The 53,673-nt window shown below is 64.7% G+C and carries 62 protein-coding genes (1 of these 62 cut by a window edge); 38 read left to right on the top strand and 24 right to left on the bottom strand.

The window, feature by feature from the left end:
- Positions 1-681 (bottom strand): flagellin (locus tag ACN0X7_RS15195; RefSeq protein ID WP_417518752.1); only part of this gene is annotated, 681 nt, incomplete at its 3' end.
- A gap of 314 nt (positions 682-995) precedes the next feature.
- Here ACN0X7_RS15195 and ACN0X7_RS15190 point away from each other — a divergent pair.
- The 9 genes from ACN0X7_RS15190 (at position 996) to ACN0X7_RS15150 (ending at position 8,671) form a co-directional block, all read left to right on the top strand.
- Positions 996-2,225 (top strand): hypothetical protein, encoded by a 1,230-nt coding sequence (locus tag ACN0X7_RS15190; protein ID WP_417518750.1) that lies wholly within the window; start codon positions 996-998, stop codon positions 2,223-2,225.
- A gap of 74 nt (positions 2,226-2,299) precedes the next feature.
- Entirely contained in the window at positions 2,300-3,151 is an 852-nt protein-coding gene (locus tag ACN0X7_RS15185; protein ID WP_417518748.1) for an MBL fold metallo-hydrolase, read from the top strand.
- A gap of 78 nt (positions 3,152-3,229) precedes the next feature.
- On the top strand, positions 3,230-4,033 hold the full coding sequence (locus ACN0X7_RS15180; protein ID WP_417518746.1) for an N-acyl homoserine lactonase family protein: 804 nt from the start codon (positions 3,230-3,232) through the stop codon (positions 4,031-4,033).
- Positions 4,033-4,743 carry a DUF1194 domain-containing protein gene (locus ACN0X7_RS15175; RefSeq protein WP_417518744.1) on the top strand — a complete coding sequence of 237 codons (711 nt, stop codon included), beginning with the start codon at positions 4,033-4,035 and terminating at the stop codon, positions 4,741-4,743. Before ACN0X7_RS15180 ends, ACN0X7_RS15175 begins: the two co-directional genes overlap by 1 nt.
- Positions 4,740-5,132, top strand: a complete 393-nt coding sequence (locus ACN0X7_RS15170) for a VOC family protein (RefSeq protein WP_417518742.1) — start codon at positions 4,740-4,742, stop codon at positions 5,130-5,132. Before ACN0X7_RS15175 ends, ACN0X7_RS15170 begins: the two co-directional genes overlap by 4 nt.
- A gap of 81 nt (positions 5,133-5,213) precedes the next feature.
- Complete coding sequence (locus ACN0X7_RS15165) at positions 5,214-6,347, top strand: acyl-CoA dehydrogenase family protein (RefSeq protein WP_417518740.1); 1,134 nt, start codon at positions 5,214-5,216, stop codon at positions 6,345-6,347.
- An 81-nt stretch (positions 6,348-6,428) separates the two neighbouring features.
- Entirely contained in the window at positions 6,429-6,809 is a 381-nt protein-coding gene (locus ACN0X7_RS15160) for a GIY-YIG nuclease family protein (protein WP_417518738.1), read from the top strand.
- A 145-nt stretch (positions 6,810-6,954) separates the two neighbouring features.
- Positions 6,955-8,013 (top strand): enoyl-CoA hydratase/isomerase family protein, encoded by a 1,059-nt coding sequence (locus ACN0X7_RS15155; protein ID WP_417518736.1) that lies wholly within the window; start codon positions 6,955-6,957, stop codon positions 8,011-8,013.
- Between the two features lie 49 nt (positions 8,014-8,062).
- Positions 8,063-8,671 (top strand): pyridoxamine 5'-phosphate oxidase family protein, encoded by a 609-nt coding sequence (locus tag ACN0X7_RS15150; protein WP_417518734.1) that lies wholly within the window; start codon positions 8,063-8,065, stop codon positions 8,669-8,671.
- Positions 8,672-8,688: 17 nt separating this feature from the next.
- On the opposite strand, the gene ACN0X7_RS15145 is transcribed toward ACN0X7_RS15150, so the two are convergent.
- Positions 8,689-9,834, bottom strand: coding sequence for a HupE/UreJ family protein (locus ACN0X7_RS15145; RefSeq protein ID WP_417518732.1), 1,146 nt, complete (start codon positions 9,832-9,834; stop codon positions 8,689-8,691).
- Here ACN0X7_RS15145 and ACN0X7_RS15140 point away from each other — a divergent pair.
- The gene (locus ACN0X7_RS15140; protein ID WP_417518730.1) at positions 9,833-10,660 is read left to right on the top strand and encodes a DUF4198 domain-containing protein; all 828 of its coding nucleotides are present in this window, start codon (positions 9,833-9,835) and stop codon (positions 10,658-10,660) included. The two genes, ACN0X7_RS15145 and ACN0X7_RS15140, sit on opposite strands and share 2 nt — an antisense overlap.
- A 143-nt stretch (positions 10,661-10,803) precedes the next feature.
- Here the strand turns inward: ACN0X7_RS15140 and gatB are convergent, their stop codons facing one another.
- The 3 genes from gatB to gatC are packed head-to-tail and all read right to left on the bottom strand — an operon-like array spanning position 10,804 to position 14,017.
- Positions 10,804-12,252, bottom strand: coding sequence for an Asp-tRNA(Asn)/Glu-tRNA(Gln) amidotransferase subunit GatB (gatB, locus tag ACN0X7_RS15135; RefSeq protein ID WP_417518728.1), 1,449 nt, complete (start codon positions 12,250-12,252; stop codon positions 10,804-10,806).
- On the bottom strand, positions 12,249-13,730 hold the full coding sequence (gene gatA, locus ACN0X7_RS15130; RefSeq protein WP_417518726.1) for an Asp-tRNA(Asn)/Glu-tRNA(Gln) amidotransferase subunit GatA: 1,482 nt from the start codon (positions 13,728-13,730) through the stop codon (positions 12,249-12,251). The genes gatB and gatA overlap by 4 nt, the downstream gene beginning before the upstream one ends.
- Entirely contained in the window at positions 13,730-14,017 is a 288-nt protein-coding gene (gene gatC, locus ACN0X7_RS15125; RefSeq protein WP_417518724.1) for an Asp-tRNA(Asn)/Glu-tRNA(Gln) amidotransferase subunit GatC, read from the bottom strand. Before gatC ends, gatA begins: the two co-directional genes overlap by 1 nt.
- 182 nt (positions 14,018-14,199) lie before the next feature.
- Between gatC and ACN0X7_RS15120 the strand changes: the two genes are divergently transcribed.
- Positions 14,200-14,889: a hypothetical protein gene (locus tag ACN0X7_RS15120; RefSeq protein WP_417518722.1), complete on the top strand. Its 690-nt coding sequence runs from the start codon at positions 14,200-14,202 to the stop codon at positions 14,887-14,889.
- Entirely contained in the window at positions 14,886-15,305 is a 420-nt protein-coding gene (locus tag ACN0X7_RS15115) for a hypothetical protein (protein ID WP_417518720.1), read from the top strand. Before ACN0X7_RS15120 ends, ACN0X7_RS15115 begins: the two co-directional genes overlap by 4 nt.
- A gap of 7 nt (positions 15,306-15,312) precedes the next feature.
- On the opposite strand, the gene ACN0X7_RS15110 is transcribed toward ACN0X7_RS15115, so the two are convergent.
- From ACN0X7_RS15110 to ACN0X7_RS15095, 4 genes are read right to left on the bottom strand one after another with little or no spacing between them, the layout of a single operon-like run.
- The gene (locus tag ACN0X7_RS15110; RefSeq protein ID WP_417518718.1) at positions 15,313-16,005 is read right to left on the bottom strand and encodes a VWA domain-containing protein; all 693 of its coding nucleotides are present in this window, start codon (positions 16,003-16,005) and stop codon (positions 15,313-15,315) included.
- Between the two features lie 3 nt (positions 16,006-16,008).
- Entirely contained in the window at positions 16,009-16,686 is a 678-nt protein-coding gene (locus ACN0X7_RS15105; protein ID WP_417518716.1) for a DNA-3-methyladenine glycosylase I, read from the bottom strand.
- A gap of 26 nt (positions 16,687-16,712) precedes the next feature.
- Positions 16,713-17,153 (bottom strand): ArsI/CadI family heavy metal resistance metalloenzyme, encoded by a 441-nt coding sequence (locus ACN0X7_RS15100; protein WP_417518714.1) that lies wholly within the window; start codon positions 17,151-17,153, stop codon positions 16,713-16,715.
- A complete protein-coding gene (locus ACN0X7_RS15095) occupies positions 17,150-17,476 on the bottom strand; it encodes an ArsR/SmtB family transcription factor (RefSeq protein WP_417518712.1) in 327 nt (108 codons plus the stop codon). Before ACN0X7_RS15095 ends, ACN0X7_RS15100 begins: the two co-directional genes overlap by 4 nt.
- A gap of 157 nt (positions 17,477-17,633) precedes the next feature.
- Between ACN0X7_RS15095 and ACN0X7_RS15090 the strand changes: the two genes are divergently transcribed.
- Entirely contained in the window at positions 17,634-18,140 is a 507-nt protein-coding gene (locus tag ACN0X7_RS15090; RefSeq protein ID WP_417518710.1) for a globin domain-containing protein, read from the top strand.
- A 55-nt stretch (positions 18,141-18,195) separates the two neighbouring features.
- On the opposite strand, the gene ACN0X7_RS15085 is transcribed toward ACN0X7_RS15090, so the two are convergent.
- The 3 genes from ACN0X7_RS15085 to ACN0X7_RS15075 form a co-directional block, all read right to left on the bottom strand.
- Positions 18,196-18,600, bottom strand: a complete 405-nt coding sequence (locus tag ACN0X7_RS15085) for a PaaI family thioesterase (RefSeq protein ID WP_417518708.1) — start codon at positions 18,598-18,600, stop codon at positions 18,196-18,198.
- An 85-nt stretch (positions 18,601-18,685) separates the two neighbouring features.
- Positions 18,686-19,909 (bottom strand): ABC transporter substrate-binding protein, encoded by a 1,224-nt coding sequence (locus ACN0X7_RS15080; RefSeq protein WP_417518706.1) that lies wholly within the window; start codon positions 19,907-19,909, stop codon positions 18,686-18,688.
- A gap of 122 nt (positions 19,910-20,031) precedes the next feature.
- Positions 20,032-20,715, bottom strand: coding sequence for a YggS family pyridoxal phosphate-dependent enzyme (locus ACN0X7_RS15075; protein WP_417518704.1), 684 nt, complete (start codon positions 20,713-20,715; stop codon positions 20,032-20,034).
- Between the two features lie 20 nt (positions 20,716-20,735).
- Here ACN0X7_RS15075 and ACN0X7_RS15070 point away from each other — a divergent pair, with 20 nt between their 5' ends.
- Positions 20,736-21,281 carry a thiamine phosphate synthase gene (locus ACN0X7_RS15070; protein WP_417518702.1) on the top strand — a complete coding sequence of 182 codons (546 nt, stop codon included), beginning with the start codon at positions 20,736-20,738 and terminating at the stop codon, positions 21,279-21,281.
- Here the strand turns inward: ACN0X7_RS15070 and ACN0X7_RS15065 are convergent.
- Genes ACN0X7_RS15065 through ACN0X7_RS15055 form a run of 3 tightly spaced genes read right to left on the bottom strand, consistent with a single transcriptional unit; the run spans position 21,240 to position 22,947 of the window.
- The gene (locus tag ACN0X7_RS15065) at positions 21,240-21,626 is read right to left on the bottom strand and encodes a helix-turn-helix domain-containing protein (RefSeq protein ID WP_417518700.1); all 387 of its coding nucleotides are present in this window, start codon (positions 21,624-21,626) and stop codon (positions 21,240-21,242) included. The genes ACN0X7_RS15070 and ACN0X7_RS15065 overlap by 42 nt on opposite strands.
- Positions 21,623-22,261: a Smr/MutS family protein gene (locus ACN0X7_RS15060; protein ID WP_417518698.1), complete on the bottom strand. Its 639-nt coding sequence runs from the start codon at positions 22,259-22,261 to the stop codon at positions 21,623-21,625. Before ACN0X7_RS15060 ends, ACN0X7_RS15065 begins: the two co-directional genes overlap by 4 nt.
- Positions 22,262-22,269: 8 nt before the next feature.
- Complete coding sequence (locus ACN0X7_RS15055) at positions 22,270-22,947, bottom strand: LutC/YkgG family protein (RefSeq protein WP_417518696.1); 678 nt, start codon at positions 22,945-22,947, stop codon at positions 22,270-22,272.
- Positions 22,948-23,050: 103 nt separating this feature from the next.
- On the opposite strand from ACN0X7_RS15055, the gene ACN0X7_RS15050 reads away from it, so the two are divergent.
- Together ACN0X7_RS15050 and ACN0X7_RS15045 are read left to right on the top strand one after the other, a co-directional pair.
- Positions 23,051-23,968 (top strand): TIGR03619 family F420-dependent LLM class oxidoreductase, encoded by a 918-nt coding sequence (locus ACN0X7_RS15050; protein WP_417518694.1) that lies wholly within the window; start codon positions 23,051-23,053, stop codon positions 23,966-23,968.
- Between the two features lie 227 nt (positions 23,969-24,195).
- Positions 24,196-26,340 carry a calcium-binding protein gene (locus tag ACN0X7_RS15045; protein WP_417518692.1) on the top strand — a complete coding sequence of 715 codons (2,145 nt, stop codon included), beginning with the start codon at positions 24,196-24,198 and terminating at the stop codon, positions 26,338-26,340.
- Between the two features lie 33 nt (positions 26,341-26,373).
- On the opposite strand, the gene ACN0X7_RS15040 is transcribed toward ACN0X7_RS15045, so the two are convergent.
- From ACN0X7_RS15040 to ACN0X7_RS15025, 4 genes are read right to left on the bottom strand one after another with little or no spacing between them, the layout of a single operon-like run.
- Positions 26,374-26,997, bottom strand: a complete 624-nt coding sequence (locus tag ACN0X7_RS15040; RefSeq protein WP_417518690.1) for an ABC-type transport auxiliary lipoprotein family protein — start codon at positions 26,995-26,997, stop codon at positions 26,374-26,376.
- Entirely contained in the window at positions 26,994-28,070 is a 1,077-nt protein-coding gene (locus tag ACN0X7_RS15035) for an MlaD family protein (RefSeq protein ID WP_417518688.1), read from the bottom strand. Before ACN0X7_RS15035 ends, ACN0X7_RS15040 begins: the two co-directional genes overlap by 4 nt.
- Positions 28,007-28,783 (bottom strand): ABC transporter ATP-binding protein, encoded by a 777-nt coding sequence (locus ACN0X7_RS15030; RefSeq protein ID WP_417518686.1) that lies wholly within the window; start codon positions 28,781-28,783, stop codon positions 28,007-28,009. The genes ACN0X7_RS15035 and ACN0X7_RS15030 overlap by 64 nt, the downstream gene beginning before the upstream one ends.
- The gene (locus ACN0X7_RS15025; protein ID WP_417518684.1) at positions 28,783-29,931 is read right to left on the bottom strand and encodes an MlaE family ABC transporter permease; all 1,149 of its coding nucleotides are present in this window, start codon (positions 29,929-29,931) and stop codon (positions 28,783-28,785) included. Before ACN0X7_RS15025 ends, ACN0X7_RS15030 begins: the two co-directional genes overlap by 1 nt.
- Positions 29,932-29,975: 44 nt before the next feature.
- On the opposite strand from ACN0X7_RS15025, the gene ACN0X7_RS15020 reads away from it, so the two are divergent.
- The 5 genes from ACN0X7_RS15020 (at position 29,976) to ACN0X7_RS15000 (ending at position 33,453) form a co-directional block, all read left to right on the top strand.
- Entirely contained in the window at positions 29,976-30,758 is a 783-nt protein-coding gene (locus ACN0X7_RS15020) for a hydroxypyruvate isomerase family protein (RefSeq protein ID WP_417518682.1), read from the top strand.
- Positions 30,759-30,818: 60 nt separating this feature from the next.
- Complete coding sequence (locus tag ACN0X7_RS15015) at positions 30,819-31,229, top strand: rhodanese-like domain-containing protein (RefSeq protein WP_417518680.1); 411 nt, start codon at positions 30,819-30,821, stop codon at positions 31,227-31,229.
- Positions 31,230-31,321: 92 nt separating this feature from the next.
- The gene (locus ACN0X7_RS15010) at positions 31,322-31,708 is read left to right on the top strand and encodes a c-type cytochrome (RefSeq protein WP_417518678.1); all 387 of its coding nucleotides are present in this window, start codon (positions 31,322-31,324) and stop codon (positions 31,706-31,708) included.
- 41 nt (positions 31,709-31,749) lie between these two features.
- Positions 31,750-32,160 (top strand): c-type cytochrome, encoded by a 411-nt coding sequence (locus ACN0X7_RS15005; protein ID WP_417518676.1) that lies wholly within the window; start codon positions 31,750-31,752, stop codon positions 32,158-32,160.
- A gap of 45 nt (positions 32,161-32,205) precedes the next feature.
- Positions 32,206-33,453 carry a pyridoxal phosphate-dependent decarboxylase family protein gene (locus ACN0X7_RS15000; RefSeq protein WP_417518674.1) on the top strand — a complete coding sequence of 416 codons (1,248 nt, stop codon included), beginning with the start codon at positions 32,206-32,208 and terminating at the stop codon, positions 33,451-33,453.
- Between the two features lie 132 nt (positions 33,454-33,585).
- Here ACN0X7_RS15000 and ACN0X7_RS14995 read toward each other — a convergent pair whose 3' ends face one another.
- On the bottom strand, positions 33,586-34,572 hold the full coding sequence (locus ACN0X7_RS14995) for a quinone-dependent dihydroorotate dehydrogenase (RefSeq protein ID WP_417518672.1): 987 nt from the start codon (positions 34,570-34,572) through the stop codon (positions 33,586-33,588).
- Between the two features lie 114 nt (positions 34,573-34,686).
- On the opposite strand from ACN0X7_RS14995, the gene ACN0X7_RS14990 reads away from it, so the two are divergent.
- Both ACN0X7_RS14990 and ACN0X7_RS14985 read left to right on the top strand, forming a co-directional pair.
- The gene (locus ACN0X7_RS14990; protein ID WP_417518670.1) at positions 34,687-35,310 is read left to right on the top strand and encodes a helix-turn-helix transcriptional regulator; all 624 of its coding nucleotides are present in this window, start codon (positions 34,687-34,689) and stop codon (positions 35,308-35,310) included.
- Positions 35,311-35,338: 28 nt separating this feature from the next.
- Entirely contained in the window at positions 35,339-36,187 is an 849-nt protein-coding gene (locus ACN0X7_RS14985) for a branched-chain amino acid aminotransferase (RefSeq protein WP_417518668.1), read from the top strand.
- Here ACN0X7_RS14985 and ACN0X7_RS14980 read toward each other — a convergent pair.
- The 3 genes from ACN0X7_RS14980 to ACN0X7_RS14970 form a co-directional block, all read right to left on the bottom strand.
- Positions 36,151-37,647, bottom strand: a complete 1,497-nt coding sequence (locus ACN0X7_RS14980; protein WP_417518666.1) for a sensor histidine kinase — start codon at positions 37,645-37,647, stop codon at positions 36,151-36,153. The two genes, ACN0X7_RS14985 and ACN0X7_RS14980, sit on opposite strands and share 37 nt — an antisense overlap.
- Entirely contained in the window at positions 37,644-38,537 is an 894-nt protein-coding gene (locus ACN0X7_RS14975) for a phytanoyl-CoA dioxygenase family protein (RefSeq protein WP_417518664.1), read from the bottom strand. Before ACN0X7_RS14975 ends, ACN0X7_RS14980 begins: the two co-directional genes overlap by 4 nt.
- A gap of 171 nt (positions 38,538-38,708) precedes the next feature.
- Positions 38,709-39,560 (bottom strand): LLM class F420-dependent oxidoreductase, encoded by an 852-nt coding sequence (locus ACN0X7_RS14970; protein ID WP_417518662.1) that lies wholly within the window; start codon positions 39,558-39,560, stop codon positions 38,709-38,711.
- A 173-nt stretch (positions 39,561-39,733) separates the two neighbouring features.
- On the opposite strand from ACN0X7_RS14970, the gene ACN0X7_RS14965 reads away from it, so the two are divergent.
- Positions 39,734-40,897: a phytanoyl-CoA dioxygenase family protein gene (locus ACN0X7_RS14965; protein WP_417518660.1), complete on the top strand. Its 1,164-nt coding sequence runs from the start codon at positions 39,734-39,736 to the stop codon at positions 40,895-40,897.
- A 24-nt stretch (positions 40,898-40,921) separates the two neighbouring features.
- On the opposite strand, the gene ACN0X7_RS14960 is transcribed toward ACN0X7_RS14965, so the two are convergent.
- The gene (locus ACN0X7_RS14960; RefSeq protein ID WP_417518658.1) at positions 40,922-42,907 is read right to left on the bottom strand and encodes an acetyl-CoA carboxylase biotin carboxylase subunit; all 1,986 of its coding nucleotides are present in this window, start codon (positions 42,905-42,907) and stop codon (positions 40,922-40,924) included.
- A 151-nt stretch (positions 42,908-43,058) separates the two neighbouring features.
- Between ACN0X7_RS14960 and ACN0X7_RS14955 the strand changes: the two genes are divergently transcribed.
- From ACN0X7_RS14955 to ACN0X7_RS14890, 14 genes are all read left to right on the top strand, one after another.
- A complete protein-coding gene (locus ACN0X7_RS14955; RefSeq protein ID WP_417518656.1) occupies positions 43,059-43,418 on the top strand; it encodes a dihydroneopterin aldolase in 360 nt (119 codons plus the stop codon).
- Entirely contained in the window at positions 43,408-44,070 is a 663-nt protein-coding gene (gene ccmA / locus ACN0X7_RS14950) for a cytochrome c biogenesis heme-transporting ATPase CcmA (protein ID WP_417518654.1), read from the top strand. Before ACN0X7_RS14955 ends, ccmA begins: the two co-directional genes overlap by 11 nt.
- A 4-nt stretch (positions 44,071-44,074) precedes the next feature.
- Positions 44,075-44,743, top strand: a complete 669-nt coding sequence (gene ccmB, locus ACN0X7_RS14945; protein WP_417518652.1) for a heme exporter protein CcmB — start codon at positions 44,075-44,077, stop codon at positions 44,741-44,743.
- 70 nt (positions 44,744-44,813) lie between these two features.
- The gene (locus tag ACN0X7_RS14940; RefSeq protein ID WP_417518650.1) at positions 44,814-45,557 is read left to right on the top strand and encodes a heme ABC transporter permease; all 744 of its coding nucleotides are present in this window, start codon (positions 44,814-44,816) and stop codon (positions 45,555-45,557) included.
- A gap of 31 nt (positions 45,558-45,588) precedes the next feature.
- Positions 45,589-45,771: a heme exporter protein CcmD gene (ccmD, locus tag ACN0X7_RS14935; protein WP_417518648.1), complete on the top strand. Its 183-nt coding sequence runs from the start codon at positions 45,589-45,591 to the stop codon at positions 45,769-45,771.
- A gap of 20 nt (positions 45,772-45,791) precedes the next feature.
- The gene (ccmE, locus tag ACN0X7_RS14930) at positions 45,792-46,244 is read left to right on the top strand and encodes a cytochrome c maturation protein CcmE (protein ID WP_417518758.1); all 453 of its coding nucleotides are present in this window, start codon (positions 45,792-45,794) and stop codon (positions 46,242-46,244) included.
- On the top strand, positions 46,244-48,238 hold the full coding sequence (locus tag ACN0X7_RS14925) for a heme lyase CcmF/NrfE family subunit (protein ID WP_417518646.1): 1,995 nt from the start codon (positions 46,244-46,246) through the stop codon (positions 48,236-48,238). The genes ccmE and ACN0X7_RS14925 overlap by 1 nt, the downstream gene beginning before the upstream one ends.
- A 2-nt stretch (positions 48,239-48,240) precedes the next feature.
- Entirely contained in the window at positions 48,241-48,813 is a 573-nt protein-coding gene (locus ACN0X7_RS14920) for a DsbE family thiol:disulfide interchange protein (RefSeq protein WP_417518644.1), read from the top strand.
- The gene (locus ACN0X7_RS14915; RefSeq protein WP_417518642.1) at positions 48,813-49,301 is read left to right on the top strand and encodes a cytochrome c-type biogenesis protein CcmH; all 489 of its coding nucleotides are present in this window, start codon (positions 48,813-48,815) and stop codon (positions 49,299-49,301) included. The genes ACN0X7_RS14920 and ACN0X7_RS14915 overlap by 1 nt, the downstream gene beginning before the upstream one ends.
- A 6-nt stretch (positions 49,302-49,307) precedes the next feature.
- A complete protein-coding gene (gene ccmI / locus ACN0X7_RS14910) occupies positions 49,308-50,816 on the top strand; it encodes a c-type cytochrome biogenesis protein CcmI (protein WP_417518640.1) in 1,509 nt (502 codons plus the stop codon).
- Between the two features lie 400 nt (positions 50,817-51,216).
- Positions 51,217-51,768, top strand: coding sequence for an NUDIX domain-containing protein (locus ACN0X7_RS14905; protein ID WP_417518638.1), 552 nt, complete (start codon positions 51,217-51,219; stop codon positions 51,766-51,768).
- Positions 51,769-51,798: 30 nt separating this feature from the next.
- The gene (locus ACN0X7_RS14900) at positions 51,799-52,689 is read left to right on the top strand and encodes a LysR family transcriptional regulator (RefSeq protein ID WP_417518636.1); all 891 of its coding nucleotides are present in this window, start codon (positions 51,799-51,801) and stop codon (positions 52,687-52,689) included.
- Between the two features lie 79 nt (positions 52,690-52,768).
- Positions 52,769-53,578, top strand: coding sequence for a putative hydro-lyase (locus ACN0X7_RS14895; RefSeq protein WP_417518634.1), 810 nt, complete (start codon positions 52,769-52,771; stop codon positions 53,576-53,578).
- Between the two features lie 70 nt (positions 53,579-53,648).
- On the top strand, positions 53,649-53,673 hold the 5' portion of the coding sequence (locus ACN0X7_RS14890; protein ID WP_417518632.1) for a TRAP transporter substrate-binding protein. 1,013 nt of this gene lie beyond the right edge of the window; only the first 25 of its 1,038 coding nucleotides appear in the window; the start codon lies at positions 53,649-53,651; its stop codon lies off the right edge, out of view.

Here is a 53,673-nt window from a genome sequence, read left to right as displayed (position 1 = left end):
GACCCCCGTGGTCAGGGTATCCTGCAACTGCCCCACGAAATCCTTGTGGATTTCGAGGCTCTTCGCGTCCGTGCCCAGAGAGGCCAGACGCGAGTTGGCGGTCGCGATCGCGGCATCGACAGCCGAACGCGCGGCGGTGGAGTTCGTCGCGGTGGTGAGATCCACCGACGCGACACCCAGACCGGTGTTGGCTGACAGCTGCTGCGCCGACACGGTGATCGTCGATCCCGAATCGTTGGCCAGCACCGAGATGCTGGATGCCGAACCGTCAATCAGGTTCACGCCGTCAAACTCGGCATTGTTCACGATGGTGCTGATCTGGTCACGCAGCGCCGCAAAGTCCGCATTCAGGGCATTGCGGCTCGCAGTAGCCAGACTGGCATCGGTCGCGGCAACCGCCTTCTCCTTCATTTCGACGAGAAGATCGGAAATCGACTGGCCGGCCGCGATTGCGGTATCGGCTGCCGAAACGCCACGGTCGATGCTGTCCTTCACCGCATCCAGACCGGCAATGTTCGCACGGATGTTCTGGGCAATGGCGAACGTGGAGCCATCGTCCTTCGGTCCGGCGACCTTCAGGCCGGTATTGATGCGTGACTGAACCTCTTCCATCTGCTTGTTGGTGGAATTCAGGTTCTGCAGGGCAACCATCGCGCCCGAGTTGGTATTGACTGACAACATGAGGTTTCTCCGTTCTGAGTTTTTCAGATGATGTAACAGGGCGTTTTGCCCGTGCCCCGAAGATGGCAAGTGCTGCGCCAGAACCGCAGATTCATTAATTCATTGAAAAATATAGATAAATTATACGTCGCCTTGGCGACGGTGCGAAAGTTGCCGGGTCAAGCATGCCGGGTCAGGCATAAACTGCCGGTCTGTGACGCCGATTGCGGTGCGCACACGGCGGAGCGGCTATAGCGGTCTGCGAGATGATCGCATGAGCCCGCCCGTCCGGGTTCGCCGCCCGGCCCGTGGCTCGACTGACTTGAGGTTTCCCGATGCGTCTGCTGATTTCCGCCCTGCTGCTGGTTCTGTCGGGTCTGCCCGCGCTGGCGTTCTCTCCGGAGCCGCTGCATGGCGATGCCAACGGGATCGCCGCCCGCCTGGCGAAAATGCCGGGGTTCGACGGCGGCATCGTGGAAGACGCGGCCAGCGGGCTGGAGGGCTATCGCACCATCACCCTGGGCGGCCGGTCCGATGGCGCGATGTCCGCAAGACTGCTGGCGCGCGGGAACGACCTGATCGGGATTCGCTTCGACATCCCGCTGCTGCCGAAAGCCGATCCCGGCCTGTATGCCTTCACGGAAATCGCCACCTTGCTGGAACCGGAAATGGCGGACCTGAAGCTGAACGACACGCTGTCGCGTCGTGACGCCCTGAAAGGCTGGGCCAGCGAGATCGGAATCGAAAGCTGGATGCGGCCGCGCTACGGGGCCTATCGCGTCGAGCGCCGGGTCGGCGACAGCCTGTTCGTCTTCGAGGGTCAGCCGCTGCAGTCCTTCTGGATCGCGATCAGTCATGCCGGCAACCGGCATCCCGTGCTGGACCGGCTGAACCCCTTTCTGGATGCACAGGAACGCAAGGCCGCGACACCCGTGCTGACCGCCGTCGAGCGGGGCGAATACGCCCGCGCCCGCACACTGGTTCGCCCGCACGTCGAACGCGGCGCCCCCTGGGCCATGCTGGTGATCGCGGACTATGGCGAACCGGTCGGCGAGGGCCGGGAGATGTCGCTGGAAATCAACCGGATGCTGGAAGGCGCGGCGGATGCCGGCTACGCCCCGGCGCAGCATGTCCTGGGTCAACCTGATTCCAATTTCGCCGAGGCACGGCTGAAGAAGGCCGCGGCGGCAGGCTATGCGCCCGCGCTGGCGTTGAAGGCACGGCGTCTCTATGCCTCCGGTCGCGCCGACGATCCGGGCGCGCGCTGCGAGGAACTGGTCGCACTGCAGGGCGACGCGATGGCCCAGTTGCGCACCGTCTACCGCTATGCCGAGGGGGGCGGACGCCCGGACACCGCCTATTTCTGGGGACGGGTCACGCTGGAGACGTTCGGCGAAGCATCCAGCATCACCATCGACCGCTACATCCTGCACACGCTGGGCGTTCTGGAAGAGCGGTTGTCGCCGGAGGCACGGGCCGAACTGGAAGCCGACGCCGCCGACTGGAAGCCCAAGAGCTTCGCCGAGCTGAAGCCGCGCTACGAGAAGCTTGGCTGCCTCGACTGACCGGCAATTCCCTTCCGGGACGGAGATGCTCTAGGATCGTGCCACACGGTCATCCAATCTCCGGGGAGGGAACAATGCAAAGCTGGCAGATCGGCAAGGTCAAGGTCACCAAGATCGTCGAGATGGAGGTGCCCGGCGGCACCAAGTTCATCCTGCCGGATGCGACGAAGGAAGCCTGCCTGCCGTTCGAATGGATGCAGCCGCACTTCATGACGCCTGACGGGCGGCTGATCATGTCGATCCATGCGCTGGTCATCGACACCGGCGACCGGCGCATCGTGGTCGACACCTGCATCGGCAATGACAAGAAGCGCCGGATCCCCGCCTGGACCGATCTGGCCCTGCCCTTCATCGAGGACATGGCCGCCGCCGGCTATCCGGTCGACAGCATCGATACGGTGATGTGCACCCATCTGCACGTCGATCACGTCGGCTGGAACACGCGGCTGGTGGACGGCAAGTGGATCCCGACCTTCGCCGAGGCCCGCTATCTGATGGCCACGCCGGAATTCAACTACTGGCGCGATCAGGACACCGACGAGGAATCGCAGCAGATCTTCGCCGATTCGGTGCAGCCGGTGTTCGACGCCGGGCTGGTGGATTTCGTGGATACAACACATCAGATCTGCCCCGAAGTCCGCCTGCTGCCGACCCACGGCCACACGCCCGGCCATTGCAGCGTGCTGATCGAATCGGAAGGCGAACGCGCCATGATCACCGGCGATTTCGTCCACCACCCCTGCCAGATGGCCCGCGTCGACTGGTGCAGTACCGCCGACTACGACCGCGAGGCGGCACAGAAGACGCGCGAGGTCGTGTTCGACGCATACGCCGACACGCCGGTGCTGATCATCGGCACGCATTTCGCGGGCGCGACGGCAGGCCACCTGAAACGGGACGGCGACGCCTACCGGCTGGAGGTCTGACCGGTCCGCCCGGGCGCTTGCACGGATCGCCCTATTCAGCGCACATTTCCCCCGGATGTTTCTGCGGGGAGAAGATGAATGACCGACGCCAAGCCTTTCGAGGTCTATGCCATCAAGTACGCCGAGCGCGAGGCCCGGCGCGGCGATCACTTCATCGGCGGCGATCCGCACGACGCGCCCATGGACATGGACTATTTCATCTGGGCGCTGGTGCGCGAGGACAAGGTCTGGATCGTCGATACGGGATTCGATGTGCTGGACGCCGAACGGCGCAACCGGAAGCTTGTCCGTACCGTGCGCGACGGTCTGGGCCTGATCGGCATCGACAGCCACGCCATCGACGATGTGATCATCACCCACCTGCATTACGATCACATCGGCGGCTACGAACATTTCCCGAAGGCCCGGTTCCACCTGCAGGATGACGAGATGGCCTACGCCACGGGACGCCACATGACCCGTCCGGCGATCAATCACGCCTATACGGCCGACCATATCGCCGATCTGGTCTATCGCGTGTTCGAAGGCCGCGTCACCTTCCATGACGGTGAGGCCGAACTGGACGAGGGCCTGTCGGTGCACTGGGTCGGCGGCCACACGGCGGGGCTTCAGATCGTGCGGGTGTGGACGCGGCTCGGCTGGATCGTACTCGCTTCGGACGCCAGCCACTACTACGAGAACATGGAGGCCGACCGCCCCTTCGTGATCGTCTGGAACCAGGGCGAGATGCTGGACGCGTTCGACACCATGAAGCGGCTGTCGGACAACCCCGCATGGATTGTCCCCGGCCACGACCCGAAGGTCTTCGACCGTTACGACCCGCCGTCCGACGATCTGAAGGGCAAGGTGGTGCGGCTGGATGCGGAACCGAAAGCCGGGTGATGCGGCATCTGGCGGTTGTCACGGGTCTGCTGATCGCGCTGGCGTCGCCTCTGCGTGCCGAGACGGCAGCCGACGTCGCCATCGTGCTGGCGGTCGATGCCTCGTCTTCCGTGAACTACACCGAGTTCGGGCTGCAGATGACCGGCATCGCGAGGGCGCTGCGCAGCGCCGAGGTCCTGCGCACCGTCCGGAGCGGGCCGTCCGGGGCCGTCGCGATCACCATGGTCCAGTGGTCGGGACCGGAACAGGCACGGCAGGCCTTCCCGTGGCGGCTGGTGACCGATGTCGCGAGCGCCGAGGCACTGGCCGACGAGATCGAGAACACGCCGCGGTTCTTCCACGCCGGATCGACGGCGGTTGGCCGGGCCCTGATGGTGTCGGCCAGCATGTTCGCGAAACTGCCGTGGCCCGCCGGACGCCGTGTCATCGATGTCTCGGGCGATGGACAGAATACCGACAATCCGCCCGTCGCGCCCGTGCGCGCCGCGGTCCTGGGCCAGGGCATCACCATCAACGGCCTGCCGATCCTGGCGCAGGAGAAGGACATCGACCGCTACTACCGGGAGCGCGTGATCGGCGGCGAGAACGCCTTCGTGGAGGTGGCCGATGATTACGAGGCGTTCGAGGCGGCCATGACCCGGAAGCTGATCCGCGAGATACGAAGCGATCCGCTGCTGTCGGCGCTGGAGCCGTCGAAGGTGCGGCAATGATCTCCGCATCGACACCGCTGCGCGTCGTCCGTCCGACCCGGGACATCGATGCCGTGCATCGCTTCTATGTCGGCCTTCTGGGCCTGACCGAAGTCTACCGGTTCGAGGACAAGGACGGTTTCGACGGCCTGATCGTCAGCATTCCCGGTGCGGACTACCAGCTTGCCTTCACCCGCCAGCACACCGATCCCGAACCGCCCCGGCCCGGTCCGGAGAACCAGATCGTGTTCTATATGCCGGATCGGAGCCAGTGGCAGCGAATGGTGAACCGCCTCGCGGAATCCGGGGTGGCGCAGGTCCGGCCCGGCAATCCCTACTGGCTGGAGAACGGCGCAACGTTCGAGGACCCGGACGGTTATCGTATCGTCCTGCAGAACGCGATGCCATGAGACGCCCTCGGGCCGCGACGTTGACCGCCGATCCGGGTTCTTCTATCTCCTGAAGGGTCAGACTGGCCTGGGGAGGATCACATGGCATTGACGGAAGACCAGATTGCCTTTCAGGACGCCGCGCGCAGCTTTGCCGAGGCCGAGATGGTGCCCCACGCCGCGCAGTGGGACGCCGAGAAGATCTTTCCCGTCGATACCCTGCGGCAGGCAGCGGAACTCGGCTTCGCCGGCATCTATGTGGCCGAGGCGCACGGCGGTTCGGCGCTTTCGCGTCTGGACGCCGCGATCATCTTCGAGGAACTGGCGGCGGGCTGCACCTCGACGGCGGCCTATATCTCGATCCACAACATGGCGACCTGGATGATCGACCGCTTCGGCGATGACGAGGTCCGCGCGCGCTTCGTGCCGGACCTGTGCACGATGAACCATTTCGCCAGCTACTGCCTGACCGAGCCGGGCTCGGGGTCGGATGCCGCGAGCCTGAAGACGAAGGCTGTGCGCGACGGCGACCACTATGTGATCAACGGATCGAAGGCCTTCATCTCGGGCGGCGGGCGGGCCGATGTCTATGTTTGCATGGTCCGCACCGGCGACGAGGGTCCGGGCGGCGTCACCTGCATCGCCGTCGAGAAGGATACGCCGGGGCTGAGCTTCGGCGCGCAGGAACGGAAGATGGGCTGGAACAGTCAGCCCACGGCGATGGTGCTGTTCGATGACTGCCGCGTGCCCGTGGCCAACCGCATCGGCGCTGAGGGCGAAGGCTTCAGGATCGCCATGGCCGGACTGGACGGCGGGCGGATCAACATCGGGGCCTGTTCCATCGGCGCCGCACGCGCCTGCCTGGAACGCACCATCGATTACGTGAAGGACCGCAAGCAGTTCGGCCAGCGCATCGCCGATTTCCAGAACACGCAGTTCAAGCTGGCCGACATGGCGACCGAGCTGGAAGCCGCCCGGATGATGATCCGGGGCGCGGCCGCGAAGCTGGACGACGGCGCACCGGACCGCACGCAGGCCTGCGCCATGGCCAAGCGCTTTGCGACCGATGTCGGGTTCGAGGTCTGCAACGATGCACTGCAACTGCACGGCGGCTACGGCTATCTGATGGATCACCCGATCGAACGCTACCTGCGCGACTGCCGGGTGCATCAGATCCTGGAAGGCACCAACGAGATCATGCGCGTCGTGATCAGCCGCAAACTGCTGGCCGATTGAAGCTTTTTTGGTCATGCCCGCCTTGAGCGGGCATCCAGCGGTCACAACTCAGACCACCTCCCTCTTGGAAAAAACACATCGATGCGGCACAGCCATTTCATCTACATCCTGACCAATCAGAGAAACGGAACACTGTACACCGGGATGACCAACGACCTCGTGAAGAGGTGCGCCCAGCACCGGTCGGGCAAAGGCAGCGCCTTCACTGAAAAGCATCACATCAAGTATCTGGTTTGGTACGAAGGTCACGCTGGCGCAGCGAGTGCCATCGCCCGGGAAAAAAGCGTCAAGAGATGGGAGAGAACATGGAAACTGGAAGCCATAGAAAAGGTGAATCCCGATTGGCATGATTTGAGTTTCTCATTAGGAGGGGCCGCGATAGAGGCTTGCCCGATGATCCCCGATCCATACGGTTCTGCTGATCGTTTCCCGCCACGATCGAATGCGGGAATTGAGAGATGAACAAGCGGTCGACGTTCGTATCCGGTCAGGAAAGCTGGTCCCCCGGTCAAGCCGGGGGTGACTTTTATCGGGATTTCGACTTTGAGTCGGACAAGGGCAGAACGCCGCGATGCACAGACAACAATGCGGAGCATTAGGAGCCAAGATGACCGACACATCCGACGAGATCGTCTTCGGACGCGAGGGCGGGCTGGCAACGGTGCTGCTGAACCGCCCGAAGGCGCTGAACGCGCTGACCCATGAGATGTGCGTGGCGCTGGACGGCGAACTGCACGGCTGGGCGGACGACGACAGCGTGAAGGCCGTGCTGGTGCGCGGCGCGGGCGAGAAGGCCTTCTGCGCCGGTGGCGATATCGTGAAGCTGTACGAGGAAGGCCGCGCGGGCGGACAGTATCCGTATGACTTCTATCATGACGAATACCGCACCAACGCGCTGATCCACTACTATCCCAAGCCCTACATCAGCCTGCTGGACGGCATCGTCATGGGCGGCGGCTGTGGCGTGTCGATTCCCGGCAGCCACCGGATCGCCACCGAGAAGGTGATGTTCGCCATGCCCGAGACCGGCATCGGCCTGTTCCCGGATGTCGGCGGCTCGTTCTTCCTGTCGCGCTGTCCGTGCCATGTCGGCGAGTATCTCGCGCTGACCGGCGCGCGCCTGAAGGCCGCCGACTGCGTCTATGCGGGCGTCGCGGACGTGCATGTGCCCTCCGGCAAGCTGGACGCGCTGTCGGCGAAGCTGGCCGAAACCGATGTGCGCGATTTCGACCATGCGACAGCCGTGATCGGTGCGTTTTCAGAAGATCCCGGCGCATCAGCCCTGGCTGAATCGCGCGACGAGATCGACCGGTTCTTCAGTCTCGGCAGCGTCGAGGAGATCGTCTCGGCCCTGCAGGCGGACGGCGGCGAATGGGCAGCGAAACAGGCGAAGACCATCCTTTCCAAATCGCCCACGTCGTCGAAGATCGCCCTGCGGCAGGTACGCGAGGGGGCGTCGCGCGACTTCTACCACTGCATGCAGATGGAATGGCGCATGGTGAACCGGATCATCGCCGGGCACGACTTCTACGAAGGCACCCGGGCGACGGTGATCGACAAGGACCAGACGCCGAAATGGCAGCCCGGCACGCTGGAAGAGGTCGATCAGGCAGCCGTCGATGCCTACTTCGCGCCGCTGGACAAGGGCGACCTCTCGTTCGACTGACGGGTTTGCCGCACTATCTGGTGGAGATCACCCCTGTTGGAGCGCGCCCATGCTGAAAGTTCAGGAAAACCCGTCCTTCTCGCCCACGGTGAAACAGGCGCAGGCGCAGCGCGGTTCCCGCCGCCAGTATGCCCGCGTGGAGGACAATCAGGGCTGGCGCGCAGAGGTGGACGAAGAACTGGCCAGCTTCATCGCCGCGCGTGACTCGTTCTACATCTCGACGGTCAGCAGCGACGGCCAGCCCTATATCCAGCATCGCGGCGGCCCGCGCGGGTTTCTGAAGGTGCTGGATCCGACCACGCTGGCCATCGCCGACTTCGCCGGTAACCGGCAATATGTCAGCCTGGGCAATCTGGCCGACAATCCGAAGGCGATGATCTTCCTGATGGACTACGCCAACCGCCGGCGGGTCAAGCTGTGGGTCGAGGCGGAAGTCATCGAAGGCGACAAAGCCCTGATGCGACACCTCTCCGACCCGGACTACAGGGCCCAGGTCGAGCGCGTCATCCGCTTCGACCTGAAGGCCTGGGAGATCAACTGCCACCAGCACATTACCCCGCGCCATGACGAGGAGATGCTGCAGATGGTCAATCAGAAGCTGCTGCAGCGCGTCGCCGATCTGGAACGGGAAATCGAGGCGCTGAAGACGAACAGCTGAGCTCTGCGGCGAGTTGCCTAGATGACGCCCACGCGCTCGAACGTCCAGTACAGTCCGATCAGCGCGATCACCAGCGAGATCGGGATGACAACCACCCGCCGGTAGGTCTTTTCCGGAATGCCCCAGATTCCGACGGCGAGGAACGCGGCTAGAATGACCGCGAGCTGCCCGGCCTCGACGCCGATGTTGAACCCGATCAGCGCCTCGACGAACTCGCCGCGCGGCAGCCCCAGGTCGGTCAGCACACCGGCGAAGCCCAGACCGTGCAGCAGACCGAAGCCGAAGACGACAAAGGGCCGCCACGGACTGAGCCGCGACATGAAGATATTCTCGATCGCGACATAGGCAATCGAGAGTGCGATCAGCGGTTCCACGATGCTGGCCGGCAGTTCGAGCACGCCGTAGAGCGACAGCGCCAGCGTGATCGAATGGGCCACGGTGAAGGTCGTGACCTGCACCAGCAGGGGCCGCATGTTGCGCGACAGCAGGAACAGCCCCAGCACGAACAGGATGTGGTCCAGCCCCTTGGGCACGATGTGGATGAAGCCGACATGGATGTAGTCGACGATCACTTCGACGGAGGACCGCTCGGGCACCAGCCCGTCCAGCGGCAGCGAGCGCGTATCGGTCCCGTCCGCCAGCCAGTGGGTCTGGAACTCGGCATCGCCCTCGCGCTTCATCTTCAGCGCAATCGATCCATAGGCCCTCGGATAGGACCAGGTGAAACGTTCGGCACCGGACGGTATCGACCCTTCGAACACGACGTCGCTGACCCGCGTCAGTTCCGCGTTCCCGACGGCGCGCGGCGCGATGGATATCAGCTCGGGCCGCACAATCGTGCCATCGAACTGCAGGGCAAGGCCGTCCAGTACCGTGTCGATATTCTGCCGGAAGGCCTCGGCGAATGCGTCGGGCGACAGGGCCCGGTACCGGTCATAGACCTCGGCCTGCGGGCTGTCGTCGGTGTCGGCATAGCCGGGCCCGATGTCGGCCAGCATGGCTTCGGCAATCACGTCGGCGTCGATGCGGAAACGCCCGTCCTGCTGGAAGACGATCTCGACCACGGAAGGTTTGATCTCGTGCGCGGTCGCGGGCAAGCTGCACAGCATCGCGGCGAGGGCCGCAGCAAACCAGATGCTCTTCCGTAGCGTAAAGGCTGACATGATGATCGCACTCCTGAAAACGTCACTGACCGGCCTTCTGTTCGCCGTCGCCGCGACCCTGTCCACCGCCTACGCGCATGAGTTCTGGCTGGAGCCATCCAAGAGCCGCGCCTCGGTCGACGAAGAAATACCCATCACCATCGCCGTAGGCCAGAACTTCGTGGGCGACACGATCCCCTACATCCCCGATTCCGCCGTTCGGTTCGATGTCTACGGTCCCGGCGGCAAGACGGAAGACGCCAGTGCCGGCTTTGCGGCGGATCCAGGCGGCATCGTGCGCCCGGCGGGCCGCCCCGGCCTGTACATCGTCGCCTACCAGAACAAGGGCAACCGCATCACCATCGACGCGCCGACCTTCAACACCTACCTGGAAACCGAGGGACTGGATCACATTCTGGACCATCGCAGGGCCAACGGTCTGATGGATCAGCCGGGCCAGGAGTTCTACACGCGGTTTCCGAAGACCTGGGTGCTGGCCGGCGACAATATCGATGCAGGCCGCTGGGCCGCCGCACCGTCGAACCTGACCTTCGAGATGGTGCCGGTGTCCAACCCGTTCGTGCTGCGGTCGGGCGATCTGCTGACCCTGCAGGTGCTCTACGCGGGCAAGCCGATGCCCGGCATTCTGGTCAGCACCTTCGTGAAGGGCCACCCGGAGCGCGTGCAGGCCGTGCGGTCAGGCCCCGACGGCCGCGCCACCGTCAGCATCGACCGCAAGGGCCGCTGGCTGTTCGCCGCCGTCCACGCCATCGCCGCCGAGGATCGCGCCACCGTCGACTGGGAAAGCTTCTGGACCAGTCTGACCCTGGACGTGCCCGCGCGGTAGCCCGGCCAAGACCCGCACAAACCCGCACCGGGACTTGATCCCGGTGCCCAGTCTGGCATGACATGGCTGGAACGTTCCGGAAATCGAATATCGGCATCGCCGCCACAACAGGCCCGGAAAAGACCGCTGCCTGACGTTGCCTCCTACCCCAGAATCTTCGCCTTCAGGATCTCGTTGACGGCCTGCGGGTTGGCCTTTCCCTTCGACGCCTTCATCACCTGACCGGTGAACCAACCCAGCAGCTTTTCCTTGCCACCCTGCACCTCGGCGACCTTGTCGGGGTTCTCGGCGATCACCTGATCGGCGAAGGCCTCGATGGCGCCGGTGTCGGTGACCTGCTTCAGGCCCTTCTCCTCGATGATGGCGTCCGGGTCCTGCCCGGTTTCGCACATGATCTCGAAGACTTCCTTGGCGATGCGGCCCGAGATGGTCTTGTCGGAGATCCGGTCGATCAACTGTCCCAGTTGCCCGGCCTTCACCGGGCTGTCGCCGATGTCATGGCCCGCCTTGTTCAGGAACCCGAACAGATCGGTCGTCACCCAGTTGGAGGCCAGCTTGGCATCGCGTCCCTTCGCCACCGCTTCGTAATAGTCGGCGGCCGCACGGTCGCTGGTCAGGGTCTTCGCGTCATAGGCGGACAGGCCGAACTCCTCGATGAACCGCGCCTTCTTGGCATCAGGCAGTTCCGGCAGGTTGCGGCGGATCTGTTCGACCCATTCGGCCTCCATCTCCAGCGGCAGCAGGTCGGGATCGGGGAAGTACCGGTAATCGTGCGCCTCTTCCTTCGAGCGCATGGAGCGCGTCACACCCTTGTTGGGATCGAACAGGCGGGTTTCCTGCGTGATCGACCCGCCGTCTTCCAGAATATCCACCTGGCGGCGGGCTTCATATTCGATCGCCTGACGGATGAAGCGCATGGAGTTCACGTTCTTGATCTCGCAGCGCGTACCCAGGTCATCGCCGGGCTTGCGCACCGACACGTTCACGTCCGCGCGCAGCGAGCCTTCGGCCATCACGCCGTTGCAGGTGCCCAGATAGACGACAATCTGCTGCACCTTCTCGACATAGGCAGAGGCTTCTTCCGGCGAGCGCATGTCCGGATCGGAAACGATTTCCATCAGCGCCACGCCGCAGCGGTTCAGGTCGACATAGGACATCGACGGATGCTGGTCATGGAGCGACTTGCCTGCGTCCTGCTCCAGATGCAGGCGTTCCACGCCGATCCGTTTGGTGGTGCCGTCCGACAGATCGATATCCACGTGGCCGCGCCCGACGATGGGCTGCTTGAACTGGCTGATCTGATAGCCCTGCGGCAGATCGGGATAGAAATAGTTCTTCCGGTCGAACACCGAACAGAGATTGATCTCGGCGTTCAGGCCCATGCCGGTCTTCACGGCCTGTTCGATGCAGCGTTCGTTGATGGTTGGCAGCATGCCCGGCATGCCGCCGTCGACGAAGCTGACCTGGCTGTTCGGAACGGCCCCGAATTCGGTCGAGGCCCCTGAGAACAGCTTGGCGTTCGATGTCACCTGGGCATGGATTTCCAGACCCAGCACGATTTCCCATTCGCCCGTGGCGCCCTGGATCATCATGATTTCACCCACCACTTGTTCGGGGTTGCGTCGAAGCCGGCGGCGCTTTCCAGCACCCCGGCCACACGGAACAGCGTTTCCTCGTCGAAGGCCGGGCTGAGGATCTGCAGCCCCAGCGGCAGCCCGCCTTTCGACAGGCCGACGGGCACCGATGCGCCGGGCAGTCCGGCCATGGATGCGGGCACCGTGAAGATGTCGTTCAGATACATGGAGATCGGATCGCCGGCCTTGTCGCCCTCGGCGAACGCCGCGCTCGGCGTGGTCGGGGTCAGGATGGCGTCCACCTTCTCGAAGGCCTGCTCGAAATCCTGCAGGATCAGCGTCCGGACCTTCTGCGCCTTCAGGTAATAGGCGTCGTAATAGCCTGCCGACAGCACATAGGTACCGATCATCACGCGGCGCTGAACCTCGTTGCCGAAGCCCTCGGCGCGGGTGCGCTCGTAGGTGTCAGTCAGATCCTCGCCGTTGACGCGCAGGCCGAAGCGCATGCCGTCATAGCGCGCCAGGTTCGACGAGGCCTCGGCGGGCGCGACGATGTAATAGCAGGGCAGCGCGTATTTCGTGTGCGGCAGGTTGATGTGGACGATCTCCGCCCCCGCGTCCTTCAGCATCGCCTCGCCCTTCCGCCAGAGCGCCTCGATCTCCTCGGGCATGCCGTCCATGCGGTATTCGGCAGGGATGCCGATCTTCAGCCCCCGGATGTCGCCGGTCAGCGCGGCCTCGAAATTCGGCACCGGCATGTCGACGGAGGTTGAATCCTTCGGATCGAACCCGGCCATCGCGCCCAGCATGATCGCCGCGTCGCGCACCGTGCGCGTCATCGGCCCGGCCTGATCCAGCGACGAGGCGAAGGCCACCGTGCCCCAGCGGCTGCACCGGCCATAGGTCGGTTTCACACCGACGATTCCAGTGAAGGCCGCGGGCTGGCGGATCGACCCGCCGGTGTCCGTGCCGGTCGCCGCGACGACGCAATGCGCTGCCACCGACGACGCCGACCCGCCCGACGAACCGCCGGGCACATACTTGCGGTTGTCGCCCTCGGGTGCCCAGGGGTTGATCGCGGTGCCGTAGAAGCTGGTCTCGTTGGACGAGCCCATGGCGAACTCGTCCATGTTCAGCTTGCCCAGCATCACCGCACCCGCGTCCCAGAGATTCTGGCTGATGGTCGATTCATAGGGCGGCCTGAAGCCGTCGAGGATGTGGCTGCCGGCGGTGGTCAGCACGTCCCTGGTGCAGAACAGGTCCTTCATGCCGATCGGCAGCCCTTCCATCGCCCCCAGATCGCCCTTCGCCCGGCGCGCGTCGGACGCCTTGGCCATCTCGCGCGCCTTCCCGGGTGTTTCCGAGATGAAGGCGTTCAGCGGGCGTGCGGCCTCGACGGCGGCGATATAGGCCTCGGTCAGTTCGACGGAGGTGAAGTCGCCCCGGTTCAGCCCGTCGCGGGCCTCGGCCAGGGTCAGTGCGGTCAGATCGCTCATTATTCGACCACCTTGGGGACGGCAAAGAAGTTCATGTCGGATTCGGGCGCGTTGGCGGTGACCTGTTCGGCCTGATCGCCGTCGGTCACCACGTCGGGACGCCAGCGCAGCTTCTGCTTCGCGACCGAGGTCATGGGCGCGACATTGGCGGTATCCACCTCGTCGAGTTGCTCGACGAAGCCGATGATCTGGTTCAGTTCCGCGCCCAGCGCTTCCAGCCGGTCATCCTCGACCCTGATCCGCGCCAGCTTGGCGACGCGCGCGACCGTTTCCTTGTCCAGAGACATGCATTCTCACCATGTGATGAAGGGGGCCGGAAGCCCCCGGAATATGAGGCGGTTTCCTAGCAGCGGCGCGATGGGGCGGCAAGGGGATTGGGGTATTTGTGGTCGCTACATTGCTGAGCAGAACGAAAAGTGATTCATTTCTGAAAGAGTTGAGCTACATTGTGCTCAGGATGGGAAGCTTGATGCCAAATGTAAACTTATTGGAGAAGGGTATATACAGCGTGCCTGATGCGGCGCGTCTAACAGGCGTGTCCCAGAACAGGGTGCGCGGTTGGATTTCTGGTTATCCTGGAACTAGTGTTTCCGCGCTGCTAGACAACGAGATCGGAAGATTTCATGAGAAACTTGCGCTGAGCTTTGTGAACCTGATGGAAATCCGTTTTATCGACGTATTCTCTTCTTACGGAGTCAAAGTTGCTGCGATTCGTGCCATGCTTGAGGAAGCAAAGTTGTTTCTTGGTCATCCTCACCCATTCGCCACAAATGCAATATTCCGAACGGATGGCAGGAAGATTTTTGCCTCCTGTGCAGAAGCGACTGGAGACGAGAAGCTTTATGATCTGAAGGCGAAGAACTTCGCAATGAAAGAGATTATCGATCAATCACTCACTCGTGGCGTAGAATTTGACGAAGAAGGAAATGCTAAGGCTTGGCATCCCCTTAGTCACGACGCACCCAATGTTGTGATTCGACCGAATTGGTCTTTCGGTCAGCCGCACATGAATGAAAGCGGCGTCCCCACTAGAGCCATTTATGATGCCTATCGCGTTGAAGATGAAACAACAGAATCTGTCGCTTTTTGGTTCGAGATTGATCCTCTGCAGGTCCACGAGGCGGTGCGGTTCGAGACCCTTCTAAGGGCGGCCGCGTGAAAGTCGCATTCGACGAACACATACCCCCGCAGATGTACCGTTTGTTCCAGTCGCTTTCAGGATCTCCTCGTGTCGATCACCAGATCGTTGCTGCGAAAGATTATCGACCGGATGGAGAAATTGGTGATGCAGGCTGGGTAAGCCGCTTCGCAAGCGATGGCGGACAAGTGGTGATCTCGGGTGACGTGAGGATGCGCGGACGACCGCATGAACTAAAAGCACTCCAAGACTGTGGATTAATAACAGTCTTTTTCCACAGAAGATGGTCTCAGCAGAATTTCTTCGTTAAATCAGCAATGCTGATCAAGTGGTGGCCACAAACAGACGAACATATTCGATCAATCGGCCCAGCATCATGTTGGGAGATCCCGTTTTCTTGGACTGGGTTCGAATTAAAAGACGTAACTCAAAAATAGCTCTTGGCTACTTCAACTGCTCCAGCAGGCCGGCGATCTCGCGATTGCCGTTCGAGCGATCCGACAGCGCCCGGCGACCGCCCGCGGCATAGACGGCGACGGCGCGCAGCAGTTCCTTCAGACGGTCGGCGCTGGCGGCATCGAACCGGCAATAGGCGCCGCCCGACAGTTTCGCCATCTGGCGGAAGGTGTCGGCGGCCAGCGGTTCACCGCCCTCGTGGAACATGAACAGGGGCGTCTTCAGCAGGCCGAGTTGTCCGGCCCTGTCGCACAGCATGTCCGCATCCTCTTCCATGCAGTCGCCCACGAAGACGACCGCCTGCACGGGCCTGTCCCTGGTTTCCTTCATGGCGCGGCTGAGCACCTTGCCGATCTGCGTGCGACCGCCGAGGCAGCGCACGGTCAGCATGGCACGGCGCAGTTCCGCCGGCTCGGCGTACCATTTGCTGGCACGGCATTCGCCGAAACCGCGGTAGAAGATCAGCTGAATGTCCAGCCCGCCGAGATCCTCGGTCGCCTGAAACATTTCCGACTGGATGTGCAGCGCCTGGTCCCACTGCGCCTGCCGGCTCGCGGTGGCATCCATGGCAAAGATCAGACGTCCCCGTTTGCCGCCGCCCGTCGACGGTGTCTGCTTCACCTGATCCAGAAACGCGTCGATGTCCGAACGTCCGGCAGGCTTGTCGAGATCACGTGGCATCGCTCAGTCCTCCTCGCCGACGGAGAGCGCCAGCGTACGGCTGACATGAGCCATGGGCAGGCCGGTTTCTTCCGCCCAGCCGTTGAACGCGGCCTGCGTGGCGGCAAGGTCGCGCTTCGAGGTCGGGGGCTTCTCGACCGCGCCCCATTTGATCAGCGCCTTCACCACATCGCCGCCCAGCACGAAGCCGTCCTTGCCCATGTGGCGCAGGAAATACTGGCCCGTATTGCCGCCCAGACGGCTGCCGCGCTTCTTGAGCGTCTCCATCAGCCCGATCTGGTCGGACGCCGGCCAGTCGGCGAAGAACCGGCCCGCCGAACCGTGTTCCCGGATCAGATCGGTCACAAAGACGGCGTTTTCCCGCGTTGCCGTGATCTTGCCCGCGTGCCGGACGATCCCGGTATCACGGGTCAGCGCGTCGATGGCATCCTCGTCCATGAACGCCACGCGACCGGGGTCGAAGCCGTGAAAGGCGGTCTCGAACCCGTCCCACTTGGCGTCGATCACCTTCCAGTTGAAACCGGAGTTGAAGACCGCGCGGGTCATGGCGGCCAACCAGCGATCGTCCGGAATCGCGGCAAGCTCGTCCGATGCCCGCATCTGCGGCATCAGGGCGTCGATCGCGTCCGCGCCGCCTTTGCGTTCGACGGCGCGGGCACGGATGGCGGCAAAACTCTCCATACGGAGAAATCTGGCGCGTCAGCAGATCATCCGCAACAGGCACCGGCGGATTTCGTATCCACATTCACGTCATCCAGCGGCTGATGATCGGACCCGAACACCGGGATGTCCTTCATGGTGTGGAAGATCTCCCACGGCACGCCGACCGGATCCTGCGACCACGTCTTGTTGCCATAGGCATAGCAGCAGCCGGCGTTGCGCTGGGGCGCGACCACTTCCTCGGCCGCCTGCAGGCGGGCCTCGATGGTCTCGACCTCGGCATCGGTGTCCACCTGGAAGCCCAGATGATCGACCCCGGTCTTGCCGGAACGGTTTGAAATCGCGAAGTTCACCGCCGGGTCGTCCAGCATCCACTTCGTGTAATCGTCCTTGGTGACGGTCGGTTCCTGCGCGAACAGGGTCGAATAGAAGGCGGTCGATTTCGCGAGATCGTCGACGGCGATATGAACGTGAAGACGGCGGCTCATGCGGGTTCTCCTTGAGGAAGTTGTGTATCGGTTGCCGGCTGGCGTACGCAGCAGTTCTGCATCAGAAAGGATGACAGGGCCTGCACCGTATCGAACTGCGCCGTATGGATGACGCGCCGCCCCTGTTTCCGGCCCCTGACCAGTCCGGACCGCTTCAGGTGGTCCAGGTGGTGCGACAGCGTCGTCCAGGCGATGTCGAGTTCCGCCGACAGGGTCGTGGCATCGGCACCGCCCGGCCCGCTTTCCACCAGAAAACGGAGGATGGCGAGACGGTTCTCATGACCGAGGGCGGCGAAGGCATCGGAGGCAGCTAAATTATCCATAAATCTAGATATATAGATGTATTTTCGGAAATCAACTGAAAATGCGGACCCCGATGCCCCGGGCCAACCTGGCCTCATTCTTCTTTCAGTCGAACGGCTCCCCTGTTAAGACGTGTCGGGGGGTCGGGCTGTGTGACTGCAGTCAGAGGAGATGAGGGTGACATTCACAGCAAAGCTGGCGTCGATCGCGTCGGCACTATTCATTTCGGCATCGCTGGCACTGATGCCGGCACCGGCGTCCGCCACAACCAAGCTTTCGGACGATGAAGTCCGGCTGGTCCAGGAAAGCTGGACCCTGATCCAGCCCCAGATGGGCGGCGTGGTCGAGCGTTTCTACCGGCGTTATTTCCAGCTCGATCCGGCGGCCAAGGATCTTTTCAACGAAAAGACCATGAAGGTTCAGTTCTCCGCGCTGTCGAACATCCTGGGCGATGTTGCGGCAGGGGCCGATGATCTTTCGGGTTTCGCGAACCGTTTCAAGCGGCTGGGCAGCCTGCATCAGAGCCTGGGTGCCGAACCGCACCAGTTCGCCCTGTTCGGCGTGGCCTTCGTTGACACGCTGCGTCTGGAAATGAAGTCCGACTTCAAGCCGCGGGCGCGGACGGCCTGGAACAAGATCTTCTATGAAATGTCGAAGATGATGGAAGCCGGCTACGGCGAATAAGCCGGGTTTTCAGTGACACGGAAAGGCCCCGGCACGGTTCGGGGCCTTTTTCGTTTCACGAGGCCAGTTCGATGACCCGGACGGCACCGCTGGCCGACGCGACCGGCCCTTCCCCACCATCATAGAGTTTCGCCTCGACGAACTTCGTGGCCCTGCCGCCGCCGGTCACTTCCGCCTCGCAGCGCATCAGTCCCGGTGCCGCGCCCCGGATGAAATTGACCGTCATGGTCATCGTGACGCCATAGCGGCCTTCCCCGTTGTTGACCGCGGATGCCCCGCCACCCGCCAGCCCGCAGTCCAGAAAGGCCGACAGCACCCCGCCATGCACGGCGCCAGCCGCGTTCAGGTGATAGTCGGTGAACTCGGTCTCCAGCACGTAGAAGCCGCTGCGTTTCTCGACGACACGGATCGGCATGTGATCGGCAAAGATCGGCGTCGCGCGGATTTCGTTACGAATCATGGGTCACTCCGGATGGGCGTGCCAAAACAACGGGGCCGATCCCCGAAGGAACCGGCCCCGGTACAGGTCAGATGTTGTCAGCCGATCAGTTCACACCATCGTCGGGGCGGATCTTCTCGACCTCGGCGGGCGCGGGCAGGACATCCTGCCCCGGCACATAGCGCCAGCCGGTCAGATATCCGCCGCCTTCACGCCAGCGCGTGATGCCGACCCAGGACCCCAGCGTCGACTGGTGGTCGACCTTGCGGTAGGTGATCTTGCCCGCCGGGGTGTCGACCTCCAGCCCGCGAAAGGCCTGCAGCAGCAGTTCGGTCTTGGTCGTCTGCGCCTTCTCGACGGCCGCCTTCATGGACATGATCGAGATATAGCCCAGCAGCGAACCCATCGTCGGATTTTCGCTCCACTTCTTCTGGTAGCTGTCCACGAACGTCCTGTGCGCTGCGTCGGCGATGTCGTACCAGGGATAACCGGTCACGATCCAGCCGCGCGGCGCATCCTCGCCCAGCGGCAGGATGTACTCGGGTTCGCCCGTCAGCATGCCGAAGTTCGCCTTGCCCTTGAACAGGCCCAGACGGTTGCCTTCACGCTTGAAGTCGACCAGGTCCTGACCGAACAGTGCCGTGAAGATGCCTTCGGGGTTCGCCTGCTTCAGGGTCTGCACGGTCGGCGTGGCGTCCAGCTTGCCCAGCGGCACCCATTGTTCCTCGATGAAGGTGACCTTCGGATTGCGTTCCTTCAGCAGCTTCTTGAAAGCGGCCACCGCGTCGCGGCCATAGGCGAAATCGGGTGCGATGGTCACCCAGGTCTCGGCCTCGCTGTCGGCGGCCTCGCGCGCCAGCATGCCCGCCTGCATGTGGGTCGAGGCCCGCAGCCGGAATGTGTAGCGGTTGCCCTCGGACCAGACCAGCCGGTCCGTCATCGGATCGGTCGCCAGGAAGACGATCTGCTTCTCGTTGGCGAACTTGCTGACCGCCAGCCCGATATCAGAGAGATACGTGCCGAACAGCGCCTGGACGCTCTCGTTCGCCAGCAGTTCCTCCGCGGCCGCCAGCGCACCGTCGGCGGTGCCGCCATCGTCGCGGCTGACGACCTCAAGCGGACGTCCCATGACGCCACCGGCGGCATTGATCTCGTCCAGCCCCATCTGCCAGCCCTTCTTGTAGGGCTCCGTAAACGCCGGGTAGGCCGAATAGCTGTTGATCTCACCGATCTTGACCGGGCCCGTTTCCTGAGCCACCGCGCCGGTGCCCAGCGCCACGACCGAAGCCGCTCCTATCAGAGCCGCGACGGCCCCTCTGCGTGTCAGCATTGTCATTCCCTCCATAGAACTCCTCGTCCGACGCAAGACGTACGCCAGCGGACCTGAAGTCTTTCTAACCCAGTTGCCGCCGAAGATCACGCCCGCGACCCTCAGGCACACAACGCGCCCTGCTAGGTCTGGTTCCGCGCCCCGAATATCGCGGTGCCGACGCGCACGTGGGTCGCCCCGAACCGGATCGCCGTCTCGAAGTCGGCGCTCATGCCCATGGACAGGACGCCGAGACCATTGCGATCTGCAATTTTCTTCAGAAGTGCAAAATGCGGGGCCGGCTCGTCTTCGACCGGCGGGATGCACATCAGGCCGGTGATCGGCAGGCCGTGCTTCTCGATGCAGGTCTCGACAAAGCGGTCGGCCTCGGAAGGCGCTATCCCGGCCTTCTGGGGTTCCTCACCGGTGTTGATCTGGATCAGGCAGTCGGGGCGGCGCTCCTGTTCCGCCATCGCTTTCGCGGCGGCGGCGGCCACCTTCTCGCGGTCGATCGTGTGAATAACGTCGAACAGGCCGACGGCCGGTGCGACCTTGCGGCTCTGCAAAGGCCCGATGCAGTGCAGTTCGACATCCGGATGCGCCGACCTGAGACCGGGCCATTTTTCCTCTGATTCCTGCAGCCGGTTCTCGCCGAAGGTGCGCTGGCCCGCCTCGATCGCCATTGCGACAAGGTCCGCGGGCTTGGTCTTGGAAACAGCGATCAGGGTCACATCCGCCGGGTCGCGACCCGCGGCGTGGGCTGCCGCATCGATCTGATCGCGCACGGCTTGCAGACTGGCGGCAATATTGGGCAGTGTCTCGGACATGAAAGGGAGAATCGGCGACCGTGCAACAGACTGCAAGTGCTTATCCGCTATCGGGCGTCATCATGCCGACGGATCTGGGCCGTGTTCCGGACCCGCTGGCCGCCATGCGGCATCTGCCGCCGGGGTCGATCGTGATCCTGCGCGACGGGGATCATCCCGACCGCGCAGGCTGGGCGGCCCAACTGCGACTGGCCACGCGGGACGCCGGACATCTGCTGCTGATCGCCAATGACCGGGCACTGGCCCGCCGGGTCGCAGCCGATGGTCTGCACCTGTCGGAAGCCCGTCTGGGCAGCATCGACCCTTTCGGCCTGACAAGCGCCGCCTGTCATTCGCTGGGTGCGATCCGCCGCGCGGAAAAGGCGGGTGCCGATCTGGTGTTGCTTTCGCCGGTCTTTCCGACGGAGAGCCATCCGGGCGGTCGGACGCTGGGCCTGCATCGCGCGCGCGCGCTGGCCGACGCAACACCCTTGCCGGTGTTCGCGATGGGCGGGGTGACGCCATCCCGCACGGCGATGCTGGGTTCAGCTTTCGCCGGTTTCGCCGCCATCGGCGCGTTTGCCTGACGCCAGCACCTCGCCGATGGCCTGCAACTGCCCGGGCGACAGCGTCCGGATCCGGTCCGCCAGACGGTTGGCGATCTCGGTCGCCTGCGGATCCAGGCCCGACGTGTCGATCACGACCCGCGGATGCGACAGACGAGCCAGTTCCTGCAGTTCGTCAGCATCGTCCCAGATCAGATTGAAATAGGCGATGATCCGCTGCACCAGTGCCCAGTTCGGCGGGCTGCGGTGCCCGTGTTCCATGGCCGACAGGTAGGCTGGCGTCAGTTCCAGATCGGCGGCCATCTGCCTGAGCGAGACGCCCCGTGCGTCGCGCAGATCACGGACCCTGGCACCGAAAGGCGTCATGTCTCCCGCTGCCGCTTCAGCAGGATGTACATCGCGCCGGACCCGCCATGTCCGGGTGTCGCCGCGGCCGTCGACAGCACCAGCGGCGCAAGGTCCCGGTCCTTCAGCCAGAGCGGAACATTGCGCTTCAGCACGCCGGGCGGCTCGGCGTTCACATACGGACCGTCGTCGCGCGCGCGCTGACGGCTGCCCTTGCCGGTGATCACCAGCAGGCAGCGCTTGCCCGCCGCATGACACTGCCGGACAAACAGGCGCAGGGCGTCATGGGCCTGGTGCTGCGTCATGCCGTGCAGGTCAAGGCGCGCATCGACCGGATACTGCCCCTTGCGCAGTTTCTCCGAGGTGCGCCTGTCGACCCCGGCCACGCGGCCCCGGCGCTCGGCTGCTGGTGCCGCGCGATCCGGCATGACGGGCGGCACCGGCAGCAGCCGGGCCGGACGGGCCGGATTCTTCGGTCTGGCGGATGCCTTGGTGCCGGGCTTCGGTTTCGCAGCCACCGTCCGGGCCGCTTCGAGCGCCGCTTTCCGCGCCTGCGCCTTCATGCGCTCTTCTGTGGATTTCAGCGGCGCGACCTGCTTCGTGATCATCGACCACAGTTTCCGGTCGTCATCACTGAGCCCACGATTCCGCGTCATGACCGGCTTCAATCCAGATCGTTGATCAGCAGGATGTGCAACCGGCGCGGTCCATGGGCACCCATCACGATCTTCTGCTCCACGTCGCCCGTGCGTGACGGCCCGGAAACCAGATTCACCGTGCGCGGCATCTGCCCTTCGCCGAACCTTTCGCGGACCATGGCGAAGGCGTCCTCCATGCCGCGGACGATCTGACTGCGTCTCAGGACCACGATGTGGTTGTCGGGCACGAAATTCAGGGTGGCGGGAGTATCGCTGCCGGACGCCATCATCAGCGTGCCGGTTTCCGCGATCCCCGCGACCGCCGGTGTGACCGAGACCTGATCGGTGATTTCGGCAGATCCGGTCCGGACGTCCAGCAGCGGCGCGCGCTCCCAGGGCAGACCGGCGATCTCCGGCGCGGGAGACACGCGCAGGCCGGTCGGCAGGTTCCGCTGTTTCAGGTAATCGGCGACAGCCCCCGGCACATCGTCGGCGTGCGACAGGCGTTCGTAGGTGATCGAAAGCTCCTCGCATTTCTCAAGGAACAGATCGAGCCGGACCGCCTCGGGCTTGTCGGCCCGCGCGGGCATCAGGTTGATCCGGTGTTCCCGCATGCGCTGACGCAATGTATCCGCGTCGCCGCGCTCGGGATTGTCCGCGCTGGCGGCTGCGATCTTGGCGAACAGGGTGTCGCGGGTGGACATGGGACGGCGCTCCAGTGGTGATGCCCTCCGTTTTCGACAAAAAATGGCGGACATGCAAGGCGAAGCCATGGAACAATGCCGGCTCCCTGGGGAGGAGAATACCATGCAACTGACTGTCGAGTTTCCGTCCGTGTCCTATCGCGAGGGGCCGGAAGCCATGATCCGTATGGCGCAGGCGATCGAGACCATCGGCTATGACCGCATCGATATCTTCGATCACGTGGTCATGGGCTACAACATCGACGGGCGTGAACCAGTGCGCTATCCGGCCAAGATGCCGATCATGGAAGCGCTGGTCACGCTGGGCATGATCGCGGGTGTCACGAAGACCATCGGACTGGGGACCGAGGTGCTGGTGCTGCCGCAGCGGGACCCGACGCTGGTCGCCAAGCAGGTCAGTACACTCGATACGATTTCGGGCGGGCGGATGCGGCTGGGCGTCGGCATCGGCTGGCAGCCCGCGGAATATGAGGCGCTGGGATTCCGCTACACCAACCGGGGCAAGCGGATGGACGAGGCCATCGAGGTCGTCCGCGCCTGCCTGCGTGACGAGCGGATCGAGCATTTCGGCGAGCACTACACGCTGAACGCCGTCGCCATGGAACCGAAACCGCCGCAGGGGGCGAACCTGCCGATCTGGGTCGGCGGCAACACGCCGCCTGCGCTGCGGCGGGTGGGGCGGCTGGGCGACGGATGGCTGGCCAGCCAGGTCACCGACGCCGACATGGCGGCGGATGCCATGGACCAGGTGCACGAGGCTGCGGTCCAGGCCGGACGCGACGCCGACGCCATCGGCTTTCAGGCCATGATCGCCCCGCCGCCGCGGGTCGGCGATGACGCGGCAAAAGGGTTCTATGCCGATCACGCGCGTGTCGCCGATCGCGCCGCCGCGCTGAAGGACATGGGCTTCGACGCGATCTCGCTGAATGCGACGGCCATTTTCCAGTCCGGCGCGCGCAGCGTCGAGGCCATCGCCGATGCGCTCGAAGAACTGCATGCGACGATCCGCGAAGCCACCTGAGACTCGCGAACTGAAAACCGGCAACACCCGTCAGGCGGGTATGTGAACGGATTTCATGTTGCAAACCTTCGACAGCCGAAACCAAAGCCGACCCTTTCCGGGAATAGCGATAGCAATTCGCCACGGAATTGCCGATATTGGCAAATGAGTTTGGGTCGGGCCAATCCATCCGGAAATCGCGTGCGCGTAATTGCAGGCGGGTCCGGTCAAGTGGGAAACTGTTGAGTATGGCCGGTACAGAAGTCGTTTTGCTGCCCGAAGATGACGGGTCCGTGGGCAAGGTCGCCGTTCAGGGTCCGGACGGGACGGTCCTGCTGACACAGCCGTTCGAACAGACGCGTGCCGTCACCGGCAGGACGCCGGATGCACCCAATGTCGTCGATCGCAACCTGATCGCCGAACGCTTCAACGATCTTCTCAGGTTTCAGGCCGAGACCGGCTTCGGGCACAATGGCGACCTGCGCGATCTCTTTGATATCAGCGGACGCTTTGATCCGGCGGATGGCTCGGTCGACACGGCCAGCGCCGCCGCCGATCTGGTTCAACGCGCCGGCGGCAGCGGCACCTTCTCCACCGCCTCGACGTCTTTTCTGACCGATGAAAAAGATGAAGACGACGACGATCAGTCATCTTCCGGCACGCCCGCTGTCGAGGTCGATGTGGACGCCGCGCCGGTATATGAGCTCGCCGCCGACCTGACAGGCGCGCAGCATTTCGTTTTTGACGAGGAGAGCCTTGGCGCGCTGCTCGCCCAGGCCTTTGGAGTCGCTCCAGGCCGGTTCTTCAAGTTCTTCAGCGATTTCCGCGCCGGCCCCGGCAAAGCCGATGACGTGGAACAGGATCTCGGATTCGACGAGCTGCTGAACGGCGACGGCGGCGGCGGACGGTTCAGCGGCGGTCTGGGCAACGACACGATCTCCGCAGGCGCGGGCGACGACACGCTGATCGGCGGGCCGGGTGCCGACGTCCTGAATGGCGGGCCGGGCATCGATCTGGCGGAATTCATCGGCAGCCCTGCGGGCATCATCGTCAATCTGGCCACGGGTGCGGCGTCGGGTGGCGATGCGCAGGGCGACACCTTCTCCAGCATCGAGAACATTCTCGGCAGCCCGTTTGCCGATCAGATCACCGGCGATGCCGGACCGAACGGGATCGAAGGCGGCGGGGGGAACGACACGCTGGATGGCGGTGGCGGTGAAGACACGCTGATCTTCAAGCGCGCACCGTCGGCGGTGACCGTCGATCTGTCGGCTGGCACCGTGACCGGGGGTGCCGGAACCCTGACCATCCAGAATTTCGAGAACGTCGAAGGGTCCGAGTTCGATGACCGGATCAGGGGCGACGCGGCCGCCAACCGGCTCGATGGAGACAATGGCGCGGACACGCTGTTCGGCGCCGACGGCAACGATACCCTGCGCGGTCAGGACGGCAGCGACAGCCTTCAGGGCGATGCGGGTACGGACTCCCTGGAAGGCAATGGCGGTCAGGACACGCTGTCGGGCGGCAGCGCCAATGACACGCTGCTCGGCGGCAGTGGCAACGATCTGCTGAATGGCGACGCGGACAATGATCTGCTGAACGGCGGCGCGGGCGCGGATCAGCTGCAGGGCGGCGCGGGCACCGACACGGTTACCTACGCCGATGCGACGGCCGGCGTGGCGCTGGCTTTCTCGACGACGGACGCCAACGGCATCGTCGGTGAGTTTCGCAACGAAGCGGCGGCCGGCGGGCTGGCAGGCGACGCGCTGGGCGACAGCTTCACCGACGTCGAGGCCTTCATCGGCACGGACTTCGCCGACACCGTTGGCGGCGCGGCGGTCAATTTCAGTTTCGCCCTGGGTGGCGGCGACGACCTGTTCGACACCGATGCAGCCGACGCCGTCGACGAGATCGTCGACACCGGCGCAGGCAACGACCGCATCTTCACCGGTGGCGGCAACGACTCCCTGATCGGGGCGGCGGGCAACGACACCATGAACGGTGAAGCCGGCGCGGACACGCTGATCGGCGGCGCGGGTATCGACAATCTGACCGGCGGCGCGGGCGCGGATGTCTTCGAGTTCCAGAACCTGAACGATGTCGCGCGGGTGGCCCTGAACCAGACCGTCGCCGCTTCCGGTACCGCCGTCGATATCATCACCGACTTCAATGCGATTGACGACCAGATCAACCTGGCCGGTGCGAGTTTCGGCGTTCAGCCCCTGAGCATTCTGGGCTTCGCCTACGATGGCACCAACTCGGGCATCGCCAACGGAGATGCCCTGATCTTCGACGGCACGCACCTGATCTTCGACGACGATGTGAATACCGACGGATATGTGGCCATCGCAGAGGTGAACGGCCTGACGGCGGCCGATATCATCACCATCTGATCGGGCGGCGCCGACCCGCCTGCCCGTTCGAGTTCAGCGGCGCTTGCGCGCCCGGTAGGCGGTCTCACCCTCGATGATCGTCCATTCGACGATATCCTTCATCACCCGGCCGATGGCCCCGTCCCAGGCCTTGATGGTCGCATCCATGCTCTCCGCATTGTCCGGCACCGTGGCTTCGAAGCTTTGCGAACGCACGATGATCTGGCGCGGCTGCTGGATCAGCTTGGCGTTGATGCGCACACGCACCTTGCCGCCGGCCATGCGCTCGGCCTGGAACTCCCGGATCTCGGTCAGCAGGCTGTAGTCCGCGCGGAGACCGATCGCCTGCCGCCCGACGGACACGATGGTCCCGCTGTTCTCGAAACTCTCGACCAGCAGGGTCTGAACCATTTTCGGCACCCGCTCGGTCCAGCGCACATCCTTGAAATACTGGACCTCCAGCGGATTCGGGCGGAAGGCGATGCTGGCCGTGTTCAATCCGCCCGCAGCCAGCGGTTCCTCGATCACCAGTTGCCAGTCGACGGTCGGCAGATCGCTGCGGAAGGTGCTCTTCGGCGACAGGTTGTAGAAATTCGACGGTGCCTGCGGCACGGGAAAGATGCTGCCACAGCCCGTCAGTGCGGCGGCAAGTGCCAGCACCCCGATGAGATGCCTCATTTGTCACGCTCCACTTCCGCGCCCTGCAACCCCAGCAGCGACTGTGCCCCGCCCGATTCCAGACGCTCGGTCAGCCGCGACAGGGACGCGATCAGCAGCCGTCCCTCGGTGATGAACCGCCTGAATTCGCCCAGCCCGTCGGCGGCGAAACTGTCGAGATCTTCCTCGTTGTTCTCGGCCACCCGCGCCATGACGCCCGTCACCGCAGCCAGATCGCGGCTGGCCTGGCGCAGTTCGTCGATCAGCGCACCGGCGTCGCGCGTCACGATCTGATCGATCCCGACCAGCGCGCCGCGTCCGACGGCCAGCGTCTCCGTCGCATCGTCGATCACCGCGTCCGTACGCGCCACCAGCTTGCGGGCCTCCTGCATGGTTGCCGCAATGTCCGCGGCGCTGGATTCCAGCGACAGCAAAACGCTGTTGATGCTGGTTTCCTGACCGGCCAGGGTGCCCGTCAGAACTTTCATGTCCGCGAGGATGCCGCTGATGGATTGCTGGTTCTCCTCGCCCAGCAGCTTGGTCAGATTGTCGGTCACCTCGATCGCCTTGCCGAGCAATTCCGGCGCGCCCGCGAAAATCTGCTCGATGCCCGAAGGCCGGGAGGGAATCACGGGGCGCTTGCGTCCCTTCTCCGCCTTCAGCGGCGGATCGCCCGCCTGCGCGCCGTCAATGCCGACATAGGCGATGCCGGTGATGCCCTGCAGCGCCAGGCTGGCCTCATCGCCCTGCCGGATCGGCACGTCACCGTCGATCTCGACGATGGTCAGCACCTTTGCAGGGTCGTCCGGATCGATCGAAATATCCGTCACGGTGCCGATCTTGATGCCCCGGTAGCGCACGTCGCCGCCGACGCCCAGACCGGCGACCGAGCCCTTGAAATGAATCTCGTAGTCGCGTTTTTCCTGATCGATATCGACCTGCGCCAGCCAGATGGCGAAGCCGAAGAACAGCAGCGAGATCAGCAGGACAACGCTGCCGATCAGGATATGACTCGCCCGGGTTTCCAGCCTCAGTTCTCCTTCGCGGCCTGTGCGGCGCGCGCACGCGGCCCGTGAAAATATTCCTGCAGCCACGGATGGTCATGCTGCTCCAGCTCGGCGATCGGCGCGACGGTCAGCACCTTCCTGTCGGCCAGGACGGCGACACGGTCGCAAATCGCATACAGGCTGTCCAGATCGTGCGTCACCATCACGACCGTAAGCCCCAGCGTGCGCGAAAGTTCCAGTGTCAGTTGGTCGAAGGCCGCCGCGCCGATGGGATCCAGCCCGGCCGTCGGCTCGTCAAGAAACACGATCTCGGGGTCCAGCGCCAGCGCGCGCGCCAGTCCCGCCCGCTTGCGCATGCCGCCGGAAAGCTCCGACGGGTACTTGCTGCAGGCATCATGCGGCAGCCCGGCCATGGAAATCTTCAGCCCCGCCAACTCGTTCATCAGATCCTGCGGCAGATCGGTATGTTCCCGCATCGGCGCCTCGACGTTTTCCGCGACCGTCAGCGAACTGAACAGGGCACCGTCCTGGAACAGCACCCCCCAGCGCTGTTCCAGCTTGCGGCGTTGCGCGGGCGGCAGGCTGTCGAGATGTTCGCCGAACACTTCGATGCTGCCTTCGGCGGGGCGCAGCAGGCCGATGATCGCCCGCAGCAGCACCGACTTGCCCGTGCCCGAGCCACCGACGATGCCGAGGATCTCGCCCTTGCGCACCTGCAGGTCCAGATGATCGTGGATCACGTTGCTGCCGAAGCGTGTCACCAGTCCCGAGACATTGATGATCGGTTCGCCCTCGGTCATCAGATACCGACCAGGTTGAAAAAGATCGAGAAGATCGCGTCGGCCACGATCACGATGAAGATGCCTTCGACCACGGCGCGCGTGGTCTGGCGGCCCAGGGATTCGGCGCTGCCCTGCGTGCGCAGACCTTCATAGCAGCCGACCATGGCGATCAGCGCGCCGAAGACGGGGGCCTTGGCGAGACCGACCATCAGCGCCGACAGCGGGATCGTGGCGGCGAGCCGCTCGGCGAACAGGGCGGGTGGAATATCCAGCGCCACCCATGCCATCAGCCCGCCGCCGATCAGCCCGGTCAGGTCCGCAAGGAAGGCCAGCGGTCCCATCATCAGGAACAGCGCCAGCACGCGCGGCAGCACCAGCACGTCCATCGGATCCAGCCCCAGCGCGCGCATCGCGTCGACTTCCTCGTTGACCTTCATGGACCCGATCTGGGCGGCGAAGGCGCTGCCCGAGCGGCCCGCGACCACGATCGCGGTCAGCAGGATTCCGATCTCGCGCAGCACCGACACGCCGATCAGGTTGACGACGAAGATCTCGGCTCCGAACCGCTGCAACTGCGCCGCCCCCTGAAAGGCGAGCACGACGCCGACCAGGAACGAGATCAGCATGACAATCGGAAAGGCGCTCAGTCCGGCCTCTTCCATGTGCCGCACCGTCGCGGTCAGCCGGAACCGGCGCGGGTTCATGATCGTGCGGCCTGCCGCTTCAAACACCGCGCCCAGAAAGGCGACCATGGAGATGGTGCGCGCACCGGCCTCCGACGCGCCACGGCCCAGCGCCTCCAGTATCCGCAGGATCGCGTTGCCGCGTTCGGGCAGATCGGCCGGCGGACCTTCGGCACCGGCCACCCGTTCGATCAGGCTGCGGTAGCGATCCGGACAGTTCTCGATCTCCGCACCCGTCGCCTCGGCCAGCTTCACCAGAAGATGTGCGCCCGACGTATCCAGACGGCCGATATGTCCGACGTCGATACTGTCGGCGGTCCCGGCCCGTCCGATCTGACGGTTCAGATCACGCGCGTGACCGACAATCCAGTCGCCGGACGCCCTCAGAACCCCGCGATCGCCCTCCGACAGGCTGCCCGGTCCCCGGTTCGACGGTTGCGCATTCAGGCGATTGCCGCTGTATTGACTGCCGTCATCGCTCAAAGGAAACGCACTCCACCCCGAAGGTTCACTGGTCAGGTTGTACCATGCCCCGCTTCAGCGCCAACATCGACTTGATGTTCACCGAACTGCCGTTCATGGCGCGGTTCGCCGCCGCCGCATCCTATGGTTTCAGCGAGGTCGAGATCCTGAACCCGCACGCCCACGACGGCGACCGGATCGCCGGGGCAGCGGCGGCAGCAGGCGTCGGCGTCACACTGATCAACACGCCGATCCCGAGGATGGGCGAAGGCGACCGGGGCGCGGGCGTCGATCCGGCCACACGCGCGCGCAGCGAACACGAAGCGCGGCAGACCGTCGAGATGGCCGCAAGGCTGGGCGTTCGTGGCATTCATGTCATGGCCGGTCTGGCCGAGAGCGACGACCCGGTCGCATCCGACGCGTTTGTGCAGCACGTCCGGACCCTCGCCGATCTGGCGGCGGTCCACGGCATCCGGGCCATGCTGGAACCGCTCAATCCGGTGAACTTCCCCGGCTATTTCCTGAACGATGTCGATCAGGCCCTGCGGCTGCGCGACCGGATCGCGCGCGAGAACGTCTGGCTGCAGTTCGATTTCTATCACAACCAGATCATCCACGGCGACGTGACCCGGCTCTACCGGCGGTGCTTCGACGATATCGGCCACATCCAGATCGCCAACCCGCCGGACCGCCACGAACCCGGTGCCGGGGAGATGGATTTCGACTTCATCTTCGGCCTGATAGACGACAGTGGCTGGCCGGAAATGGTCAGTCTGGAATACCGTCCCAGCACCACAACGGCGGAAAGCCTGAAATGGGCGGACAAGTACGGCCACCGGCCCGGTTGAGACGCCCGCTCACACCGCCTTGAATTGTCATCGAGACCTGATCGCGGCATAGATCATGGCATGCGCATCGTGCTCGTCCTTCTGTGCCTGATCCTGCCGGGCATCGCCGCCACGACCGGTGACGTGGTTGCGCCGTCCGATGCGTGGAAACGGGCGGAGGCCGGCGATCTCACCATCATCGATGTGCGCACCCCGCCGGAGTGGGCCTGGACCGGCACGGCCAGGACCGCGCACCGCGCGAACTGGTGGCAGATCTCGGGCCCCGACGGCTTCCTGAAAGACATCCTGCGGATCACCGGCGGCGACCGGGATGTCGCCATCGCCCTGATCTGTGCCCGGGGTGTCCGCTCCAGCGCCGCGGCCCGGTTTCTGGTTCAGCAGGGATTCAGCAACGTGTCCGACATTGGCGAAGGTATGCTGGGCAGTGCGGACGGTCCCGGCTGGCTGGAAAGGGATCTGCCGCTCGACTGATCGCGACGTGCACGTGACTCCTGTCATTGACCGGAGCGGCGGATCATCCCACATAGGCTCGATCTTCTGGAACGATTCCAAGGTAATCTGACATGCGTTTCACCGCCCTCGCCCTTTTCGCAGCCCTTCTGGCCATGCCTGCCTTCGCCGAGGACGGCGATCCGGAACAGGGCGCGGTCACGTTCAAACGCTTCTGCAAACAGTGCCACGAACCGTTTCCCGGCGACCCGCTGGCCGCACCGAACCTGAACGGCATCATCGGCAAGCCCATCGCCGCCGCAGAGAATTACCGCTACTCCGACGCCTTCATCGCCAAGCGCGAGGAAGGCTTTATCTGGACCGAACAGAACCTGCGCGATTTCCTGCGCGCGCCCCGCGAATACATCCCCGGCAGCATCATGGTTTTCGCGGGCCTGAAACGCCTGTCGCATCGCAACGACATGATCGCCTACCTGAAGTCGCTGCCCGCCGGCGATTGATCAGGATCAATGTCCGGCCCGGCGCCGAGCGTCATTCTGACATGATGATGAATGCCGTTTTCCCATCCCGAATCCACCGGACGCTTGTCGCGACCGCTCTTGTCCTGGCACCGCTTGCCGCAGATGCAGGCGATGCGGCACGTGGCAAGAAGATCTTCGAGCAGTGCCGCTATTGCCACGACCCGCTGCCGGACGCTCCCCTGGCCGCGCCGGATCTGAAAGGCGTCTTCGGGCGGCCCGCAGGCGCGGTGCCCGGCTATCGCTATTCCGACGCCATGGCCGCGAAGAACCGCGCGGGCCTGATCTGGACCGAGGAAAACCTGCACGCCTTCGTGCGGAACCCGAAGGGGTTCGTGCCCGGCACCGTGATGCCGTTCAAGGGCGTGAAGCGCAAGTCGATGAGAGAAGACCTGTTCACCTACCTGAAAACGCTGGGCACCACGAACGATTGATTGCGCCGAGCGTCTGTGGGAGGACTCCTGCGGGAGGAACTCACCATGGCACGCATCGCATTCCCCGAGCACGGCACGGACGCGGACGAACTCACCCGGCAGATGGCCGACCGGACGGATGGCGACATCGACTGGCGGAACGGTCGGACGCCGCTCTATGTCTTCAAGGGATCCGAGAGCGCCGCCGCCGTCGGCAAGGCCGCCTTCATGCAGTTCTTCACCGAGAACGCGCTGGGCGGCAAACGGGCATTCCACAGCATCGGCAGCATGGAACGCGACGTGATCGACATGGGGCTGGACCTGTTCCATGCGCCCGACGGTGCGGACGGTCACATGACCACCGGCGGATCGGAAAGCATCTTCATGGCCGTGAAGGCCGCCCGCGACACGCACCGCGTCCGGGGCTCCAGGGTCGGCACCCAACTGAACATGGTCCTGCCTGAAAGCGCACATCCCGCTTTCGACAAGGCGGCACGCTCGATGGAGATCGAGGTCAGGCGCGTACCGCTGCAGGACAGTCTGCGCGCCGATCCAGAGCAGATGGCCGCTGCCGCCGACCGTCAGACCATGATGATGATCGCCTCGGCCCCGTGCTTTCCGTTCGGCGTCATCGATCCGGTTGCCGCGATCAGCGAGGTCGCCGTCGGTCTGGACATCTGGCTGCATGTCGATGCGTGTGTGGGCGGCTATCTGATCCCGTTCGCGAAGGAGGCTGGCGAAGACCTGCCCGCTTTCGATTTCGAGGTGCCGGGTGTCCGTTCGATATCGGCGGACCTGCACAAATACGGGTTCTGTCCGAAACCGGCATCGACGCTGTTCTTCCGGGATGCCGGGGACATGGCGCGCGGGGCTTTCGATCTGGACGTCTGGGCCAATGGCCGGTTTGTCACGCAGACGATCGCGGGCACACGCCCCGGCGGCGCGGTGGCCGGAGCCTGGGCGGTCCTGAACCATCTGGGCCGTCAGGGATATCGCGACATTGCCCGCGATCTGATGGCCAATGCGCGGGCCTACCGCCAGGGTATCGAAGCCCTGCAGGGCTATCACATGTTCGCCGAACCCGACCTGACGATCCTGAGTTTCGGCGCGCGCGATCTGGATATCTTCGCCGTCGCCGACCGGCTGGCCGAAGACGGCTGGCTGCCGGGCCGCACGCAGGATCCGCGCGGCATGCATCTGATGCTGTCGATGTTCCATGCGCCCGCGCGCGACGCCTATCTGGCCGACCTCGCCCGCGCCACCGAAGCCGTGCGCCGCGACGGCGGATCGTCGACATCAAAGGCGGTCTATTAGAACCGTCCGGCCAAAACCGTCTGGGAGCAGACGCCAACCGCAGGGCGGGGGTGACCGCCTGAGCCTGTATTGCCGCTTGACGATCACCTGACCATGGATCGTGACCGGCGTGGCGTGACATGCCGGGACGCTTCAGCGGGTGCGCAGCGCATCGACACATTCCCGAACCAGGCCGGGGCCGCGATAGACCAGTCCCGAATATATCTGCACGGCGGTTGCCCCGGCATCGATCTTGGCCCGCGCGTCGTCACCCGACAGGATGCCGCCGACTCCGATCAGGGGCACGCGCCCTTCCAGCCTTTCATGAAACCGCCGCAGCAGATCGGTCGAGGCCCGCATCAGCGGCGCGCCGCTCAATCCCCCCGCTTCCCGCGCGTTGCGGCTGCGCAGGCTGTCGGGCCGGGCAATCGTGGTGTTGGAGATCACCAGCGCCGCGACGCCGATGTCCGGCGCGACCGCGGCGATATCCTCGATGTCGGCGTCGTCCAGGTCCGGCGCGACCTTCAGGAACAGGGGGACGGTCGGGCCGCCCGACTGGACCGCGTGCAGCCGGTCGAAGATGTCCGTCAGGGCCGCGCGTCCCTGCAGGGCACGCAGGCCGGGCGTATTGGGCGACGAGACGTTGACCGTCGCGAAATCCACCGCGTGACCGAGCACCTTCAGGCATTCGGCATAGTCGCCGATACGGTCTTCGCTGTCCTTGTTGGCTCCCAGATTGACGCCTACCGTGCCCGATGCCCTGCGACGCTCAAGGTTTCGGGCGACATGCGCCGCGCCCTTCGAATTCAGCCCGTAGCGATTGATGACGGCACGGTCCTCGGTCAGCCGGAAGACACGCGGTCGCGGATTGCCCGGCTGCGGTTTCGGCGTCACGCCACCGATCTCGACGAAGCCGAATCCCAGCCGCAGCAGCCCGTCGATCGCCTCGCCATCCTTGTCGAAGCCGGCAGCCAGTCCGACCGGGTTGGCGAAGCGCACGCCGGCCACGTCCACCGGTGCCGCCGCCGGACCGCCGCCGCCGCCCAGTCCCGCGCGCAGGGCGGCGAGCGTGACATTGTGCGCGCGTTCCGCATCGAGCGAGAACAGGATCGGTCTGGCGAGGGCATAGGGGATCAGCATGCGGCGAGCCTATTCGGACGGGCGCGGAGGGAAAAGGTGGCAAATCGGTGACCGCGTCAGATTTGGTGTTTGTTCCGCTCGACAGGTTCGACGGCAGGTCCGAAAGTACCGCCGATGCTGACACACGAGGGGACATGGCGGGCGATCGACAGGCTGGCGGACCGCCACCGGCTTTCCCTTACGGCACTTGCGCGGCAGTCCGGCCTGGACGCCACTGCGCTGAACAAGTCGAAGCGCTGTGGCAAGGACGGCAAGCCGCGCTGGCTGTCCACCGAGAGCCTGTCCAAGATCATGATCGCGACCGGTACGGACCTCGATGAATGGGTGACCCTGATGCAGGATCGGGCACCGATGCCGCAGCGGCTGCCCTGCATGGCGCTGGGCAATCTCGGCCTGTCGAGCTTCGACGAGGCGGGTCGGCCCGCCGGTCGGGTCTGGCGCCAGACCCGGTTTCCCGGCGACGGTGACGACAAGGCCTTCGCCATCGAAATCCCGGACCGTTCCTTCGAACCGGTCTTCGCGAAGGGAGAAACCATCATCGTGGCCAGTGCGCCGCGGGTCAGCACCGGCGACCGGCTGCTGCTCTGCCTGCGGGATGGCGGCATCCTGCTGCGGGAAGTGGCCGAACGCACGTCGACCAGCCTGTCGGTCCGCCCCGTCACCGGAAACGGCGATCTTCAGACCATACGCCGACGTGATATCCGATGGCTTTACCGGGTCCGCTGGAGCCAATATTAGTGGACTTCCACACGGGGGGAGGAACGGGATGGCGCATCAGGTTTTCTATTATGACGGCGAATGGCTGGACGAGGCACCGCGCCTGACCGGACCGATGGACCATGCCTTCTGGATGTCCAGCGCGGTGTTCGACGGGGCGCGGGCGATCAATGGCCGCGCGCCGGATCTGCGGCCGCACTGCGAGCGGCTGATGCGTTCGGCGGCGGCGATGCTGCTGGAGCCGAAGCTGACCGTCGATGAAGTCGAGGACCTGTGCAAACAGGCCGTGCGCAGGCTGCCGAGCGAGCACGCCTACTACATCCGGCCCATGTTCTTCGCGCGCGACGGCTTCGTCTCGCCGGACCCGGATTCCACCGAGTTCGTCCTGTCGGTCTATGAATCCCCCCTGCCCGGCAATGACGGGTTCTCGGCGTGCCTGTCCAGTTTCCGCCGTCCCGCACGCGACATGGCCCCGACCGACGCCAAGGCCGGCTGCCTCTATCCGAACGGCCAGCGCGCCCTGCGCGAGGCAGCCGACAGGGGCTTCGACAATGCGGTGATCTGCGATCCGTCCGGCAATGTCGCCGAACTGGCCACGGCCAACATCTGGATCGTCAAGGACGGTGTCGCCAAGACCCCGGTCTGGAACGGCACCTTTCTGAACGGGATCACCCGCCAGCGCATCATCGGCCTGTTGCGCGACGCGGGTCAGCCCGTCGAGGAAACGACCCTGACGCCCGACGACCTGATGCAGGCCGACGAGATTTTCTCGACCGGCAATTACGGCAAGGTGACGCCGATGATCCGCTATCAGGACCGGCAGTTGCAGCCCGGTCCCGTCTGCCGCATGGCCCGCGACAGCTACTTTGCCTGGGCGGAGCGTGAGCCCATCGTCTGAACCGGCACCGCCGTTTCGAGGATCCGGGCCGGCATGACGGGCTGGACGGACGGCTCCGCGTGCCGCCAGCGCCACGACGGCAACTGCAGGATCGCGGTCGTGCCGACGCCTTCCCTGCTTTCCAGCGACAGTTCGCCGCCGTGCAGACGCGCAAAGGTGCGCGACAGCGGCAGCCCCAGTCCCGTGCCCGGCTCGGACCCCTTGATCCGGCCCTGCACGAACGGTTCGAAGACCGCCTCCAGATCGCTGCTCGCGATCCCGGCCCCGTCGTCGCGTACGGTGATCCGCAGATCGCCTGCGGCATCTTCCGAAGCCTCGACGGCCACCACACCGCCCGCGGCCGTGAACTTGATGGCGTTCGAAATCAGATTGATCAGGATCTGGCGCAGAATGCGGCGGTCGGCGCGATAGGGTGCCAGTTCGGCCATGGCGGCGACATGCAGCCGGACCTCCCGTTTCTCGGCCAGGGGCCGCAGCATGCTGATGCAGTCGTCGATCACGGTCGGGATATCCAGCACCTTCTCGTCCAGTTCCAGCTTGCCGGAATCCGCCTTCGCCAGATCCAGCAGATGGTTGATCGTGTCTAGCAGATGCTGCGCGCTGATACGGATGTCATGGGCGTAATCGCTGTAGCGATCCATCTGGTCGGGACCGAATATCTGCTTCTCGATCGCTTCCGAGAATCCCATGATCGCGTTCATGGGGGTTCGCAGTTCGTGGGTCATGCCTGCGAAGAACCGGCTGCGGGTCATGGCCTCCGACAGGGCGGCGTCCCGCGCGGCCAGCAGTTCGGCCTTCTGGCGTTCGATGTCGGCGAAGAACCGCCTGCGCTCCAGCTGACGGCCGTGGGCCTGATCGCCATGTTCGATGACAAGCTGGTTGTAGGCGGCGGACAGGTTGGCGATCAGATCGCGCTGCCGGGCCAGTTCGTCCTGATGGCGGGCCCGCACACCGTCCAGCATCCGCGCGCGGGAGCGGCGCGACCAGAGCCATGTCCCGAGCCCGGCCAGCAGACACGACGCGACGATCAGCGCCAGCGCGGCCAGCCACACGGGCATTTCCCCGGCCTGGCCGGTCGTCAGGATACCGGCCTGCAGCACCATGTCCGTATCGCCGATCGCGAGACGGACGGTCGCCGCGGACGGATCGGCGACGCCCGCCCGGGCGTAGGGGTCGCCGTCGGCTTCAAGCACATGCGCCCAGGCAATCCGGTCCCTGGCGACAACAGCGTCGAGAACAAGCCGCGTCTGCACCCGGTTACCGCGGTCCAGCGGGCCTTCGAGGACCTGTGCCACACGCCGCAGTTCGTCGAGCACCGGACCCTCGGCGGCGGACCCGGTGGCAGCGCGCGGGCCGTCATCGTGCGGCATCACCGCCAGCAGCACCGCCAGCAGCACGCCCAGAAGAATGCCTCCTGCGCGCTTGCCGGTGCGCGGCGGTCTGGAACAGGCCCGTCTCACTCGGCTGCTTCGGACTGCTGCAGCGCGAAGATCGACGAATATCCCTTCGACCAGTCGGGCGGGATCAGACAGGGACGCGGGTCGAACCGCATCCAGCGGGCGGGCTTGCCGCGCACAATCGTGTTGGCCAGCGGGAAGCCGTCCGCGATCGAGGCGCAGATCGGCAGCGCGTCCGCGGACGCATAGGTGTGCAGCAGCAGCGGTCGTGTCGAGGCGGAACGGTTTGGCTCCGACCCGTGCACGATGCGGCAGTTGTGGACCGTCACCGAACCGCGCCGGCCCTTCAGCCAGACCACGTCGTCCAGCGCGACCCGGTCCAGTTCGGATTCGCGGATGGCGCCGGTCCAGTTGCGGTCTTCATCGAACAGGTCGAACAGTTCGCCCTTGTGACTGCCCGGAATGATGCCCATCGGCCCCATCTCGTCGGTCACGTCGTTCATGTAGACGCCGATCGTCAGTGGCGAGTAGTTGGTGTGCGGCCAGAACTGGATGTCCTGATGCCATTTCACTTCCTCGCCGCCCGAGGCCCATTTGAAGTTCAGCTTGCTGTGGTGATACTTCACGTCCGGACCCAGCAGGTCCTCCGCCAGATCGACGATCGGACCTTCAAGCGCGAATTCGCGATAGACGGGATCCAGTTCGGCCGGCTGGTTGAGGCGTCTGAGCCGCGGTGCCTCGGCGCTGTGGTTCGGCTCCAGATCATACACGCGATCCGGGTGGGTGACGGCCCGGCTGTCTTCGACAAAACGGTCCGTCACGCGCGCGAGCCGCTGCATCCATTCATCGGATATGAAGCCGTCGAGATGTAAATATCCGTGATCGAAATAATGCTGACGCTGCGCCTGCGTCAGGACAATCGGCTCCCTCTTCAGTACATCTTCTGCAAGCATGCCCCGATCGCCTCCCAGATTGGTCGTGCGACAGCCCGGACCCTTTGCCCGGCCAGACTGTCGGCTCCCTGCAACCCGGCGTTATGCCCGCCGTGGTGGTGATGACCGTCACACTATAGGGGAGGAGTAAAATCCTTGGGAGATGATTTGTTAAGCGCGCGCCATAAAAAGTCAGGCGGCCAGATCGGGCAGGACCGAGGCGTAGCGGTCCAGTACCTCCTCGACCTTCTCCGGACGCGACGTGGGCACGCCGATGACGGTCCGGCCGATGCCCAGATCGCGATACCGCTTCAGCAGATCCTCGTTGATGCCCACCTGCCCGAAGATGGACAGTTCGATGGCGTCGGGATCGCGTCCCGCCTCCTCGGCCCGCCTGCGCAGATCCTCGATGGCGGCGGGCATGTCCTCCAGCAGCACATTGATCGGCATCCAGCCGTCGCAGTAATTCACCACCCGCTGCCGTCCCTGCCCGGTGGCCGAGCCCAGGATGACCGGCGGGTGCGGCTTCTGCACCGGCTTGGGGTAGCTGTAGGTCGGTTCGATCTTCACGAACTCTCCGTCATAGGCGGCGACTTCCTCGGTCCAGAGCACCTTCATCGCCTCGATCTTCTCGCGCAGCACCTTCCAGCGCCGGTTGAAAGGCGTGCCGTGCTGCTCCATCTCCTCGGCGTTCCAGCCGCCGCCGATGCCGAACAGAACCCGCCCGTTCGAGATCACATCCAGCGTCGCGATCTCCTTGGCCAGGGTGATCGGGTCGCGCTGGATCACCAGGCAGATGCCCGTCCCCAGCCGCAGCCTCTCGGTCACCGCCGCCGCCGCGCCCAGCGACACCCACGGGTCCATCATGTGGTAATAGGGCTTCGGCAGCTCCCCGCCGCCGGGGAACTCGGACTTCCGCGACGCCGGAATGTTGGTGTGCTCGGGGAACCAGACGGACTCATAGTCCCGCTCCTCCAGCATCACCGCCAGCTTCTCCGGCCGGATCGAATAGTCGGTATTGTAACAGAAAACACCCAGCTTCATGGCGCGCATCCCTCCCCGTCAGCGAAACCTCATGGCGTATCGGATCACGGGAGAGGGCGAGAGGCAAGAGAACTGGTCCGGCTTGCCCGCAAGACATGGCCCGCATCTCGGTGGAAGGGTAGAACGGAGCGGCGATGCTGTGGCATTCTGTGTGTCTCTGGAGGAGATCGCACATGGCAGACACCGCAGCCGCGCCGCAACCGTCGGCGGACGAATACGCCCGCAGCATGGCCGATTATTTCCGGCAGGGCGAACAGAGGGCGCGGGCGTTGCCGAACCGCGGCCCGATCCGGCTGGACAGTGCAGGTCGGCTGATGCCCGACATTCTGGACGCCTATCGGGCATACGGTTTCTACGTCTTCGAAGGCGCGATCGGCGCGGAGGAACTGGCTGAACTGCGCGCGGAGGTGGACGACCTGCTGGACCGCGCGCCGGTTGCGCCGGACAGTACCGTCGACAGACACGGGCAGCCGGCCTTCGGACAGCATTTCACGCGCCCGCCCTACCGCCTCGCCACCCCGCTCAGCGATCCGCTTGGCGGCACGGACAGGAACAAGGGCCGCCATCCGGTGAAGGTCACCGCGCCGACACCGGCGGACGACGCGCCGACATGGACGGTCGAACTGCTGCACGGCAATCTGCAACTGATGGACAGCGCCCTGCGGCTGTACGGGCATCCGGGGCTGCTGGCCGCCGCCGCGTCGGTGCTGGGCGACGATTTCGTGCCCTATAACGAGGTCGCCTTCATCAAGGAGCCGGGCCTCGGCCCCTCGGTCGCCTGGCATCAGGACGGCACAACGCACTGGGACGCACCCGACTGGAACCCCGACGCCCACGGCTTCAACTTCATGGCACAGCTTTACCCCAGCACACCGGGCAACGGGGTCTGGGTGCTGCCGGGCAGTCACAAGCTGGGCAAGATGGACATCAGGCAGCTTGTGGCGGAAAGCGGCTCCGAACGGATCGACGGGGCCGTGCCGCTGGTCTGCGATGCAGGCGACGTCTTCATGACCAACCGCCAACTGACGCACGGGTCGTTTGCGAACTCGTCACCCGACCGGCGCGTCACCCTGAACGCCGGGTTCTTCGCCCGGCACCGGGTGCTGGACGTGACGACAGAGCTTCTGTCAGGCGAACCGGTCACCTTCGACCGCGCGCGGGTCGAGGAACGCAGCCGCATGATTCAGATCGCCATCGACGCCCGCCGTCAGCGCTTTCCGGACGAAGCCAGCTACGTCTATCGTCCCCTCGCCGGTCAGGAAGACCAGAACCGCTGGACCGAGGACACACGCCGGACCGTCGTCAGGGACTACAATCTGCGCGACATGTATATCTGACGCCCAGTATATCTGACGGGCGCGTTATTCCAGTTCCAGGATCACGTCGTCGACGGCCAGGCTGTCGCCTTCCTTGAAGTTGACCGAGCGCACGGTGCCGTCGCTTTCGGCGCGCAGCACGTTTTCCATCTTCATGGCTTCGATCACGGCCAGCGACTGGCCGGTCTTGACCTCCTCGCCCTCGGCGACGTGCAGTTGCACCAGCGCGCCGGGCATCGGGCAGATCAGCAGCTTGGACAGGTCGGCGGCTTCCTTGAGCGGCATCAGCGCGGCCAGTTCGGCGGCGCGGGGCGTGCGCACCTGGAAGTCCAGCGTGGTGCCGTCGAACGTCAGGCGATAGCCCTCGGCCACCGGCTCGATCAGCATCTGCACCGCGCGTCCGCCGATGGTGCCGGTGAAACGCGCATCGCCGGGCCGGTAGTCGCTTTCGACCACCAGATGCGCGCCATCCACGGTGACATCCGTCGCGGCCTCGCCGGTGGTCGTCTTCACCGCGTGGCTGTTCTCGCCGCAGGACACCCGCCAGTCCTGACCGATGCGGACGACGAAATGCGGCACCTGCCCGGAAATCGACGTCGCCCGCGCGGTCTCGCGCAGGTGCGCCACCGTGGCGGCGGCGATCATCCGGTTGCGGGTTTCTTCCGGCAGGGGCGCGCCCTCGAACCCTTCGGGATATTCCTCGGCGATGAAGTTGGTCGAGATCTGACCGTCGCGGAAGCGCTGGTGATTGAAGACCGCGTTCAGGAAGTTGATGTTGTGCTGGATGCCCTCGATCCGATAGCCGTTCAGCGCATCGATCATGCTGTCGATCGCCGACTCGCGGTCGGGGCCGTAGGTCACCAGCTTGGCGATCATCGGGTCGTAGAACATCGAGATCTCGGAGCCTTCGACCACGCCGGTATCGACGCGCACGGTCGCCGATTCCTCGGGCGGCTGGCAGCGTGACAGGCGGCCGATGGACGGCAGGAAGCCGCGATAGGGATCCTCGGCGTAGATGCGGGCTTCCATGGCCCAGCCGGTCAGCGTGACGTCGTCCTGCGAGATCGAGAGCTTCTCGCCGTTGGCGACGCGGATCATTTGCTCCACCAGGTCGATGCCGGTGATCATCTCGGTGACCGGATGTTCCACCTGCAGCCGGGTGTTCATCTCCAGGAAGTAGAAGTTGCGGTCCTTGTCGACGATGAATTCGACCGTGCCCGCGCTGCGGTATTCCACCGCGTCGGCCAGCGCCACGGCCTGTTCGCCCATGGCCTTGCGGGTTTCGGCGTTCAGGAAGGGCGAGGGCGCTTCCTCGATCACTTTCTGATGGCGGCGCTGGATCGAGCACTCGCGCTCACCGACGTAGAGCGTCGTGCCCTGTCCGTCGGCCAGCACCTGAATCTCGATGTGGCGCGGCTCCTCGATGAACTTCTCGATGAACACGCGGTCGTCGCCGAAACTGGACTGCGCCTCGGATTTGGCAGAGGCGAACCCTTCGCGCGCCTCCTCGACGTTCCAGGCAACCCGCATGCCCTTGCCGCCGCCGCCGGCGGATGCCTTGATCATCACCGGAAAGCCGATGTCGTCGGCGATCTTCACCGCCTCCTCGACCGTCTCGATCACGTCGGTATAGCCGGGTACCGTGCTGACGTTGGCGGCCTGGGCGAGTTTCTTGGATTCGATCTTGTCGCCCATCGCCGAGATGGCCCGCGTGTTGGGTCCGATGAAGGTGATCCCCGCATCCTGAAGCGCGGCGCAGAAGGCCTGATTCTCCGACAGGAACCCGTAACCCGGATGGACCGCCTCGGCGCCCGTCTGTTTGCAGACGTCCACGATGCGGTCGATGATCAGGTAACTCTCGGACGCGGCAGCCCCGCCGATGTGCACCGCCTCGTCGGCCATCTGGGTGTGCAGCGCCCCCGCGTCGGCGTCGGAATAGACGGCGACTGTCTGGATGCCCATGCGTTTCGCGGTCTTGATGACCCGGCAGGCAATTTCACCGCGATTGGCGATCAGGATTTTCTTGAACATGTGATTCCGGTTCCGCTTTCCTCAATTACGTCCTTTTCTAGCGACGGGCGGGCCGGACGACAACGGCACATTCTGCTGGCGCGCTCTGCGGCGCTTGACCGGGCACACGGGGGTCGATACCTCCAATGCGCGACTGCAAAGGATCAGGCCCATGTCGGAGACGTACAGAATCTTCATTCGCGATCTGGTGCTGGCCATGGAGATCGGCATCCACCCGCACGAACAGGGGCACAGTCAGCGCGTCCGGTTCAATCTGGTGGCCGAAACCCTGCGCGATCCGGACGAGGAAGGCATCCTGGGCGTCGTCTCCTACGAGGACCTGCTGCTCGGCATTCGCGAGATCGCCGACAGCGGCCACATCGATCTGGTCGAGGAACTGGGCGACCGGATCCTGGACATGACCTTCGAGCACCGTCGGATCCAGAGCGCCAACGTGCGCATCGAGAAGCTGGACGTGTTCGGCGATGCCGAGAGCGTCGGTGCCGAGATGAGCCGCACGCGTGACAGCTGAGACCGCGCCCCTTCTGGAAGGTGCCGGGCTGGCCGCCATGCGCGGCGAGCGGCTGATCTTCACGCATATCGACTTCGCCGTCGAAGCGGGCGGTTCGCTGACGCTGACCGGCCGCAACGGATCCGGCAAATCCACGCTGATCCGCATGATCGCCGGACTGGTCCGGCCGTTCGCCGGCGACGTGCTGTGGCGCGGGACGCGTACGCTGGCCGATCGCGAGTCCTTCACCGCTGAATTCGTCTACGCCGGCCACAAGGACGGTCTGAAGACCGCGCTGACCGCCAAGGAAAACCTGACGCTGACCGCGGGCCTGACACGCGAAGCCATGGTCCCGCCCGAGGCCGCGCTGGAACGGTTCGGCATCGCCGACCTGGCCGATCTGCCTGTCGGGTACATGTCCGCCGGGCAGCGCCGCCGCGTCGCACTGGGCCGCCTCGCCATGACCGACGCGCCTCTGTGGCTGCTGGACGAACCGCTGACCGCCATCGACCGCAGCACCATCGATATCCTGGGACAGGTGATGCGGGATCATCTGGAACGGGGGGGTCTGATCGTGGCCGCGACCCACGCACCCCTGCCGGGGATCGACGGTCAGGTCCTCGAGATCACGCCGCCCGACGAAGACGGCTGGTTCGACGGGGAGGAGGACTGAAAAGATGTTTCAGACGTTCCTTCGCGTGATCGGACGGGATCTGATGCTGGCCCGGCGTCAGGGCGGCGGCGGCCTGCTGGTCATCGCCTTCTTCGTCATGGTCATCATGCTGTTCCCGCTGGGGATCGGCCCGGAGCCGGAAATCCTGTCGCGCATCTCGTCGGGCACCATCTGGGTGGCGGCGCTGCTGTCGGTGCTGCTGTCGCTGGACCGCCTGTTCCAGGCCGATCTGGAGGATGGAAGCCTGGATCAACTCGCGCTTCTGCCGGTGCCCCTGTCGATTGTCGTGCTGGGCAAGGTCGTGGCGCACTGGCTGACGACGGGCCTGCCGCTGATCCTGGCGACGCCCGTTCTGGCCGTTCTGATGCAGATGCCCGAGGACGGGTTCCTGACCCTGATCGGCGCCATGGCGCTGGGGACGCCGACACTCAGCCTGATCGGTGCCATCGGCGCGGCCCTGACCGTCGGCGTCCGGCGCGGCGGGGTTCTGCTGACCCTGATCGTCACGCCGCTGTACATCCCGGTGCTGATTTTCGGTGTCGGCGCCGTCGAGGCATCCGTCCTCGACTTCAGCGCGATGCCGCACCTGCTGTTTCTGACCGCCATCCTGCTTGGCGCAATCGTGATGGCCCCCATCGCCGCAGGCTGGGCGCTAAGGCTTGCGCTGGATTGATTTTTAAGGTGAATCCAATCTGACAGCGATCACTTACGTATTGAGCCGAAATACCTATCTAGGACGCCAGATGCACAGGTTCGCAAATCCGACACGTTTCTTGAGGCTGACGTCAGCGGTTCTGCCGTACGCGGCGTTCGTCGCCATTGCCTGTCTGGGAACCGGTCTGATCTGGGGCCTCGGCTTCGCCCCGCCCGATTATCAGCAGGGCGATACGGTCCGGATCATGTTCATCCACGTGCCCTCGGCGATGATGAGCCAGGGCATCTATGTGGGCATGGCGGTCTCCAGCGCCATCGCGCTGATCTGGAAACATGCCGTGGCCGACATGATCGCCAAGGCCAGCGCGCCCATCGGTGCCATGTTCTGCTTTCTGTGCCTGCTGACCGGTTCGCTCTGGGGCAAGCCCATGTGGGGAACCTGGTGGGTCTGGGACGCGCGCCTGACCTCGGTGCTGATCCAGTTCTTCATCTACATCGGCTACATGGCGCTCTGGCAGGCGATCGAGGACGAGGCGAAAGCCGCCGTCGCGGCGGCCATACTGGCCATCGTCGGCGTGGTCATGGTGCCGATCATCCGCTTCTCGGTCGACTGGTGGAACACGCTGCATCAGGGCGCGACCGTCATCACGATGGACGGGCCGAAGGTCGATAACTCGATGTTGTGGCCATTACTGCTTATGATTGTCGGCTTCCTTGCCTATTATCTCGTGGTGCTGATCTACCGTGTGCGCGCCGAGATACATGGTCGGCAAAGCCGCATGATGCGTATGGCTCAGGCGAGCCGCCACGCGGCGATGCAGCCGGCGGAATAGAATGGATCTGAACGGGACAGGTTGGTGAACGATGGCTGAATTCTTCTCGATGGGCGGATATGGCAGCTTCATCTGGTCGTCCTACGCCGCGGTGGCGCTGGGGATGATCGTCCTTTTCGTCGTCAGCGTCCGCGGCGCACGGAAGGCGGAGCGGGAAGCCAGCGCGTTGCGCGCGCTCAGTCCGCGCCGCCGCCGCAAGGGAGGCGAGTCATGAGCAAGGGGCTGGGCCGGGGCATGCGCCCGAAACGGCAGCGCCTGATGCTGGTGCTGCTGGGCGTGCTGTTTGTCAGCGCGGCCGTCGGCGCGTCGCTGATGGCCCTGAACGAGGAGCTGGACGTCTTCCGCAGCCCGACGCAGGTGGTCGAGGAAGGCTTCGACACCGGCAAGCGCTTCCGGATCGGCGGTCTGGTCGAAGATGGCACGGTCGAGAGAGAGGGCATCGTCACCCGTTTCGACGTGACCGACGGAGCGCATTCGGTCACGGTCGCCTACGACAAGATCCTGCCCGACCTGTTCCGCGAGGGTCAGGGCATCATCGCCCTGGGCGAATTGAACGCGCAGGGGCAGTTCGTGGCGCAGGAGGTCCTGGCGAAGCATGACGAGAACTACATGCCGCCAGAAGTGGCCGACGCCCTGAAGAAATCCGGACATTTCAAGCCTGACTCAGGCAGCGAGGGCAGTAACTGATGGCACCCGAACTCGGCCAGTACGCATTGATACTGGCGATCATCCTGGCGGCCATACAGGCCGTGGTCCCGATGGTCGGCGCGGCCCGGCGCGACGCCGCCTGGATGGCCATCGCCACACCGGCGGCGCAGGCGCAGTTCCTGCTGATCCTGTTCGCCTTCGGCTGCCTGACGGTCGCCTTCGTGACGTCGGACTTCTCCGTCAAGAACGTCGTCGCCAACAGCCATTCGCTGAAGCCCATGATCTACAAGATCTCCGGCGTATGGGGGAATCACGAAGGCTCCCTGCTGCTCTGGATCCTGATCCTGACGCTGTTCGGTGCCGCCGTGGCGTGGTTCGGCGACAACCTGCCGCCGACGCTGAAGGCGCGGGTGCTGTCGGTTCAGGCGATGATCGGCGTCGGCTTCCTGTCCTTCATCATCTTCACCTCGAACCCGTTCGAGCGCCTCAGCCCCGCACCTTTCGAAGGACAGGGCCTGAACCCGCTGCTGCAGGACCCCGCGCTGGCGATCCACCCGCCGTTTCTCTATCTCGGCTATGTCGGTCTATCGGTCGCGTTCAGCTTCGCCGTCGCCGCCCTGATCGAAGGTCGTGTCGATCCGGCCTGGGCACGCTGGGTGCGGCCCTGGACTCTGGCCGCATGGATGTTCCTGACGATCGGCATCGCGCTGGGCAGCTACTGGGCCTACTACGAACTCGGCTGGGGCGGCTGGTGGTTCTGGGATCCGGTCGAGAACGCGTCGTTCATGCCCTGGCTGGCCGCGACCGCCCTGCTGCATTCGTCCATCGTCGTCGAGAAGCGGGACGCGCTGAAAAGCTGGACCGTGCTGCTCGCCATCCTGGCCTTCTCGCTGTCGCTGCTCGGCACATTCCTGGTGCGCTCGGGCGTGCTGAACTCGGTGCACGCGTTTGCATCCGACCCGGCGCGCGGCGTCTTCATCCTCGGCTTCCTGGGACTTGTCGTCGGCGGATCGCTGACGCTCTACGCCTTCCGGGCACCGATGCTGAAGGGCGGCGGCGTGTTTCAGCCGGTCAGCCGCGAAGGCGCGCTGGTCCTGAACAATCTGCTGCTGACGACGGCCTGTCTGACGGTGCTGCTGGGCACGCTCTACCCGCTGTTCCTGGATGCCGTGACGGGTGAGAAGGTCTCGGTCGGACCGCCCTATTTCAACGCGACCTTCGTGCCGCTGATGACGCCGCTGATCGCGGCGCTGGCCATCGGCCCGATGATGGCGTGGAAGCGGGGCGACGCGATGGGCGTCCTGAAGCGGCTGCAGTATGCAGGCGCGCTGGCTTTCGCGGTCGGCCTGGTCACGCTCTATTTCGTCTATGACGTCTCGCTGCTCGCCGTGCTGGGCATGCTGCTGTTCGTCTGGCTGGGTCTGGGGGCGATCTGGGAATGGGCGGACAGGATCAAGCTGTTCCGCATTCCGATCACCGACAGCTGGCGGCGTGCCCGCGGGCTGCCGAGATCGTCCTATGGCATGACCGTCGCCCATCTGGGCGTGGCGGTCATGGTGCTGGGCATCACGGCCTCGGAAACCTGGCAGGAAGAGAAACAGCTGATCATGCGGCCCGGACAGGTCGAAAGCGTCGGCGGCTTCGACCTGACCTTCATGGGCGCACGCGAAGTCCCGGGACCGAACTACACCGCACTGGGCGGCGCGTTCGTCGTGATGAAGGATGGCGAACCGGTCACCGTGCTGCATCCCGAAGCCCGCACGTTCACCTCGCCGCCGATGGAGACAACGGAGGCGGCGATCCGCACAACGCTTGCCGGCGACCTGTACACCGTGGTCGGTGAGGCGGACGGCCAGGGCGGGTTTGCCGTGCGGCTGTACTACAAGCCGCTGGTGATCTGGATCTGGCTCGGTTCGCTGTTCATGGCCATCGGCGGGATCATCTCGCTGAGCGACCGGCGGCACCGGATCGGCGCACCGGCCCGGCGCCGTGACGCCCCGCAGGGTGCCGCCGCCGCCGCAGGAGACGACTGACCATGACCGAGGTAACCGAACCCCAGGAACGCTCGGGCGGCTTGCGCTGGCTGTGGGCCGTGGTGCCCATCGGCGTCTTCGCCGTCATCGGCGCTTTCCTGTATCAGGGGCTGTCGCTGGATCCGGGTGCCATTCCGTCCGTGCTGATCAACAAGCCCGCGCCGGAGTTCGAACTGCCGCCCCTGCCCGGCAAGGACAATGGCATGGCGCGCAGCGACCTGACCGGCGGCGAACCCGTGCTGGTCAATGTCTTCGCCAGCTGGTGCGTGGCCTGCCGGGTCGAGCATCCGATCCTGATGGACATGCAGAAGAACGATGTCGTGCCCATCTACGGTCTGAACTACAAGGATGCACCGGCCGACGCGGTCGGCTGGCTGAACCGGTTCGGCGACCCCTATGACCGTATCGGATCGGATCAGAACGGGCGTGTGGGCATCGACTTCGGTGTCTACGGCGTGCCCGAGACCTTCGTCGTCGATGGCGACGGCACCATCGTGCACAAGATCATCGGCCCGATCACGCCGCAGATCCTGAACGAGCAGCTGCTGCCGATGCTGGCGGAGCTGCGCAAGTGATGCGCCGGTTATCACCCGCTCTCGCGGCGCTGGCGATCCTGGTCCTGACGCTGCTTCCGGCGCATGCGATCTTCATGGAAAAGCCCCTGGAGAACCCCGCCCAGGAGGCCCGCGCGCAGGAGCTGATGAAGGAACTGCGCTGTCTGGTCTGTCAGAACCAGGCCATCAGCGAGAGCCACGCGCCGCTTGCCCGCGACCTGCGGATCGTCCTGCGGGAGCGGATCGCCGCCGGGGACAGCGACGCGGAAGCCCTCGACTACATGGTGCAGCGCTTCGGCGACTGGGTTCTGCTGAACCCGCCGTTCAACGTGAAGACCGTGATTCTCTGGTTCGGCGGGCCGTTCATCTTTCTGGTGGGGCTGGGATTGGTGATCATGTTCCTGCGGCGGCAACGCCGTTCCGCGCCGTCGGCGAACACCGGCGTGTCCGCGCCCCTCGACCCCGCCGAGCGCGTCGAACTGCAGCGCGCCCTCTCCGACAAGGGATAGACCAGCTTGCTTTTGTGGATACTGATTGCCGTCATCACGGTCGCCGTGGCGCTGTTCGTGCTGAAACCGCTCGCCGCCTCCAGTCTGGGTGCCGCACGCCGCGGCGACTATGACCTGCAGGTCTACGAGAGCCAGATCGAGGAGCTTGAGGCCGAAGCGGCGCGGGGCGTGATCTCCCAGGAGGAAGCCCGCGGTGCGCGGAACGAGATCGAGCGGCGGATGCTGCAGGCCGTCCGCGACAGCGAGCCCGACATCGACAACCGGGGACGGAATTCGGCTCTGGCCGGAATCGTGATTGCAATCGCATTGCCGGTCTCGGCCGGCCTGATCTATCTGGAACTGGGGCGCCCGGATCTGCCCGCGCAGCCTCTGGCCGAGCGGACAGACGTTCCCTCCGCTGCAGGCCGTCTGGCCGGTGGCGGCGCGGTCTCCCCGGATGAGGTGAACGCCACGCGCGAGGGTCTGGCCTCGGTCGGCAACATGGTGGCCAGCCTGGAAGAGCGGCTGGCGGCGGAACCCGACGATTTCGACGGCTGGATGCTGCTGGGCCGCTCGTATGGTGTGATGGACCGCTACGGCGATGCGGCGGAGGCCTATTCGAAGGCCGCCGCCCTGCCGGAGGGCCAGAACGATCCGTCCCCGCACATGCAGAAGGGCGAGGCGCTGATCTTCGCGAGCGGTGGCGTGGTGACCGAACCGGCCGTCGCCGCCTTCGAGCGCACGCTTGAAATCGACCCGGGTCATCCCGGTGCCCGGTACTATATCGCGCTGGCCCGGGGACAGGCCGGCGACCTCAAGGGTGCCTATGACGGCTGGCTCGCGCTGGCCCGTGAATCACCGGCAGACGCGCCCTGGCAACCCGCCCTGCGGCAGCGGCTGGAGGAAGTCTCCCGCGATCTGGGCATAGACATGCCCGACGATCTGCCGACGGCTTCGACCGCACCGCCGCTGCCGGACCTGCCACCGCTGCCGCAGTCCCCGCAGGCGGCGCAATCGCCGGAAGCCGCAGCGGATGCACCCGGCCCGACCGCCGAACAGGTGCAGGCGGCACAGGAGATGACCGCAGACGACCGGCAGGCCATGATTCGCGGCATGGTCGAACGGCTGGCAGACCGCCTGGCGGAAGAACCGGACGATTTCGATGGCTGGATGCGTCTGGGCCGGGCCTACGGGGTGCTCGGCAACCAGCAGGGATCGCTGGATGCCTATCGCAACGCGGTGCGCCTGCGCCCGAACGATATCCCGACCCGGATCACCTATGGCGGCGCGCTGATCGATGCGACGGGCGACGGTACGGTCACGCCCGAGGCCGCGGCACAGTTCGAAGCCATCGCGGCGATCGATGCCGACAATCCGGACGCCCTGTTCGTGCTGGGGCAGGCGGATGCGCAGGCGGGACGGGATCAGGCGGCGCTGACGAAGTGGCGCAAGCTTCTGGGTCTGCTGCAGCCCGGCACGCCCGCCTACCAGAATGTCGCCGCGCAGATCCAGCGTCTGGAAAACCGCAGCCGGTAGGCCCGCATAAAAAACGGAGATGCTTCCGGCTGGAAACATCTCCGCTGCAAGTGTCGGCCGGGCACAGCCCGACCGATGAAGGGAATGCTGCGACGCATGAATCTACAAAGACGCAAGGCGTCACACGGCATGGATAGCAGCAATGTACGTGCCATTGATGCGAAGCCGGTCACGGAACCCGGTATCCGGCGGAATGCCTGCCGTTCGTCATGGCCGCCCGTGAATGCGCGCCGCGCGACCTGTGCCATATTCGGTCGATTGGACAGACCGGACCGTTCCAATTAGCATCGGTGCCGGATAATCTGTATCGAAACGGAACGTCGGTTAACGTCTTGATTTTCGATACGGAATTGAAAGATTCAGCCTCGACGGCACGCAACAGCAGGAACATGTCCAGCCCATGACCGACCATCTTCCCGGCGCCCGGAACTTCAGTACGCGTATCCCCGAAGGCGACAACCGCGAACGCATGGTATGCGGCGAGTGCGGCTGGGTGAACTATGTCAATCCGAAGATCGTTGTCGGGGCCGTATGTCGTCTGGACCAGAAGATCCTTCTGTGCCGCCGGGCCATCGAACCGCGCAAGGGATACTGGACCATTCCCGCCGGCTTCATGGAGGAACGCGAAAGTTCGTCCGAGGGCGCGGCGCGCGAAGCCATGGAAGAAGCCAACGCGCGGCTCGACATGGGTCCGTTGCTGGCGGTCTACAACATTCCGCGCATTTCGCAGGTCCAGTTGATCTACAAGGCGACCCTCGTCTCGCCGGACGTCAGTGCGGGGGACGAATCGCTGGAAGTCGCCTTCTTCGATTACGATGACATCCCGTGGGACGAACTGGCTTTTCCATCGGTGACCTGGGCCCTGCGGCAGGCACGCGAGGTCTGGGAAACCGACAGTTTCGCCACCTTCGGCAATCCGCCGGGCGAGACCGGCCGGATGACTCCGGGCTGATCGTGGATCGCCCCGGCACCCGGCCCTGACATGCGGTTCACGCTGGATCAGATGCGGGCCTTCCTGACGGTCGCCAACACGGGCGGCGTCCGCCGGGCATCGGAGGTCCTGCACCTGACGCAGCCCGCCATCACCAGCCGCATCAAGAATCTGGAGGCCGCGCTGGGGGCGGAACTGTTCGACCGGAAAGCCGGCATGGCACTGACCAAGAGCGGGGCCGGGCTGGTCAAATACGCCGAACAGTATCTGAAGCTGAGCGACCTGATCCTGCGCGACGTGGCGGTGGCCGACGGGGTCGAGATGGTGCTGCGCATCGGCGTGTCGGAAACGATCGTCCAGTCGTGGCTGCCGGAGTTCATCACCCGCCTGCGCCAGGCCTTTCCGCACCTGGAGATCGAGATCGGCGTCGACATCTCGGTCAACCTGCGCGAAAGCCTGCTGAACAATGCGATCGATTTCGCGATCCTGATGGGCCCGGTGTCCGACTATCGCGTCGACAATGTGATCCTGCCGGACTTCAGGCTTGCCTGGTATTGCGCCGCCGACCAGATCCTGCCCGACGATCCCGTCGAGGTGTTCCGGACCACACCGGTCATCACCTTCGCCAAGAACACCCGTCCCCACCGCCTGATCAGAACCGAACTTCTGGAACGCTATGGCGCGGGCATTGTCATGTTCCCCTCGTCGTCGCTGTCGGCCTGTTTCCGGCTGATCGCCTCCGGCCTCGGACTGGGTGCGCTGCCCACCGCGCTGGCGCAGCACTACCTGCAGTCGGGCGAGATCAGGCCATACGATCCGGGATGGCAGCCCGCGGCCCTGGGGTTCTCGGCATCGTTCCTGTGCGAGCCCGAAGGTGCCATCGGTGCCCGCGCAGCGCAGATCGCGCGTGACGTGGCCGTCGCATATGATCGAAACAGGTGATCATAAACGATCCATTTTTATAAATTGAGTTGATGGGTGCGATTCGCATAGCGTTGCTGCAGGACGTTTGAGGGATGAGATGGTGCCGGAAGAAAACCTGTTCGAGATCCTGCGGGAAAAACCCGTGGCCGACGTCCGGGACGCTATCCGGTCCGGTCGCTACACGGGCCATACGGCAGGTCTGGCACGCGGAAAGCTGCAGGCCAACCTGGCCATCCTGCCCGCCGGGTTCGCGTCGGATTTCGCCGAGTTCTGCCGTTCCAACCCCAAACCCTGCCCGCTGGTCGGCATGACCGATCCGGGCGATCCGGCCTGGACCGCGCTGGGCGACATCGATATCCGCACCGACGTGCCGATGTTCTACCTGTACGAACATGGCGAACACACCGCCACGATGCCGGACCTGTCGGACCGGTGGCGCGATGATCTGGTTGCGTTTGCGCTCGGATGCTCGTTCACTTTCGAGAACGCGTTGAGCGAGGCAGGAATCCCCATGCACCATATCGAGGCCGACCGCATCGTCCCGATGTACCGCACCAGCATCGAGACCGCGAAAGCCGGTCCGTTCGGTGGCGGCACGGTGGTCTCGATGCGCTACATCGCAAAGGATCAGGTCGATCTGGCCGTCGAGATCTCGTCGGCCTTCCCGTGGGCGCACGGCGGCCCGATCCACATCGGCGACCCGGCGAAGATCGGCATCCGCGACATCAGCCGGCCCGACTGGGGCGACGCGCCGTGCGGGCCCGAGGGCGTCCCGGTCTTCTGGGCCTGCGGGGTCACGCCACAGAACGCGCTGGCCCGGGCCCGTCCGCCCTTGTGCATCACCCACATGCCCGGGTGTATGCTGATCACCGACATAGGCGAACGCGAGAACGCCTTCATCAACTGAGAACCGGATCAACCGGCCAACAGGACTGAACCACCAACCGATCTTGAATCCACAACAGGGAGACAGAAACATGAAAAAGATCATTACCCTGGCCG

The organism is Minwuia sp., assembly GCF_048263705.1.
Classification (GTDB): domain Bacteria; phylum Pseudomonadota; class Alphaproteobacteria; order Minwuiales; family Minwuiaceae; genus Minwuia.
This window is presented reverse-complemented; position numbering and strand designations above follow the sequence as displayed.

Bases quoted from the DNA above. Each gene is read 5' to 3' on its own strand.
- ACN0X7_RS15190 (WP_417518750.1), top strand. From the start codon at position 996: ATGCGTCTGCTGATTTCCGCCCTGCTGCTGGTTCTGTCGGGTCTGCCC.
- ACN0X7_RS15185 (WP_417518748.1), top strand. From the start codon at position 2,300: ATGCAAAGCTGGCAGATCGGCAAGGTCAAGGTCACCAAGATCGTCGAG.
- ACN0X7_RS15180 (WP_417518746.1), top strand. From the start codon at position 3,230: ATGACCGACGCCAAGCCTTTCGAGGTCTATGCCATCAAGTACGCCGAG.
- ACN0X7_RS15175 (WP_417518744.1), top strand. From the start codon at position 4,033: ATGCGGCATCTGGCGGTTGTCACGGGTCTGCTGATCGCGCTGGCGTCG.
- ACN0X7_RS15170 (WP_417518742.1), top strand. From the start codon at position 4,740: ATGATCTCCGCATCGACACCGCTGCGCGTCGTCCGTCCGACCCGGGAC.
- ACN0X7_RS15165 (WP_417518740.1), top strand. From the start codon at position 5,214: ATGGCATTGACGGAAGACCAGATTGCCTTTCAGGACGCCGCGCGCAGC.
- ACN0X7_RS15160 (WP_417518738.1), top strand. From the start codon at position 6,429: ATGCGGCACAGCCATTTCATCTACATCCTGACCAATCAGAGAAACGGA.
- ACN0X7_RS15155 (WP_417518736.1), top strand. From the start codon at position 6,955: ATGACCGACACATCCGACGAGATCGTCTTCGGACGCGAGGGCGGGCTG.
- ACN0X7_RS15150 (WP_417518734.1), top strand. From the start codon at position 8,063: ATGCTGAAAGTTCAGGAAAACCCGTCCTTCTCGCCCACGGTGAAACAG.
- ACN0X7_RS15140 (WP_417518730.1), top strand. From the start codon at position 9,833: ATGATGATCGCACTCCTGAAAACGTCACTGACCGGCCTTCTGTTCGCC.
- ACN0X7_RS15145 (WP_417518732.1), bottom strand. From the start codon at position 9,834: ATGTCAGCCTTTACGCTACGGAAGAGCATCTGGTTTGCTGCGGCCCTC.
- gatB (WP_417518728.1), bottom strand. From the start codon at position 12,252: ATGATGATCCAGGGCGCCACGGGCGAATGGGAAATCGTGCTGGGTCTG.
- gatA (WP_417518726.1), bottom strand. From the start codon at position 13,730: ATGAGCGATCTGACCGCACTGACCCTGGCCGAGGCCCGCGACGGGCTG.
- gatC (WP_417518724.1), bottom strand. From the start codon at position 14,017: ATGTCTCTGGACAAGGAAACGGTCGCGCGCGTCGCCAAGCTGGCGCGG.
- ACN0X7_RS15120 (WP_417518722.1), top strand. From the start codon at position 14,200: ATGCCAAATGTAAACTTATTGGAGAAGGGTATATACAGCGTGCCTGAT.
- ACN0X7_RS15110 (WP_417518718.1), bottom strand. From the start codon at position 16,005: ATGCCACGTGATCTCGACAAGCCTGCCGGACGTTCGGACATCGACGCG.
- ACN0X7_RS15105 (WP_417518716.1), bottom strand. From the start codon at position 16,686: ATGGAGAGTTTTGCCGCCATCCGTGCCCGCGCCGTCGAACGCAAAGGC.
- ACN0X7_RS15100 (WP_417518714.1), bottom strand. From the start codon at position 17,153: ATGAGCCGCCGTCTTCACGTTCATATCGCCGTCGACGATCTCGCGAAA.
- ACN0X7_RS15095 (WP_417518712.1), bottom strand. From the start codon at position 17,476: ATGGATAATTTAGCTGCCTCCGATGCCTTCGCCGCCCTCGGTCATGAG.
- ACN0X7_RS15085 (WP_417518708.1), bottom strand. From the start codon at position 18,600: ATGATTCGTAACGAAATCCGCGCGACGCCGATCTTTGCCGATCACATG.
- ACN0X7_RS15080 (WP_417518706.1), bottom strand. From the start codon at position 19,909: ATGCTGACACGCAGAGGGGCCGTCGCGGCTCTGATAGGAGCGGCTTCG.
- ACN0X7_RS15075 (WP_417518704.1), bottom strand. From the start codon at position 20,715: ATGTCCGAGACACTGCCCAATATTGCCGCCAGTCTGCAAGCCGTGCGC.
- ACN0X7_RS15065 (WP_417518700.1), bottom strand. From the start codon at position 21,626: ATGACGCCTTTCGGTGCCAGGGTCCGTGATCTGCGCGACGCACGGGGC.
- ACN0X7_RS15060 (WP_417518698.1), bottom strand. From the start codon at position 22,261: ATGACGCGGAATCGTGGGCTCAGTGATGACGACCGGAAACTGTGGTCG.
- ACN0X7_RS15055 (WP_417518696.1), bottom strand. From the start codon at position 22,947: ATGTCCACCCGCGACACCCTGTTCGCCAAGATCGCAGCCGCCAGCGCG.
- ACN0X7_RS15050 (WP_417518694.1), top strand. From the start codon at position 23,051: ATGCAACTGACTGTCGAGTTTCCGTCCGTGTCCTATCGCGAGGGGCCG.
- ACN0X7_RS15045 (WP_417518692.1), top strand. From the start codon at position 24,196: ATGGCCGGTACAGAAGTCGTTTTGCTGCCCGAAGATGACGGGTCCGTG.
- ACN0X7_RS15040 (WP_417518690.1), bottom strand. From the start codon at position 26,997: ATGAGGCATCTCATCGGGGTGCTGGCACTTGCCGCCGCACTGACGGGC.
- ACN0X7_RS15030 (WP_417518686.1), bottom strand. From the start codon at position 28,783: ATGACCGAGGGCGAACCGATCATCAATGTCTCGGGACTGGTGACACGC.
- ACN0X7_RS15020 (WP_417518682.1), top strand. From the start codon at position 29,976: ATGCCCCGCTTCAGCGCCAACATCGACTTGATGTTCACCGAACTGCCG.
- ACN0X7_RS15015 (WP_417518680.1), top strand. From the start codon at position 30,819: ATGCGCATCGTGCTCGTCCTTCTGTGCCTGATCCTGCCGGGCATCGCC.
- ACN0X7_RS15010 (WP_417518678.1), top strand. From the start codon at position 31,322: ATGCGTTTCACCGCCCTCGCCCTTTTCGCAGCCCTTCTGGCCATGCCT.
- ACN0X7_RS15005 (WP_417518676.1), top strand. From the start codon at position 31,750: ATGATGATGAATGCCGTTTTCCCATCCCGAATCCACCGGACGCTTGTC.
- ACN0X7_RS15000 (WP_417518674.1), top strand. From the start codon at position 32,206: ATGGCACGCATCGCATTCCCCGAGCACGGCACGGACGCGGACGAACTC.
- ACN0X7_RS14995 (WP_417518672.1), bottom strand. From the start codon at position 34,572: ATGCTGATCCCCTATGCCCTCGCCAGACCGATCCTGTTCTCGCTCGAT.
- ACN0X7_RS14990 (WP_417518670.1), top strand. From the start codon at position 34,687: ATGCTGACACACGAGGGGACATGGCGGGCGATCGACAGGCTGGCGGAC.
- ACN0X7_RS14985 (WP_417518668.1), top strand. From the start codon at position 35,339: ATGGCGCATCAGGTTTTCTATTATGACGGCGAATGGCTGGACGAGGCA.
- ACN0X7_RS14975 (WP_417518664.1), bottom strand. From the start codon at position 38,537: ATGCTTGCAGAAGATGTACTGAAGAGGGAGCCGATTGTCCTGACGCAG.
- ACN0X7_RS14970 (WP_417518662.1), bottom strand. From the start codon at position 39,560: ATGAAGCTGGGTGTTTTCTGTTACAATACCGACTATTCGATCCGGCCG.
- ACN0X7_RS14965 (WP_417518660.1), top strand. From the start codon at position 39,734: ATGGCAGACACCGCAGCCGCGCCGCAACCGTCGGCGGACGAATACGCC.
- ACN0X7_RS14960 (WP_417518658.1), bottom strand. From the start codon at position 42,907: ATGTTCAAGAAAATCCTGATCGCCAATCGCGGTGAAATTGCCTGCCGG.
- ACN0X7_RS14955 (WP_417518656.1), top strand. From the start codon at position 43,059: ATGTCGGAGACGTACAGAATCTTCATTCGCGATCTGGTGCTGGCCATG.
- ccmB (WP_417518652.1), top strand. From the start codon at position 44,075: ATGTTTCAGACGTTCCTTCGCGTGATCGGACGGGATCTGATGCTGGCC.
- ACN0X7_RS14940 (WP_417518650.1), top strand. From the start codon at position 44,814: ATGCACAGGTTCGCAAATCCGACACGTTTCTTGAGGCTGACGTCAGCG.
- ccmD (WP_417518648.1), top strand. From the start codon at position 45,589: ATGGCTGAATTCTTCTCGATGGGCGGATATGGCAGCTTCATCTGGTCG.
- ccmE (WP_417518758.1), top strand. From the start codon at position 45,792: ATGCGCCCGAAACGGCAGCGCCTGATGCTGGTGCTGCTGGGCGTGCTG.
- ACN0X7_RS14925 (WP_417518646.1), top strand. From the start codon at position 46,244: ATGGCACCCGAACTCGGCCAGTACGCATTGATACTGGCGATCATCCTG.
- ACN0X7_RS14920 (WP_417518644.1), top strand. From the start codon at position 48,241: ATGACCGAGGTAACCGAACCCCAGGAACGCTCGGGCGGCTTGCGCTGG.
- ACN0X7_RS14915 (WP_417518642.1), top strand. From the start codon at position 48,813: ATGCGCCGGTTATCACCCGCTCTCGCGGCGCTGGCGATCCTGGTCCTG.
- ACN0X7_RS14905 (WP_417518638.1), top strand. From the start codon at position 51,217: ATGACCGACCATCTTCCCGGCGCCCGGAACTTCAGTACGCGTATCCCC.
- ACN0X7_RS14900 (WP_417518636.1), top strand. From the start codon at position 51,799: ATGCGGTTCACGCTGGATCAGATGCGGGCCTTCCTGACGGTCGCCAAC.
- ACN0X7_RS14895 (WP_417518634.1), top strand. From the start codon at position 52,769: ATGGTGCCGGAAGAAAACCTGTTCGAGATCCTGCGGGAAAAACCCGTG.